Source organism: Ruminococcus sp. AF37-20, from assembly GCF_003460465.1.
In the GTDB taxonomy this organism is placed as follows: domain Bacteria; phylum Bacillota; class Clostridia; order Oscillospirales; family Ruminococcaceae; genus Hominimerdicola; species Hominimerdicola aceti.
The window spans coordinates 1-48,492 of sequence record NZ_QTVE01000015.1 but is presented as its reverse complement, the minus strand read 5'-3'; the positions used below and the strand labels follow the sequence as shown (position 1 = coordinate 48,492).

The 48,492-nt window shown below is 42.5% G+C and carries 46 protein-coding genes and 1 pseudogene; 5 read left to right on the top strand and 42 right to left on the bottom strand.

What is annotated here, in order from left to right; genetic code table 11:
* Window positions 1-67: 67 nt before the first annotated feature.
* From DW015_RS09990 to DW015_RS09870, 26 genes are all read right to left on the bottom strand, one after another.
* A complete protein-coding gene (locus DW015_RS09990) occupies window positions 68-448 on the bottom strand; it encodes a YbaN family protein (RefSeq protein WP_117905539.1) in 381 nt (126 codons plus the stop codon).
* Window positions 435-776 carry a nitrous oxide-stimulated promoter family protein gene (locus DW015_RS09985; RefSeq protein ID WP_117905538.1) on the bottom strand — a complete coding sequence of 114 codons (342 nt, stop codon included), beginning with the start codon at window positions 774-776 and terminating at the stop codon, window positions 435-437. The genes DW015_RS09990 and DW015_RS09985 overlap by 14 nt, the downstream gene beginning before the upstream one ends.
* Complete coding sequence (locus DW015_RS09980) at window positions 776-2,407, bottom strand: ABC transporter ATP-binding protein (protein WP_117905541.1); 1,632 nt, start codon at window positions 2,405-2,407, stop codon at window positions 776-778. The genes DW015_RS09985 and DW015_RS09980 overlap by 1 nt, the downstream gene beginning before the upstream one ends.
* Window positions 2,408-2,430: 23 nt before the next feature.
* Window positions 2,431-4,164: an ABC transporter ATP-binding protein/permease gene (locus DW015_RS09975; RefSeq protein ID WP_117905537.1), complete on the bottom strand. Its 1,734-nt coding sequence runs from the start codon at window positions 4,162-4,164 to the stop codon at window positions 2,431-2,433.
* Window positions 4,165-4,182: 18 nt separating this feature from the next.
* Complete coding sequence (locus tag DW015_RS09970) at window positions 4,183-4,956, bottom strand: ABC transporter ATP-binding protein (RefSeq protein ID WP_117905536.1); 774 nt, start codon at window positions 4,954-4,956, stop codon at window positions 4,183-4,185.
* A complete protein-coding gene (locus DW015_RS09965; protein WP_117905535.1) occupies window positions 4,949-5,938 on the bottom strand; it encodes an iron ABC transporter permease in 990 nt (329 codons plus the stop codon). Before DW015_RS09965 ends, DW015_RS09970 begins: the two co-directional genes overlap by 8 nt.
* A complete protein-coding gene (gene isdE, locus DW015_RS09960; RefSeq protein WP_117905534.1) occupies window positions 5,935-6,846 on the bottom strand; it encodes a heme ABC transporter substrate-binding protein IsdE in 912 nt (303 codons plus the stop codon). The genes DW015_RS09965 and isdE overlap by 4 nt, the downstream gene beginning before the upstream one ends.
* Window positions 6,847-6,849: 3 nt before the next feature.
* Complete coding sequence (locus tag DW015_RS09955) at window positions 6,850-7,818, bottom strand: heme-binding Shp domain-containing protein (RefSeq protein ID WP_117905533.1); 969 nt, start codon at window positions 7,816-7,818, stop codon at window positions 6,850-6,852.
* A gap of 3 nt (window positions 7,819-7,821) precedes the next feature.
* Complete coding sequence (locus DW015_RS09950) at window positions 7,822-11,061, bottom strand: NEAT domain-containing protein (RefSeq protein WP_117905532.1); 3,240 nt, start codon at window positions 11,059-11,061, stop codon at window positions 7,822-7,824.
* 307 nt (window positions 11,062-11,368) lie between these two features.
* The gene (locus tag DW015_RS09945) at window positions 11,369-12,205 is read right to left on the bottom strand and encodes an iron dependent repressor, metal binding and dimerization domain protein (protein WP_117905531.1); all 837 of its coding nucleotides are present in this window, start codon (window positions 12,203-12,205) and stop codon (window positions 11,369-11,371) included.
* A gap of 152 nt (window positions 12,206-12,357) precedes the next feature.
* On the bottom strand, window positions 12,358-13,428 hold the full coding sequence (locus tag DW015_RS09940) for a response regulator (protein WP_117905530.1): 1,071 nt from the start codon (window positions 13,426-13,428) through the stop codon (window positions 12,358-12,360).
* A 26-nt stretch (window positions 13,429-13,454) separates the two neighbouring features.
* Window positions 13,455-13,877, bottom strand: a complete 423-nt coding sequence (locus tag DW015_RS09935; protein WP_117905529.1) for an ATP-binding cassette domain-containing protein — start codon at window positions 13,875-13,877, stop codon at window positions 13,455-13,457.
* A gap of 12 nt (window positions 13,878-13,889) precedes the next feature.
* Complete coding sequence (locus tag DW015_RS09930; protein WP_117905528.1) at window positions 13,890-14,435, bottom strand: ATP-binding cassette domain-containing protein; 546 nt, start codon at window positions 14,433-14,435, stop codon at window positions 13,890-13,892.
* A 1-nt stretch (window position 14,436) separates the two neighbouring features.
* The gene (locus DW015_RS09925) at window positions 14,437-15,156 is read right to left on the bottom strand and encodes a hypothetical protein (RefSeq protein ID WP_242993267.1); all 720 of its coding nucleotides are present in this window, start codon (window positions 15,154-15,156) and stop codon (window positions 14,437-14,439) included.
* Complete coding sequence (locus DW015_RS09920; RefSeq protein ID WP_242993266.1) at window positions 15,114-16,133, bottom strand: urea ABC transporter substrate-binding protein; 1,020 nt, start codon at window positions 16,131-16,133, stop codon at window positions 15,114-15,116. Before DW015_RS09920 ends, DW015_RS09925 begins: the two co-directional genes overlap by 43 nt.
* A gap of 182 nt (window positions 16,134-16,315) precedes the next feature.
* Window positions 16,316-17,008 carry a cytidylate kinase-like family protein gene (locus DW015_RS09915; RefSeq protein ID WP_117905526.1) on the bottom strand — a complete coding sequence of 231 codons (693 nt, stop codon included), beginning with the start codon at window positions 17,006-17,008 and terminating at the stop codon, window positions 16,316-16,318.
* Window positions 17,009-17,098: 90 nt separating this feature from the next.
* Window positions 17,099-17,629: a response regulator transcription factor gene (locus tag DW015_RS09910; RefSeq protein WP_117905525.1), complete on the bottom strand. Its 531-nt coding sequence runs from the start codon at window positions 17,627-17,629 to the stop codon at window positions 17,099-17,101.
* A 24-nt stretch (window positions 17,630-17,653) separates the two neighbouring features.
* Window positions 17,654-17,857 carry a response regulator gene (locus tag DW015_RS09905; protein WP_181979902.1) on the bottom strand — a complete coding sequence of 68 codons (204 nt, stop codon included), beginning with the start codon at window positions 17,855-17,857 and terminating at the stop codon, window positions 17,654-17,656.
* Window positions 17,858-17,862: 5 nt separating this feature from the next.
* Window positions 17,863-18,993: a hybrid sensor histidine kinase/response regulator gene (locus DW015_RS09900; RefSeq protein WP_117905523.1), complete on the bottom strand. Its 1,131-nt coding sequence runs from the start codon at window positions 18,991-18,993 to the stop codon at window positions 17,863-17,865.
* A gap of 156 nt (window positions 18,994-19,149) precedes the next feature.
* On the bottom strand, window positions 19,150-19,356 hold the full coding sequence (locus DW015_RS09895; protein WP_117905522.1) for a hypothetical protein: 207 nt from the start codon (window positions 19,354-19,356) through the stop codon (window positions 19,150-19,152).
* 1 nt (window position 19,357) lies between these two features.
* Complete coding sequence (locus DW015_RS09890) at window positions 19,358-19,582, bottom strand: hypothetical protein (protein ID WP_022287758.1); 225 nt, start codon at window positions 19,580-19,582, stop codon at window positions 19,358-19,360.
* 56 nt (window positions 19,583-19,638) lie between these two features.
* Window positions 19,639-20,745 carry a hypothetical protein gene (locus tag DW015_RS09885; protein WP_117905521.1) on the bottom strand — a complete coding sequence of 369 codons (1,107 nt, stop codon included), beginning with the start codon at window positions 20,743-20,745 and terminating at the stop codon, window positions 19,639-19,641.
* A 129-nt stretch (window positions 20,746-20,874) separates the two neighbouring features.
* Window positions 20,875-21,570, bottom strand: a complete 696-nt coding sequence (locus tag DW015_RS09880) for a hypothetical protein (protein WP_117905520.1) — start codon at window positions 21,568-21,570, stop codon at window positions 20,875-20,877.
* 3 nt (window positions 21,571-21,573) lie between these two features.
* Complete coding sequence (locus tag DW015_RS13885; RefSeq protein WP_278306183.1) at window positions 21,574-21,696, bottom strand: hypothetical protein; 123 nt, start codon at window positions 21,694-21,696, stop codon at window positions 21,574-21,576.
* 203 nt (window positions 21,697-21,899) lie between these two features.
* A complete protein-coding gene (locus DW015_RS09875; RefSeq protein ID WP_117905519.1) occupies window positions 21,900-23,243 on the bottom strand; it encodes a hypothetical protein in 1,344 nt (447 codons plus the stop codon).
* A 147-nt stretch (window positions 23,244-23,390) separates the two neighbouring features.
* On the bottom strand, window positions 23,391-25,568 hold the full coding sequence (locus DW015_RS09870) for a transglutaminase domain-containing protein (RefSeq protein WP_117905518.1): 2,178 nt from the start codon (window positions 25,566-25,568) through the stop codon (window positions 23,391-23,393).
* A 592-nt stretch (window positions 25,569-26,160) separates the two neighbouring features.
* Here DW015_RS09870 and DW015_RS09860 point away from each other — a divergent pair.
* Window positions 26,161-28,095, top strand: a complete 1,935-nt coding sequence (locus tag DW015_RS09860; protein WP_117905517.1) for a cellulase family glycosylhydrolase — start codon at window positions 26,161-26,163, stop codon at window positions 28,093-28,095.
* A 316-nt stretch (window positions 28,096-28,411) separates the two neighbouring features.
* Here DW015_RS09860 and DW015_RS09855 read toward each other — a convergent pair whose 3' ends face one another.
* Together DW015_RS09855 and DW015_RS13880 are read right to left on the bottom strand one after the other, a co-directional pair.
* A complete protein-coding gene (locus DW015_RS09855) occupies window positions 28,412-29,740 on the bottom strand; it encodes an NYN domain-containing protein (protein ID WP_117905516.1) in 1,329 nt (442 codons plus the stop codon).
* 31 nt (window positions 29,741-29,771) lie between these two features.
* On the bottom strand, window positions 29,772-29,900 hold the full coding sequence (locus DW015_RS13880) for a hypothetical protein (protein ID WP_256321323.1): 129 nt from the start codon (window positions 29,898-29,900) through the stop codon (window positions 29,772-29,774).
* Window positions 29,901-30,078: 178 nt separating this feature from the next.
* Between DW015_RS13880 and DW015_RS09850 the strand changes: the two genes are divergently transcribed.
* Window positions 30,079-30,597, top strand: coding sequence for an AAA family ATPase (locus tag DW015_RS09850; protein WP_117865394.1), 519 nt, complete (start codon window positions 30,079-30,081; stop codon window positions 30,595-30,597).
* A gap of 124 nt (window positions 30,598-30,721) precedes the next feature.
* On the opposite strand, the gene DW015_RS09845 is transcribed toward DW015_RS09850, so the two are convergent.
* From DW015_RS09845 to DW015_RS09815, 8 genes are all read right to left on the bottom strand, one after another.
* Window positions 30,722-31,147, bottom strand: coding sequence for a hypothetical protein (locus tag DW015_RS09845; RefSeq protein ID WP_117905515.1), 426 nt, complete (start codon window positions 31,145-31,147; stop codon window positions 30,722-30,724).
* A gap of 14 nt (window positions 31,148-31,161) precedes the next feature.
* On the bottom strand, window positions 31,162-32,643 hold the full coding sequence (locus tag DW015_RS09840) for a DNA methylase (RefSeq protein ID WP_117905514.1): 1,482 nt from the start codon (window positions 32,641-32,643) through the stop codon (window positions 31,162-31,164).
* A gap of 190 nt (window positions 32,644-32,833) precedes the next feature.
* Window positions 32,834-33,520 (bottom strand): metallophosphoesterase, encoded by a 687-nt coding sequence (locus DW015_RS09835; RefSeq protein ID WP_117865389.1) that lies wholly within the window; start codon window positions 33,518-33,520, stop codon window positions 32,834-32,836.
* Window positions 33,521-33,736: 216 nt separating this feature from the next.
* The gene (locus DW015_RS09830) at window positions 33,737-33,937 is read right to left on the bottom strand and encodes a hypothetical protein (RefSeq protein WP_117905513.1); all 201 of its coding nucleotides are present in this window, start codon (window positions 33,935-33,937) and stop codon (window positions 33,737-33,739) included.
* On the bottom strand, window positions 33,900-34,154 hold the full coding sequence (locus DW015_RS09825) for a hypothetical protein (RefSeq protein WP_117905512.1): 255 nt from the start codon (window positions 34,152-34,154) through the stop codon (window positions 33,900-33,902). Before DW015_RS09825 ends, DW015_RS09830 begins: the two co-directional genes overlap by 38 nt.
* A 380-nt stretch (window positions 34,155-34,534) precedes the next feature.
* Window positions 34,535-35,368 carry a hypothetical protein gene (locus tag DW015_RS09820; RefSeq protein WP_117905511.1) on the bottom strand — a complete coding sequence of 278 codons (834 nt, stop codon included), beginning with the start codon at window positions 35,366-35,368 and terminating at the stop codon, window positions 34,535-34,537.
* Between the two features lie 356 nt (window positions 35,369-35,724).
* Entirely contained in the window at window positions 35,725-35,871 is a 147-nt protein-coding gene (locus DW015_RS13460) for a hypothetical protein (RefSeq protein ID WP_181979900.1), read from the bottom strand.
* Complete coding sequence (locus DW015_RS09815) at window positions 35,871-36,737, bottom strand: phage minor capsid protein (RefSeq protein ID WP_242993265.1); 867 nt, start codon at window positions 36,735-36,737, stop codon at window positions 35,871-35,873. Before DW015_RS09815 ends, DW015_RS13460 begins: the two co-directional genes overlap by 1 nt.
* A 44-nt stretch (window positions 36,738-36,781) precedes the next feature.
* Between DW015_RS09815 and DW015_RS13615 the strand changes: the two genes are divergently transcribed.
* Complete coding sequence (locus DW015_RS13615; protein ID WP_181982934.1) at window positions 36,782-36,925, top strand: hypothetical protein; 144 nt, start codon at window positions 36,782-36,784, stop codon at window positions 36,923-36,925.
* A gap of 520 nt (window positions 36,926-37,445) precedes the next feature.
* Here the strand turns inward: DW015_RS13615 and DW015_RS13920 are convergent.
* The 5 genes and pseudogenes from DW015_RS13920 to DW015_RS09790 form a co-directional block, all read right to left on the bottom strand.
* The gene (locus tag DW015_RS13920; RefSeq protein ID WP_347501050.1) at window positions 37,446-37,901 is read right to left on the bottom strand and encodes an IS3 family transposase; all 456 of its coding nucleotides are present in this window, start codon (window positions 37,899-37,901) and stop codon (window positions 37,446-37,448) included.
* 78 nt (window positions 37,902-37,979) lie between these two features.
* Window positions 37,980-38,249 (bottom strand): annotated as a pseudogene (locus DW015_RS13915) (polysaccharide biosynthesis protein); the annotation flags it as partial.
* A 942-nt stretch (window positions 38,250-39,191) separates the two neighbouring features.
* Window positions 39,192-40,472, bottom strand: a complete 1,281-nt coding sequence (locus DW015_RS09800) for a DegT/DnrJ/EryC1/StrS family aminotransferase (protein WP_117905508.1) — start codon at window positions 40,470-40,472, stop codon at window positions 39,192-39,194.
* A gap of 19 nt (window positions 40,473-40,491) precedes the next feature.
* Entirely contained in the window at window positions 40,492-41,721 is a 1,230-nt protein-coding gene (locus DW015_RS09795) for a nucleotide sugar dehydrogenase (protein ID WP_117905507.1), read from the bottom strand.
* A 13-nt stretch (window positions 41,722-41,734) separates the two neighbouring features.
* A complete protein-coding gene (locus DW015_RS09790) occupies window positions 41,735-42,805 on the bottom strand; it encodes an NAD-dependent epimerase/dehydratase family protein (RefSeq protein WP_117905506.1) in 1,071 nt (356 codons plus the stop codon).
* A 426-nt stretch (window positions 42,806-43,231) separates the two neighbouring features.
* Between DW015_RS09790 and DW015_RS09785 the strand changes: the two genes are divergently transcribed.
* Window positions 43,232-43,414 carry a hypothetical protein gene (locus DW015_RS09785; protein WP_117905505.1) on the top strand — a complete coding sequence of 61 codons (183 nt, stop codon included), beginning with the start codon at window positions 43,232-43,234 and terminating at the stop codon, window positions 43,412-43,414.
* A 197-nt stretch (window positions 43,415-43,611) separates the two neighbouring features.
* Window positions 43,612-44,226, top strand: coding sequence for a sugar O-acetyltransferase (locus DW015_RS09780; RefSeq protein ID WP_117905504.1), 615 nt, complete (start codon window positions 43,612-43,614; stop codon window positions 44,224-44,226).
* A 57-nt stretch (window positions 44,227-44,283) separates the two neighbouring features.
* Here DW015_RS09780 and DW015_RS09775 read toward each other — a convergent pair whose 3' ends face one another.
* Window positions 44,284-48,441: a C1 family peptidase gene (locus DW015_RS09775; protein WP_117905503.1), complete on the bottom strand. Its 4,158-nt coding sequence runs from the start codon at window positions 48,439-48,441 to the stop codon at window positions 44,284-44,286.
* Window positions 48,442-48,492: the final 51 nt, after the last annotated feature.

Sequence of the window (48,492 nt, the reverse complement as noted above, 5' to 3'; positions counted from 1 at the left end):
TACACCATTTTATTATTTCATGTGTCTACTCTAAGGGGATTATATCAACTGAGAGTACCGCTACATATTATTCTTCCTCGCGGATAGTCTTAACGCCAAAAACAAAATATACCACATGGCAGACCCAAACCACTGCCAATATGACCCTTGCCACGGGCACACGACTCATCATCACAAAGCCGAAGCCCATAAGAAATGTGACAGTTGTGAGGATAGTGAGCTTTGTTTTCATAAGCATACCACGCTTTTCAACGAAAGACTGCAAATGCTTTTTGTACATATTGCTCGATACAAACCAACTGTGAAGCCGCTCAGAACTTTTTGCAAAGCAAAAAGCCGTCGCCATAAAAAACGGCACTGTTGGCAGGATTGGGAGAATTATCCCCACTGTGCCAAGTGCTAAACATATACAGCCCACCGTAATAAATATCACTTTACTTATTTTCACTTGCCTGCCTCCGTTTCTCTTTTGAGCTTTCTATAACGTGCCTGAACGCCGAAATAGGGTGATAAAACATCATTCTCGGTCCTGAAAACCGCATTACCTCTTTAATTTTCTGACGCATTTGTGGTTTGTAGCAATGCATCTTGCAGTTTGAACAGAACGTCTTGTTTTCCATGAATGGACACCTGTTGCTGCGCTGTCTTGCATACGCCGCAAGCTCTCTGCACTCCGGGCAAAGCTCCCTGCCACCATGCTTTTTGCGGCAGTAAAGCTCTATCATCTGGGTAACGATACGCTTTTCACGCTCTCTTTTTTCATTGATATCTTTCATTAACTGAGCCTGCCGTTCTCAACTGAATATACCTTATTGCAGATACACATTGTTGACTTTCTGTGTGAAACGAGCGCAACAGTCCTGCCTGCGCCATCGTCACGAAGTGCTTTGAGTATCACAGCTTCGTTAAGGCTGTCAAGGTTACTGGTCGGCTCGTCAAGAAGCATAAAAGGTGCGTCATGCAAAAACGCCCTTGCAAGACCGATCCTCTGCCTTTCGCCCCCTGACAATGTGCTTCCAAGCTCGCCCACATTGGTGTCATAGCCCTCTGGAAGCGTCATGATAAAATCATGTATGGAAGCCTTTTTGCAGGCTGAAATCACCTCATCATGGGTCGCATCAAGCTTTGCAATACGGATATTGTTTTCGATACTGTCATGGAAAAGCTCTGTTTCCTGAGTGACAAAGCTTTCAGCATTTCGCAGGCTTGCAGTATTGATGCTGTCGATATCCTCGTCAGATACCGCTATCCTGCCGCCCTGCGTTTTCCAAAAGCGCATGAAAAGCTTCAAAAGCGTTGATTTTCCTGAGCCGCTTCTGCCTATGATACCTGTAATTTTGCCCTTTTCAATATCAAGGCTCAGCCCGTCAAGTATTTTCTCCTCACCGTATGAGAAAGTCACATTCTCTGCCTTTGCACCGCTGAATGTGATATCTCTGCCATCTGTTATCTCCTCAGTAACTGGGCTTTCATCAAGGATATCAAGCACTCTGCCACCTGAAGCAAGGGTATTCTGCAATGTTGTGCCAAGATTTGCAAGTGCAACAACAGGTCCAAAGCTTGACATAAGGGCAACGAGAGGTATTATGACACCCTCAAGACCCACAGTGCCGTTTCTGTAGAGAGATACAGAAGTCACAAGCATGATAATGTCAAAAATAAGTATCACAGAATTTGTGATAGCAGTATTAAAGCCCACATTTACGCTCATTTTCTCCTGCTTCAAGGACAGGGAATCAGTGCGAAGCTTTAGATCGTCAAGGCGTTTTTCGCCGTAGGAATACTGTATCTCCTCGTCAAGTCCTCTGAGGCTTTCAAGAACATAGCCCGAAAGCTGTCCCGATTGTCTGCGGAAATCCTCGCCAAGAGTACCGCTTTTTTTTGATATCATCACAGGCACAAAAACGCCCACCGCAATGTAAGCCAATGCCGCTATCACGCCAAGCACGACGCTGTAGCTTCCGATAAAAATGCTCATTATCACCGACATTATAAACGCAATGCACACAGGGGAAATTGTGTGGGCATAAAAGACTTCAAGAAGCTCGATATCCGAGGTTATAACGGAAATAAGATCGCCTTTATCTCTGCCCTCAAGCTTTGCAGGACAAAGCTTTCTCAGCGCCTTAAAAACGTGATCTCTTATTATTGCAAGAAGCTTGAACGCAATAAAATGGTTGCAGGACTGCTCGCCATATTTAAGCACCGCTCTCAGCACCGCAAGCACAAGCACCAAAACAAATATTGCAGAAATGCTTATTCCGGTGTGCGGTTTCAGCACGTCAAGCATTGCATAACCCCCAAGTATGGTTATGAACTGCGCACACAAAAAGCCTGCCACGCCCATTGCCACTGCCGCCATCATGTAGCCTGCCAGTGGCTTCACAAGGGTTATGAGCCTTAGCATTACAGATAGATTACTGCGCTTTTTCACTGACAGACACCTCCGTTTCTTACAGCTTCAAGGCTTTGCTGAGCGTTCCATAGCTTTGCATAAAGTCCGTTTTTCTGTACTAATTTATCATGTGTGCCGCACTCTCTGACCTCGCCTTTTTCCATTGCGTATATCATATCCGCTTTCGCAGTGTTTGCAAGCCTGTGGGAAATAACGATAACAGTTTTATTTTTTGCAAGCTCAAAGATCTGCTCCATGATGTCGTTTTCGCTGTCAGCGTCGATGTTGCTTGTGGCTTCGTCGAAAATGTACACCGCAGAATCGTGGAGAAGCGCTCTTGCAAGTGCAAGCCTCTGTTTCTGTCCCCCTGAAAGATTTGCGGCATTTTCTACAAGAAGCGTATTAAGCCCCTTTTCGCCCCTAAGAAAATCCGCAAGCTTAGTCTTTTCAAGCACCTGCCAAAGCTCGCTATCCTCCGCGTCGGACTTTGCCATAAGTAGATTTTCTCTCACTGTTCCCTTGAAAAGCACACTGCTGTGAGAAATATATGTGATATTTTTCATAAGGCTTTCTTCTGATATGTCACAAAGCTCGGTGTTTCCTATCCTTACAGAGCCTTTATAGCCATTGTTCCTGCCCATTAGAATTGCCGCAATAGTGGATTTACCACAGCCCGACTCACCGCAGACAGCCGTAAGACAGCCTGCCTTGAACTCAATATCTGCACCATGTATGACCTCTCTGTCAGTGGTATAAGAAAAGCTCATATCAGTACATTTTATCGTACAGTTATCTCTATCCACCACGCCTGACTTTTTCTCAGGCTCAGGCAGGTCAAGGATAGCGAACATCTTGTCGCTTGCCGCCATGCCGTTCATTGCAACGTGGAAAAAGCTGCCCAATCTTCTCATTGGTATGAAGAAATCCGCCGAGAGCATTATTATCACAAAACAACCTGAAAGCCCGATAACGCCCTGTCTGAACTGTCCTGCCGCCAAGATAACGCCCAGAGCCGCTCCGCCGTATGCGATAAGATCCATTATGGTAACGGAATTTAACTGCATAGTGAGGACTTTCATTGTTATCTTTCTGAACTTTTCCGACTCCTCGTTCATCTGCTGATTTTTGTATTCGTCAGCCTGATAAATTTTCAGAGTAGTAAGTCCCTGCAAGTTTTCAAGGAATGTGTCACCAAGCTTTGTGTACTGTCCCCAATATTTATTCAGAAGCTTTTTCGCTATCTTCTGCACCGCAACTATAGCCATAGGAATAAGAGGCACGCAGATAAGAAGCACAAGTGCCGACTTGAAGCTCACAAAAGAGAGCATGACAAACAGCGTCACAGGTGCAATCATTGCATAGAAAAACTGTGGGAGATACTGTCCAAAATAAGTTTCAAGCTGGTCAATGCCCTCAACGGAAACCTGAACTACCTCTGATGTTGATACCTTTTCACGATATCCGCTTCCAAGACGCAGAAGCTTTGAGAATATCATTTCTCTAAGCCGCTTTTTCACCGACTTTGAAGCGAGGTAGCTGAACTTTTCCTGCAAAAATGAACAGACCGCCCTTACTATCAGGGATATCACCGTCGCAGCAACAGCCGCTCCTACTCCTGCGGACTTATTTTCCACAAGCTTTTGAAGCAGCGAGCCAAGTGAAAATATCATCACCGCATTTGAAAGCATTCCCACCCACTGCGCCGCAACGTTGCCTGCAATATATTTTTTACTGTCGCCAAGCTCGGCGATAAGTCTTTTTTTTATCATTTATTTTCTCCTATAATTTCAGACAGGAAGCACGAAAGGCCTTCCGTTCACCGCTGATATTCCAAGTTCAACGTCATAAACGTTCTTGATAAGCTTTGAAGTTATTATCTCCTCCGGCTTGCCCTGAGCGGTTATCCTGCCGTCTTTCATTGCCACTATCTCGTCAGAATAATATAGCGATTGATTTATATCATGAAGCACCATTATCACTGTCATGCCGTATTCTTCATTCAGCTTTCTTACAAGCTTCAAAATCTGAAGCTGATAGCGTATGTCAAGATAAGTGGTAGGCTCGTCAAGAAAAAGTATCTTTGTGTCCTGCGCCAGTGCCATTGCTATCCACACACGCTGTTTCTGTCCGCCAGAAAGCTGAGCCACCGCCTTATCTTTCAGCTTTTCTGTATTGGTTATCTCAAGGGCACGCTTTATCTTCCCCTCGTCCTCCTCAGAGTTTGAAGGGCTTCCGAAGCCGTGATAAGGCGTTCTGCCGAATGCCACAAGCTTTTCAACTGAAATATCCGCAGGAGCGGTGTTATACTGATGAACGATAGCCACCTGACGTGCAAAATCTTTCAGCTTTACCTGAGAGATATCCTTGCCCTCCAATCGTATCTCACCGCTGTTAGGTCTTAGATTTTTCGTGATAAGATTGAAAAGCGTTGACTTTCCACAGCCGTTCGCACCGATAAGTGTGGTGACTTTGCCCTGCTTTATGGAAAGGTCAAGCCCCTTTATGACTTCGTTCGTGCCGTATGAAAAGGTCAGACCCTTTATATCGAAAACATTATCCATGACGCTTGTCCGACCTCCTCAGAAGTATGATAAAGAACGGTCCGCCGATAACGGACATTATAACGCTTGCGGATATCTCATAAGGCGATGCGATAGTTCTGCCTATTGTGTCGGCAAGCAGGAACACAAATGCACCGAGTATCATTGAATATGGTATCAGCCTTTTGTGGTCTGAGCCAACAAGAAGTCTTGCGATATGTGGCACGATAAGACCTAAAAAGCTTATCGGTCCGATAACAGCAGTTGAGATAGAAGCAAGCAAAACTGCAATGCCTGATATCATTATCCTTGTGCCGTTTACATTCACTCCAAGAGAACGTGCGGTCTTATCTTCAAGGGCAAGCAAATTGCACTTTGAACAGACAAGGAGAGAAAGCACAAGACCCACTGCGGAATATATTGCAAGGGTCTGAAAATCGTCCCATGTTTTCATTGTGATGTTTGCATTCACAATGCTTGCCGCACCTGAGTATGTTGAGCCTGTGCCGCTGTTGAAAGCCGACATAAGCCCTGTAAACATTGCGTTCACTGCCACGCCTACGAGGATTATCCTCAAAGGGCTAAGTCCTCCACGCCATGAAAGTGAATACACAAGCAGACAAGCCGCTACTCCGCCGATAAAAGCAAAAAGCGGAGTGAAGAAATAAAGGGTCGGGAAAAACGCTGTTATAAGAACAGCCGTAAAGCTTGCGCCTGAGCTTATTCCTATGATTCCGGGGTCGGCAAGAGGATTTTTCATAACAGCCTGCAAAAGCACGCCTGAAACAGCCATTGCCGCTCCGCCTATCATTGCAATAAAAATTCTCGGAAAACGCAGGTCATAGATAGTCGCAACCGTCTTGTTATACTTTATAAAAAGTCCGTCAAAAAGCTCTTTTGGAGTTATTTTCAAGCTTCCCGTATTCACCGCCACAAGAAACAGTGTAAACAGCAGCACTGCTGTCACGATATATGATAAAACAACTTTCTTCCTACTTATCATGACTGGTCACCATAAAGAATAGGCTGTAATTCATCAAGCGCCTGTGGATAGTCAAATCCTGCGCTCATGCCGAAATATTCGTAAGACAGATCATAGACCTTACCCTCCTGCACCGCTCTGAAATGCTTCCAGATATCGTTTGCGGAAAACTCCTCGTTGAACATTTCCACAACTTCGTCAGGGAGAGCGTGCGCACAGCGAACGATTATATCAGGATCTTTTGTTTCCATATCCTCAGTGTTGGCGTTAAGAAATTCCTGTCCGCCGCCATCGCCGTAAACATTCGTGCCGCCTGCAAGCTTTACAAGCGAGCCTACATAGCTGTTATCTGTGGCAACGATATAAGACCCCGGCAGACCCATAAGCACAAGCACCTTGGGACTTTCCTTGCCCTTGTTTTTATTCTTGTATTTGTTCATGAAGCTTGTATACTCGTCCACAAGCTTTTGAGCCTGCTCCTGCCTGTCAAACATCTCCCCAAGCTCCTCTATGGACTTGTACATACCCTCAACGCTTTTCAGATTAAGAAAAGCCGATTTTGTCTTTATTGCCGCATATTTAGGCTGTAAGTCGCTTTCAAGGCTTGAGGGGCTGAGTATCCAATCAAGGTCGAGAGAAGCAAGTATCTCCGTGTCAGGATTCATTGCCGTGCCGAGCTGTGTTGCGTCTTTGTATCTGTCAGGGATAGTGCTTACAGTTGAGGAGCAAACGCCCACAAGGTCGATATCAAGCTTGTCGCATATATCCGCAACGGCAGGCGAAGTCGCCGCTATCCTAAGATCGTCGGCATTTGTTACACTTCCGCTTTCAGCCTTTGAGTTTTCCTCTGGGTGCTGATCTACACAGCCGCAAAGCGCTGCCGTCATCAAAGCCGCCGTAAGAACAGCCGCTATTCTCAGCTTTTTCATTTCTTACAGCCTCCTTTTCTTCCACACAACAAAGCCTGCTCCGCCTGCGATAACGACTACCGCCGCCGCTATTGCAACAGGCACTACAGCATTTCCGCTTTTACCACTGTCACCTGACTTTTCGCCATCTGAGGAGCTGTCCTTTTCCATAGGGTCGCCGTTCTCGTCAAAAAGCTCAAGACCTTTCACCCCTGACGTATCGTCGCTGTCGGCAACAGGCAAAGTAACAGTAGTTGTGGTTGTTGTCACGGCTGATGAGCTGTCTGCCAAAGATGAGCTTTCCTCTGCCTTTTTAGTGGTAGTTGTAGCTTTAGTTGTTGTTTCGGCTGGCTTTGTGGTAGTCTGAGCGGTGGTGGTCTGAGCAGGCTGTTCGTTGTTTTGATCTGGATGTTCATTGCCGCCGTTGTTGTCATTATTATCGTTATGTCTTACCTCAACGCTTGTAACAAAGTCACCGCTTCCCTCTCTGATGTTGTCAAAATCAATGTAAAAAACAACATCTCTGCCCATTGCAACAACATAGAAAGTACATCTTACAATGGCATTCTCGTTTGGTATCTCAAAGCGGAAGTCGCTTTCGTTTGCGTCATAGTTTTCTTTCATAAGGTCTGCGGAAACATCATAGAAATCGCTGTAGCCGTCTTTTTGCACCTTGAACTGCGGGTTTTCGATATTATCCATAAGTCCGAGCCTTATGGTGGCATACATTCTTCCCTCAGGGTCAACCTCAATAAGGGATTCTGTTTTCAGCGCACCCTCTGTCATGGATTGTCCCAATACCTCCGAGCCGTCTCCACCGCTGTCTTCGATGACCCCTGTAACAGGGTGTCTGTAATGTGGGTGAGCGTCTGCAAGATAAATGTTATTATCAAGCGCATATGCAGAAATAGCAGTAATGCCTGCCATATAGACAAGCATTACTATTACTGTACTGCAAAGCAAGCGCATTGAATGCTTTACAGAAATATTCAAATTTTATCTGTCCTTTCTCTTTTTAGTAACAACTGCGAAGGCTGCACCGATAGCTGCGAGCAGACCTGTCTTTGCGGCTGCACCTGTTGACGGGTTAGCTGAGCCTGCGGTGTTCGTTGCCTTGTTATCAGTCGCCTTATTATCCGTTTTGCTGTCAGCAGACTTCTTATCTTCGATAAGATACTGACCTGCTTCCTTTGCAGAGAATGTGAACATTCCGTCTGCCTTTGTGCCTGAGATAAGCGTTTTTTTGCCGTCTGCTATTCTGTATACTACAGGGTTTTCGTAATCTGACGGGATAGGAAGCGAGATAGTGAACTTGCCGTTTGGCTGAGCGTCCTTACCGTCCTCGCCCTTGAATGATACGTCATAAAGATGGAACTTATCAGCTTCGGCTGAGATAAGCTTCTTGGCGTTATCATAATCGTCGCCGCTTGTTATCTCCTTGACAACGGCTGTTGTGCCTTCGGCGAAAACGCCCTTATCAGCGTGGAGCTTTACGCCTGTTGCGCTGTCAGTATAGTCAAGAACCGGTGACTGTGCGTCAGGCTCTTCGATAACGATGTCTGCATCTGTGGCTTTGAGGGTCGTCCAATCAAGCTGCATAAGAACGTCCTGTGTGCCTGTGCCGTCGGCGATTGCTTCCATGATAGGTACGAACACCTGAAGCGGAACATACTTCTCGCTTGCCTTATCAACAAGCTTGAATTTCAGAAGCTGTGGATAAAGGTTGTCCTTATCGTTATATCTGTCGATAACATCATACTGTGTAAGAACTTCCGCCGGGATAACTGTACCCTGAGGTATGCCGTAATCATTGTATGTATAGCCTTTGTCATAGTATGAAAGCTTCTGGAGGTAGCCGAACTGATTGTATATTGCAAGTCCCTTGAACTGAACTGTGATGTAATACTCGCCGTCCTTGACTTCAAGCTGGACTGTGTGGTTGATACCCTCGTTTGACATTGAGAAGCTCTCACGGTCGGTCTTTATCATCTGAGCATAGAGCTGATATTTGCCGTCAGGGAGATTATTGATATCGAAAGTAACGTCCTTTTTCTCCTCCAAAGCGTCGATAGCTGTCTGAAGCTCCTTAACTGCGCTGTCTACCTCTTCCTGAGTTGCTCTGCTGTTGGCAAGAACTGTCTTTGCGCTTGCAAGAGCATTTTTCATTGTTGTGAATGTGGACGTTGTGTAATCATCTTCATTGTATCCCTCAGCCTTAGCAACAAGAGCCTCCAGCTTTGACATATCGGCAGGCACGAAATTCGGGTTCTCCTCAGGATCCGGATCAGGTGTTTCATCGGAGATCTTTACCGCCTCGTCGTAGTAGATAGTGAAAATTCCGTTTCTTGTTGCATCACCGCTGTTGCCCATTATTGCGTCCATTGCGGATACACGGAATTTCGTTCTGAACTGTCCTGCATTTGAAGTAAGCTCCATATATCCTGTTTTCGGATAATAGTTATTTGTGCCTGCATTCAGATCATCAGTATAATATGTGCCGTCCTCATTCTTAAAGTAAGATGTATATGTGAGCTCTTTCCAGCCTTCATTCTTTTCCTGCCACATCTGAATGAGATAGCCGTTCATTCCCTGCAGCTCAACAGGAGAAAACTCAAGCTCGATACGCTTTACACCGTTTTTGACAACAAGCTTTGCCTTCTTGCCTATGCAGGAAGATGCCATTGATGTCTGCGACTGATCGACCTCGTTAAGAACTGTTATAGGCACTTCATAGGTTCCGTCCTCAAGATCATCGGCAGTAGCAGCCGCACTCTTCTTATCAAAGAAACCCAGATAGCCACTCAAGTCACAGTCAGTTGTTATAAGTCTGTATGTATCATTGTCAAGCTGATAACCCATATAGTACAATGTATCTGCACCGCATATCTGCCAAGCCCAGTAATCATATTCAGGCATATATGTTGCCATGTAAACACTAAGACCAAGCTTATCCTGAGTATCTTTTACAGGGAAATCCATAACTGTATAACGTCCTGTATTAGTAACTATCTTGCCGTTGTCAACTATATAATACTTTTTGAAGAGCATATCATTATACAGATTTTCACAATGCTCAACCATTGTTTTATAAGCTGCATCGTCTTTCGCAACGTCTGTTGAAACAAGAACTGCATTCTTTGAAACGTATTTTGTTGTGGTATGAACTGATACACCGGTGGTCGGGTCTGTGAGTGTGACCGGTTCGTCTGCAAGATTTATTCTGAGATTTACAGTCTTTGTGCTTGTGTTAGGTATATACTCTGTAACTCCGTCAATGTTTCTCATATAAAATACGGAAACGTCAGCAGAATAATTAATACCATTCAGTATCTCGTCAACAGTGGAATAAGTGACCGTGAACGAATTATCATCGTTTAACTTAACAGCATTTCCGTTTTCGTCCTTAAAAACAGAACCGATATACAAATTGTCGGCACGCTTTTTAACTTCATCCTCATCATAATAATATGTCACATTGAGCTTGCCGTTCTCAGCCTTTGCGTGAACAGATGTATATTTGAAGCCCTGTGAAATATATCCCTTCTCCCACAGCTCATCATAATTGATAGGCACTTCTTTATCGAAATCAGTGAAAATATTGTCAGGGATAGTGTACGCGTTTTTGGTATTGAAAGCTATATAATAATCAAAACTGTTGCCTTTTAATGCACCTGCGTCATTAGTATAAGTATACAAGCAGTTTATATAGGCATTTGGATTTTCAGAGTCGATCTCAAAAGTAACATCATACTTTGATTCACCATTGGCAGTGTATTCAAGCTTTTCAAAGGTGTCATTATAGCTGTCCTTGATCTTTCTCTTCAGTGATTTTGAAAAAGGACTGCTGTTAACATCATAGTCCTCAGGGAGCAAGCCTTTGGCAAAACCCGGAGTTGATTGAGCGTCAGTGTCATATTTATCGTTTTTGACCTTTTCCAAAAGAAGAATATCGTAAGATGTGGTTATGGTCATTGTAACAAAATACTTTCCATTTTCCACCTTTAGCTTTGCATATGTAGGCAGTTCTTTAAAACTTGAAGTATTTGTTTGTTCATAGTTGTCGTAAAGGCTCAAATTCACATAATACTCTCCGTCTGAAAGTTTGTCAGAACCCTCGGCAGAAGCCGTTACGGGCTTTACAACAGGCAAAATGCCTGAAACATCTGCCGCACCAACGCTTGCGACCATTGCAAGGGCAAGGCAGGCGGCAGCAATTTTCTTTGACTTATTGTTCATAAAAATACCTCCTACAAGTTAGATTAAGCTAACTTTATTTCAAATATATTCGGCAAGATCACTGCGGCCTGCCGTTTGTTGGTTAGTATTAAATAACTAAGTAGAGTATAACATAAACAATTTTTCATGTCAACGGCATTTTTGTTGCGGCGTTTGCAACAAACGACCTTTTTTGACCCCATTTCACCTGTCAAACCACGCAGTTACGTTGGTTGCAGTTTTGCAACAAAATTGCATAATTTCGGCTTTTTGTACAAAAGCAAAGACTATTAAAAGGCGTTCCATTGTGCAATTTTACAAGCAAATATCAATGTACAAAAAGTGTAAAAATAGCAGTGCTTTCAGGCATATGCACCTGACCAACACTACAGCACATTTTCAGGCAGATACTTCCATGCAAAATTCTATTAAGACTGTCGTCACCGATACTGTGAAACTGAAAATAATCAAGAGGTATTTGAATAAAATCGCCATTCACAGCGGCTTCAATGAACTGCTTGCCGTCAAAGTATTTCAAGTGCCGCACTCTGCCTTTCATTTTCAGACCACTGAATCCCGATATCTCGTCCATATCCACCGCCTTAAGCAGAACGAAGCTTCCGCCCTCCCCAACGATGACCTCGCAAGGGTGAGCAAAGCCCTTGTTCGCCATGGAGATATTGTTGCCCTTTTTCACCTTTTCACGGTAGATAATAAAAGGAAAAGTGTAATGCCCCTCGTTGATCTCCTCACTAAACTCCATGCCCGAAAAATTCGGCTTGTCTGCAAAGATCTCTTTCATGCGCAGTGTCTCCTCCATGCGCTGGATATTCTCGAAAGTCTTGTCACCGCAGTAAAGGGTGAGCATTATCGCATCATGTCTAGCTTCTTCCTTTGGCACTCCCTCGTATATAAGGTGATTTTGTGCAAGCTCCATTCGCCTTGCATACCCCTCCGCAAGCTTTCTTCCCTTTTCGGTAAGCTTTGGACTGCGAGGGTCGCTTCTGTCCACATAGCCCTCTTTTTCAAGCTGTGCCACCTGTCGGCTCATCTCATATTTTTCCACACCAAGGGCTTGTGCCATTTTGGTTATCCTGCGGTTTTCCTCTGAAAAATTAATAAAGCACATGAATATTTTCAGCCTAAGTTCTTCATTAGTCGCCATATAGTCACTCCTAACCGTATCATGTAGTTACGCACCGCAAAGATAGCAGCACGTATTTTCACGTTTCATATTTTATCACACCATATAGCACAAGTCAACAGCCAAGCATAAAAAAAAAGCCGCACTGTGTCAAACACACAGTACAGCTTTGGCTATTTAGGAAAATACAAAGTAAATTCTGCACCCTTGTCAACCTCGCCATATGCTTCTATCCTGCCGCCATGACGCTTTATTATGCGGTCTGCCGTGGCAAGTCCAATGCCGCTGCCCTCGTATTCTTCGTCAAGATGAAGCCGCTGAAAAACGCCGAAAAGCTTGTCAGCATATGCCATGTCAAACCCTGCGCCATTATCTCTGAAAGATATTACTACATAGCTTTCGTCAGGTATCGCAGACACTGTTATAACAGCATTCTGCCTGTGTCGGGTGAATTTGAAAGCATTCGTCATAAGATTTTTCACTAGCATTCTCACCAGCACATCATCACCGCTTATTTGCGGCAAGCTGCCCTCAATAAGGGTTATATTTCTCTCAGGCTCAGCGGACTTGCACTCATCGAAGATGTCCCTTACTAATTCATTCATATCAAGCGTTTCATATTCCGGCTCTATACTGCACATTTTTGAGAAACTAAGAAGCCGTTCTATCATTGTGATAAGCTTTGCAGTCTTGCCCTCGATCATTGAAGCTATCTTCAATGCGTCCTCTGTGTTGCCTGCTCGTATGTCTTGTTTCAGCGTGTCCGCCAACATCTGCGTAACATTCAGCGGTGAACGCAGATCGTGAGATATTGCCGAACAAAACAGACTAAGCTCATTGTTTGCCGTCTCAAGCTTTCTGCGCTTGCTGTATATTTCAAGGTGAGTTTTCACTCGTGCCAAAAGCTCCTCCTTTGTAAACGGCTTCACAACATAGTCACAGCACCCAAGCTCAAAGCCCTTTTTTATCATAGCAGGGTCGGATTCAGAAGTCATGAAGATAACAGGTATCTCCTTTGTTTCTTCATCAGATTTGAAATGCCTGCAAAGCTCCAGACCGTCCATGCCCTCCATTTTGATATCCAAAAGAACAAGGTGTGGCTTGCTCTTTTCCATCATTTTTAGAGCCGCCTTTGCACTTGTCGCCCCAAGCACCCTGAAGCCCTCATTTCGAAGGATAGTGCCTGCAAAGGCGATATGCTCAGGCATATCGTCAACAATAAGTATCTCCGCTTTTTCAAACATTTCATCACCGCCTTGCCTAAAAAATGCTATTCCGTCATGAGTCTTTGTACCTCATCCTTGTCTGCAAGCTTTGTTTCGTTTGCATAGATTATCTCGCCCTTTTCCATTACATAAAGCTTGTTGGTGTTTTCAAGAACAAAGTCCAAATACTGCTCCACAAGAAGCACTGTTATGCCTTTCCACTCGTTTATTTTCTGTATCGCCGCTCCGATATCCTGAATTATTGACGGCTGTATGCCCTCTGTAGGCTCGTCAAGAATAAGTATCTTCGGTTCTGCTGCGAGGGCTCTTGCAATTGCTAACTGCTGTTGCTGACCGCCTGAAAGGTCGCCGCCCTTACGCTTTGCAAACTTCGGCAGTATTGGAAAAAGGTCATAGATATAGTCAGACACTTTGCCCTTTCCTCCCTTTGGCTGCAATCCAAGCTCGATATTTTCCTCAACTGTCATCTGGGAAAAATATCACATCCCTGTGGAACATAGCCTATGCCAAGCTTTACACACTATCTCAAGCCACTGCTTCTGACCATGAGCAAGACTTCCTGCACGTTCTGACGCTTTATCCTCAAGTCCCACACGTTCAAGCGTGGAACGAATACTTTCCATATCCTCCTTTGAGGGCTTTTTGAAAATAGAATCAAGTATGCCCTTGTGACCCTTTAGGGAGAGTATCATGTTCTCCTCCACTGTGAGGTTTACGAACACTGACGGCACCTGAAACTTTCTTCCCACACCCTCTCGCACTATCTTATATTCTTTCATGCCTGTGAGCCTTACGGCTTCTCTGCCCTTGGGGTGGAAAATAACAGTGCCGGAGGTGGGCTTTGTCTTTGCACAGATTATGTCAAGAAGCGTGGTCTTTCCTGCGCCGTTGGGTCCGATAAAAAAGTGTATGCTGTTGCGCATGACCTTTGTTCTCGCCTCTGTGAGGGCGTAAAAGCCGTCAAAGGAAACGGAAATATTGTTTATTTCAAGAACAACATCATTTGTCTTTGTAGCTGTAGCCATTTTACGCCGCCTCCTTTGCCTTGTCTTTGCCCTTTGTTTTAAGCCTGCGGAAAAGTGCTGGGAGCTGTTCGCTGACGATTCCAACAATGCCGCTCTTGAAGAATATGATAGTCACGCAGAACACTGCGCCAATTATATACTGCCATATCTCAACCATGCTTCCTGAGCTGAGGTTATACTCGCAAAGATTGATAAGAAATGCACCGATAACAGCACCTATTATCGTTCCTCTGCCGCCAACAGCTACCCATATGACCATTGTGATAGAATATGAAATAGTCATTTGTGACGGAGTAATGCTTCCGTTGAAGTTTACAAAAACTGCACCTGCGATACCAGCCAGTGCCGCAGACAGAACATAGATAAAGTTCTTATATGCGCTTACCTTATAGCCTGAGAAATATGTTCTGTTCTCGCCATCTCTGATAGCGATAAGAAGCTTGCCGAACTTGCGGCTAACAAGAAATCTTGACAGTGCAAAGATAAGGGTCATAAGAATAAGCGCAAGATAATAAAGCTTGAACATCTCGTTTCGGTGAAGATTGCCCTTTATGCTTCCGAAAATGGTCTTTATCTCTGTGATACCCACGTTTCCGTTCGTATAGGAAGAAAGTGCGATAAAGATAGAATAAGCCGCCCATGTGAGTGCCTGTGAGATGATAGAGAAATAAACGCCCTTTACTCTGTTTTTAAAGATAAAATATCCGATAATAAACGCCACCAAAGATAAACTGCGTCATATGCGGCTTCCGCAGGGTCAGATGTCACTCTGTTCTCACCGTATGCGTCTTTATATGCATTAACAAATTCCTTATTCTTTTCTGTGTCTGTTGTCTGATAATAGTTCCATGATACCATGTGACCCTTGAGGATATCAGCGCCGATAGTAGCGACCTCTTCCTCTGCAATAGAGAATGACATTGTCATGTAATCCTTGCTTGTATAGTTCTTTTCAGACATCTGCTTGAAGAATGAAACGTTGCCTGTTCCGTTAAGAGTGTTGATGATAACATCAGGCTTTGCAGCTTCGATCTTTGAGATGATAGCGGCAAAATCCGTCTGATCCATATCTGCATACTCTTCGCCAACGGCTTCCGCACCCTTTGCTTCAAGCTGTGCATTGATTATCATGTTCGCTGTTCTTGGAAAAACGTAGTCAGAGCCGAGAAGGAAGAATTTCTTATAGCCCTGATCAAGCAGATAGTCGATAGCAGGAACGATCTGCTGGTTTGGTGCTGCACCTGTGTATACGATATTTGATGAGCTTTCCATGCCCTCATACTGAACAGGATACCAAAGAAGTGAGCCGTATTCCTCAACGATAGGCTTAACAGCCTTTCTTGATGATGAAGTCCAGCAACCGAAGATAGTTGAAACGCCCTCGCTGTCAATAAGCTTTTCAGCCTTTGTTGCGAATGTTGACGGCTCGGAAGCTCCGTCCTCTTCAACGTATTCTATCTGCTTGCCATTTACACCGCCTGCGGCATTTATCTCCTTGATAGCAAGCACCTCAGCGTCACGAACTGACTTTTCACTGATAGCCATTGAGCCTGTGAGGGAGTGAAGAAGTCCCACCTTAACTGTGTCGCCGTCGCCACTGCTTGAGCCTCCTCCTGAACCGCAGGCTGTGAGCATTGTTGCCGCCAGAGCCGCTGCTGAAAGCACCGCTAAAAATCTCTTCATTCTTGTCTTTTTCATAGTGTTTTCCTCCAATTCATTTTACTGTTTTCTTTTACTTTCCTATAAAAACCTTTCATAAGCGGGCGACCAAAGGTCGCCCCTACAACTTGCAAAGCAATAAAAAATTGGCTCTCTGCTCTAAAGGGTATTTTCCCTTGACAGATAAACCAACTTCATTGTTGTAATATTAAGTTTTTTACCTAAAACAGACCAAGCTGCTTAAGCGCCTTATCATTTTCCGCAGTACCTTTTTTACCGAGTATATCCTCACCAAGCTTTATCTTCAGATACTGAATGATAAGCTCCGTGCATTTATCCATTCCCATACGGTCAGAATTAAGGGTCATATCATAAAGCACCGGATTTGTCCACGTTTCACCGCCTGTGTAATACTTGTAGTAATCGGCACGATAGCGGTCGGTCTGATAGATCATTCTGTGGGCTTCTTCCTCGGTGACACCAAGGCGTTCAATAACATTTTTTACGCAGAAAGCTCTTGGCGCTTCTATATACACGCTTACGGTGTTGTCATAGTCACGCAGCAGGTGATTTGCACATTTTCCAATGATAATGCAGGATTGCTGCTTGGCAAGCTCCTTGATTATCTTCGCCTGAATATTGTAAAGATTAACGTCAGAAATGAAGCTCTTGTCCGTCGGCTCAACGATATCGTCCTTATTTGCAGACTTCATAAGCCTTTTGATAAGGTGGTAGCCCCTCAGCTTTTCGTCCACCTGAAAAAACAGATCCTTGTTTATTCCGCTGTAGTTTGAAGCCATGCTGAGTATCTGGCTTTCATAGCAAGGTATCCCAAGCTGTTTTGAAAGAGCAAGTCCGATCTGCTTTTCTCCGCTTCCAAAGCCTCTTGCTATGGTAATAACGAAATTGTCCATTCCTATCACCTCCTGTGCTTATAGTATAGCACAGGGGTCAAAAGATAAAAACACTAAAAATCAGAGAAAACCATATATTTTTCAGACAAGTCACAATGATTGTTTATATTGTGCAGGGGAAACGCCAGTTATCTCTTTGAACACCTTTGTGAAATAGTCTGCACTGGAATAACCAAGCTCCTCGCTTATCTCATAGGCTTTCATGCCGCTTTGCCGCAGAAGCTCTTTGGCGTATTCTATTTTCACAAGGGTGCTGAATTTGCTGAAGCTTTCTCCTATCTGCCGCCTGAAAAGCTTACCGAAATAGTCACGGCTGAAGCCGAAATGCTCCGCCGCCTGCTCAACTGAAATATCCCGACAGCTTGTATTTGAAAAATATGCGCAGATATCCTGAGTAAAGCTGTCGTCACTACTTTTGCCCACGGCTTCAAGTGCCGAAAGCACATAGTCGGAGCAGGTGTTTTCAGCCTTCTTCTCTGCAAGCTTTTCGCTCACACGTCTTAGCATATCCCAAAGCTTTTGCTCGTTGACGGGCTTTAAAAGATAGTCGAACGCTCCAAGCACAAGCCCTTTTCGTGCATATTCAAACTCGTCATATGAGCTTATGAAAGCCACTGCCACATCTATGCCAAGCTCGTTTATCTTTCAAAGAAGCTCTATGCCGTCAATAAATGGCATTCTTATATCCGTCAGCACAAGGTCAAAAGCTTCGGCTTTAAGCACCGCAAGAGCGTCCTTGCCGTTTGACACCTCTTTTGCTATAACAAAGCCACATTCTTTCCACACTGACATTCGTGAGTAGATAAAACGCATATCTGCGTCGTCCTCCGCCAAAAGTATCTTATACACTCTTGTCACCTCCATAGATCCTCAGACTGTGTGATACTGAGAAGATCATATCTGTTTATGTATTCTTCAAGCCGCCTGAAATTCGTTTTTTTCATAAACTCCTTGAACTCTGCCCTGTGCTGTTGGAAATATTCTGCCGCAGAGATATCAAAGGCTTTGCAACGGTTTAAAAGCCCCTTTACAAGCTGTGAGTTTTCCCGACTATCTGCATTCTGCGACCTGCTGTCATCATCAAGCTGCAAGAATCCTTCAAGCCTGCTCACCGCCTTTTGCCACTGTTCCTCAAAATCATTTGTATCAGCATTTTGCGGTGTATCAGTTTTGAGAGTATCGCTTAAATTCTTTGCGCTTTCATGAAGCCGTCTGCAACAGAGATTGCCCGAAAGCCCCATAACGTCATGGAGAATTATCCGTGCGTTCATATAGTTTCCCACTTCAATATGCTGGCAGATATATCTTTGGTCGCTTCCGTGGTCGGAAATAAAACGCTTTATTATATCAAATAGTATGCTTTTGCTTCCACCCAAAGCGTCAAGGCAGGCAACGCAATCAAACACCTCATCACCCTGCTCAACAGTTATTTCGGGCATTTCACGCCTTATGTGCAAATGCTTGTATATCATTTTTCTCAGATCATCAGGTCGGAAAGGCTTCGAGATATAGCCGTCTATGCCCGCTTCATAGGCTTTTTGCTCTATGCCCGAAACAACGTCGGCAGTAAGAGCGATTATTGGCGTAAGCCCGAAATCAGGAAGCTCTCTTATGTGTCTTGCTGTTTCATAGCCGTCCATATCAGGCATATGAAGGTCAAGAATTATCATATCAGGGCTGTGGCTATGGTAATATTCTATAGCCTTTGACCCGCTGTCAGCGGTATCCACCTGCAAGCCGTATGTACCTAATATCTCGCTTTCGATATCCAGATTCACACTGTTATCGTCCACCAACAAAATGACCGCTTTTTCAACAGGCACGCCCTGAGAAGTATCATTTTCGCTCTGCACCTGTGACGACTCTGCAACATCAAAGGGCATAAGGAAGCTAAAGCACGAGCCTTTTCCAAGCTGAGATGTAATCTCGATGCTATATTTACCACCGCTTGCCGCCTTGACGATAGATTGTGAGATAGGAAGCACCAGACCTGTTCCGCCGTGACGTCTAGTACGTTATTTGTCACATATCAAACTATTTATAATTCAACAAACGGCACTTATAGTGCCGTAATAATGATCACGGTATAATCAAAACAAGCGTATACCAAATCGGTATACGCTCGTTTTGTCAAAAAGCTATTACTCTGAAATATATTTTTCAGCCTTTTCCTTGAACCTCTCGTGGATTTCTTGATTTCTTTCTTCGACAACTTCGTCAATAAGCTGTGAAAATGTATTATTGATATTTACCTTGAGAAGTTCCTGCGTCTTTGTTGACAGAAAATAATCAAAGCATATCTCGGAAATGCATTTGAAAAGATGTTCGTATTTTCCTTCAGGCTTCATACTATCCCAGCCTTTTTCCGCACACTGCGAAATCATAGCTCATATCGTCCCTGTCAGGAGAACTGTAGCCAAGCTCCTCCGGAACATCAGGCACGCCCTGCTGTGCTTCGCTTTCAAAAGGGGGTGGAACAAACTCTGCTTTGGGCTTTGTCTGCGGTCTGCAAAGTGCATATATCATAACAAGCAGCGTCACCGCAAAGCAAACCGCCAGCACAGATACTATCAATTTGCCGTCATCTTTTTTGCTTATTCATCATGAGACCCCTGAATCGTCAAAACTTATTATCTTCTCTGCGATTTTTCCGCAACTATCCAGTTTTCACCGCTCTGAGTTATAGTAAACTTCTCGCTGTCAACAAAGTCGGTCGGGTCAAAATTATATGTGCCTGCAAGAACGTGAGGCAGATATTTGCTGTTTGGATTTTTGTAGATCGTACTTGAAATATTTGTAGTACCGCTGATATTTACTGTACCTGTATTATTGATAACTACGCTTTTATTCGCATCTTCATTTGTAAGAGTGCAGTCAGTTATATTTGCAGTACCCCTCGAAACATAAACAGGAGTATATTTTGTGGATATCTTACAGCCTATAAGATTTGTTGTGCCGCCCTGCACCATTATCGGACCTTCGTCGCCGTTAAGAGTGCCGTTTTTGATAGTACAATCTGCGCCATTATTCATTATCTGTCCTGTGATAGTGTGACCGTTAAGGTCGAGTTCGATAACAGTATTCTTTTTGCAGTTTATGCGGCTTTTCAGTGTGATATCGTCATCAAGCTTTATCTTTCCGCCTGCTGCCACTGCGCTAACAAGGTCGTTATATGATGAAACTGTTTTTACATCTGTATCTGCATTTTCCGAAGCTTCTGCAATATTTACCGCTACGTTTCCTACTTTTGTAAGAGCGGTAACATCTGATGAAAGCTCGCCGCTTAGGGTAAGAGCCGTGCTTACTGTAAGGCTTTCATCATTAACAGCCTTGCCCTCGGCTGTGGGTATGGTAAATCCGTCATTTGTGAATGTGCCTTTTACAACGCTGTATTCATCAAGAGGCTGGTATGTAAAATCAACGTCGATTGCCGCATTGGAATGGTTTGTAACGCTTATATCATTGCCCTTTGCAGACCATTCGCACTTGGTATCAATGTCATATTCGTGGGTTTTAGCGTTCCAAGTCTTTGTTCCGTTCACGCTGTATGTGAACTCCATTTCGCCCCACACAACGTCGGCACTGATAGTTTTTGAAGTCTTGATATCCTCAACATACTTTGCATTTACGCCGATATCCTTTTTGATGTCAGCGTCATCAGCCGCCGCTGCAAACGCCGCCGTGCTGAGTGTTGCCACAAGTGCAAATGCCATTGTGATAGAAATTGTCTTTTTCATAAGTGAGTTCTCCTTTTTTATAATTGATTTTTTTACTTACATATTTGGTGTTTCGCCGTATCCATCCCACCTGCCGTCAAGTCCAATATACCGTCCGTCAATAGTGGTGTTCTTTGCTATTGAACCGTCTCAGTCAAAATAGTACCAATCATCATTCACTTTGACCCAATCTGAGTGCAATTTTCCGTCATCACCAGAATAACGCCCATCATTTCCACCGTCATTGAACCAACCTCTGACAAGCTTGCCGTCTTCATCGGCATAATACCATTCAGTTCCGCCGTCCTTAAACCAACCTGTGACCAATTTGCCGTTCTTATCATAATAGTACCAATCGCCGGTTTCCTCATCCTTATACCAGCCTGTTATCGTACTGTCGCCTGCATCTCCCGAATCATCAGTAGTGACATTCACTGTAATAGTGCCAACGGTCATGCTTTCAAAATGCTCTGTCGGTTTACCTGACAAAGTAAGTTTGCTGTTTCGGCTTTCTGAAATAGGCACTATTAGCTCACTGCTTGAAAAATAGCCTTTTATCTCGTCCATGCCCTCTGCTTGTTTGTATGAAAAATCCGCCATAACACCCACATTCCCTGTGTTTGTCAAAGTAAAATTTCCGCCGCTGTCAGACCAACCGCCGCCTTTATATGAATGGGTCTCAGGATCCCACTGCCCGTCTGTATAGGTAAACTCCAAAGAGTCCCAAGTGATGTCGATGCTCACCTGCACTTTTGAGTCAGAATTATCCGCAGATGCAGGAACAGACACTAACAACGCCGTGGCAATTCCCATAGCTGCAAAAAAAGCTTTTATCTTTTTATCCATATTTCACTCCTCTTCATCTGACATTATGACAGCCGCCATAGTGTCCGCCATTGCTTTTTCAACTGTTTTAGTATCATAGCTCATCGTCTGCAGAAACACTTTCGCTGAGTTTTCTATTATTCTCATTTTCATTGTTTAATAAGCATCTCTAATTAACAGCATAAATATTTATAATAATTATCTATGATTTTTAACAAAAAGTCAATAATATTTGCACAAACGGCAAAAAAGTTGCACAAGCGGTAGGTAATTTGGTGTACGGAAAGCAAAGCCTCCCACAGAAACAATTTCCATGGGAGGCTTGTTTATTATATCAAATACTTATTATCTTACTCATCGTCCTCTCCCACAGCCGAAAGCTTTTTATATCGGCGGTGTTCGATTATCTGCTGTTTGTGCTGTTCAAAATACTCGTCATATCTGTTTCTGCCAAACTTTGCTATCAGCTTATGATTATAATTCATAAGCTTAGCCGTAAATTCATCACTATCAGCGTAATACAAATTAAGAAAATCACTATGATCATATCTTTGACCCTTTCGGTCAAAATCAAGCAGGTCAAGAAGCATAGCGGCATTAAAATCTATTTTCAGATCTTTATGGCTAAGGTTTTCTGCTGTTTCATCACCCACCATATAAACATGATACAATTCCGGTTCGGCAATAAATCTGTATTCATAGCCACCCTCTTTGTTCTTTAATGAAGCGGTGATAATTGCTTTTTTACTCTTGATATCATTATTGAAAAGACCCTTTATACGGCTGAGCAAACGATATGTTTCATAAAACTTCTTCTCTTTTATATCTCCACGAAGAATATTCTCCTCAGAATCCTCCTTGCTGAAAGACTTATTTCCGGCTTCGCTTTCAAACAACGCCTTTGCCGCAACAGCGTTCCAATAATTTTTCACATATACGCCCTGACCATTGTCCTGATCCTGCTCTACTCTGAAATATCCGCCCTCAGGATAAATAGAAAAGGTCGTTTTGTCAAGCTTTTGCGAGAGGCTGTGCCTTTTTGCATCGGCAGCAGCACCACGGACGCTGACGATAATAACGTTTCCAACTATTCTTATAACGCCTATGGCAAGATTTGCGGCTATCACAAAAGGCAGGATAAAGCCCCATGTAATAGCAAAGGTCGCACGCAGGGCAATAAGGATTATCCACAAAGGTCCCCATATGGTCATACCTAGATCGACCTCATATTCCTCACGGGTCATCTCATCTTCAAGGAGAACAACTTTTGAAAAGTTATTATACACAGAACCAAACACATTGAAGCCCTTTCGCCCTATCCTAAACGGAAAGCCTGCCGCAAATATCCAGCAAAGTACGCCTGAGATAAGTGCAGTGAGCCAATAGTATTCAAAATATTTTGCCTGCTTGAAGCTTATCTGCTTGTTCAGGATTTTATTCACAGGCTTTTGCAGCGGAGTCACTTTACTAAAGATATTTTTCAGGCTGTTATCAATATCAGTATATGAAGCCTTTTCACCGTCTTTGACAACGCCAAAGGCGCTTCCCACAGTGACGGTCTGCTTTGAGTTTTCAGCTATGTACTTATCATATCTGTCATCGTTTCCTGCGATCTTCGGTATAGCAAAGGTCACAATGACAAGTGCGACCACAAGTATCACAAACTGCATCAAGGCTGTAACAATGTTTTTCATTTTCCATATGTTCCTTTCAAATATGATTTTCTAAATACATTATAATATATTGAAAGGGATTTGGCAAGAAGTATCATAAGATTTTTTCGCCATTATAAAACAAACAAAATGCTCTGCGGAATCACACTCTCCGCAGAGCATTTTGTTTTAGTATAACTTTCCGTTTTTCTTGTAACCACCGTCAGCCTCAGAATATTTAAGGCACATAAACTGCCACTTGTAATTCCATTGTGGGCTGTCATAGACCTTTTCTCCGACTTCCAGCAGATAAGTCACGCCGTCTATCTTTATCTCGCCCCAGAAGTGTTGTCCTCCGCCATTGCGGTTGCCCATAACAAGGTTTGCGTCATAGCCGAGATAAACCATCATTTCCACCAGTGCGCCATTGTAATCAGAACATTGACCTTCTTTGTAAACAAAGATATTCTTGCTATGCGAGCCTGTCGGTATCCTGCCATATTTCAAATTCTTTCTTATCCAATCCGCAGTGTATTCGACCTTCTTTGCCGCCGACCAATCTTTCTTGAAATGCTTTGAGGCAAAGTTTTTAAGTATCTTCTTTTCCTCAGCCGTAAGAGTGTGCGTCGAGGTCTTTGTTTTCTTGCCCTGAACGTTGTAGATCTTATAAGTACTGTGGCTCTTCTTTGTTGCCGCATTAAGTCTTGAAACAGTGTTTATCTTGCATTGGATACCCGTCCAGCTGCTGTAAACCACCTTTCCGTTTATGGTCTTATAAGCCCTAATTTTGAAGTGATAATTCTTTGAACCTGAAAGGTCTGATTTTGTATAAGAGGTTGTGCTGTTCTTTGTTATCTTCTTGAGCTGAACATAATCGTTATAGCAATCCTTTGGCATACTATAGTAATCGTTATGTGGGATAGTCCACTCATCACCCTTGCACCAGTATATCTGATATCCATCAGCCTTTGTGTTCTTCTTCCAGCTTATGGTGACCTTCTTATTATAAGCCTTTACCGTCATTTTCGGTGTGGATAACTTCGTGTTGCCTTTTACCGTTATATAAGGGCCGGTCTTAGAGTTGTATTCAAGCTTTACGGCATAAGTATAACTCGTTGCCTCTGAAAGCTTCTTGTCAGTATAGCTTGTGGAACTCGTGACCGTCAGACGCTTGTAGGTCTTTTTCTTTGGATCATAGCGATAAACCCTGTATTTGCAATTGCCAATCTTATTCCAGCTAAGATTTACAGAAGTGGTAGATTCAGCGGTAGCCTTAAATCCCTTTGGCTTTCCAAGGACGATCTTGAATGTTGTCGAAACAGGGTACCTGCTTTCGTAGTTTCCGCCAAGAGTAACAACAGCGGTCGCTGTGCCTATATTTGTGTTATTGTAATATGTTACAGTATAGTCGGAACTCTTGATCATATTTCCGTCCGCCTTGACAAAAAGGCTCGGTCTGACAGCATTACCGGTATAATCTACATCAGCTATCTTTAGTATCTCGACCTCAGAAACAGCTTTCGGGCTGATAGTGAAAGGCACTGTCACATATCCTGTATAGCCGTTCATTCCTGCTATGGTCATATAGCCTGTTCCGGCATTCACATTGTTTGTGTATGATACATTATAATCAACGCCACATCTTAGCACCGCACCACTAACTGTAACAACAGGTGCAGGAGTCTGAGCGTAGCCCGTGTAGGTGCAGCTAGTATCCACAGAAATATTCTCGCTGGATATTTCAGTCTCTACAACGTTGTACTCAAAGTAATCGGTCCCATTAAAGTTGCCGATACCTTTAATATAAGCATAATGCCAGCCAAGCTCGCCACAGTCGTCCTCATATTCGATCTCATAGTCAACGCCCTCAGCAAGCACAATATCATTGTATGTAACAATAGGTTTTGGCTGAACAGGGTTACCGGCACAGTAGCTCTGCTCATACTCGCAGTCAATATCCGCACTATAAATATCAGTTGGCACGATATTGAAATTCTTTGTAAAGCTTCCTGTGTAATTACCTATACCAGTGAAAGTAGCCGTCGCAGTACCTACGTTTATGTTGTTCTCATAAGTAACAACATAGTCCTCGTCCTCAGTGAGCCGGTAATATTTGTTGCTATCCATAAGTGAATAGCCATAAAGCGTCTTTTCCGTGCCGTCATACGTCTGATCGCCTTCATACCAACTGTTATACATATCCTCCGTCAACTGAATGGCTTCATCGTTCTCCGACGTATAAAGACCGACTTCCCCTCCGCCAGCAGGAATTTGCTCCTCTGCCTCAGCTCCGAAGCATACCACTGCACTTTGCAGTGCAAGGCACACCGCCACTGCCGTCGTAAGCGTCCGCTTAAATAACTTCATATTATTTTTCCTTTCCACTATAATTTTCTCATATATTACTAATTTTATCACAAAAATGTGACAATGTCAAGAAAAAATACAGCAAATAGAAAGCCTCATGACATTCAGTTAGATCGTGAAGTGGAGGATGTAAAATACGGTGATACCACACAAGAATAAGAAGGTCTGATTATGATCTCTGAATTTGTACGAGAACAAAAAAAGATATATTCTGACGGCTTGATAAAATCAATATAAAGGAAATTTTATATCGGTATATATGTTCATCAACGCAGCGTATATACCGATTTTTGTTTCAAAAAGTTTCTTAATTTTCTGAAATTTAAAAGCAGAGTTTTGTGTACATACAACATATTATACTGCGTATGTGATAAAAATTAGTCATATTGTTCAATTAATCTACGAAAAGTTGTGCTAAAATACGAAAATTATTTGTGTAAACGTTTTACTCAAATATTTAAGTTGACTTATTTTACTTTTAATAATATAATGTTTTACGTTGACAGAGTTAAGGCAGCAACGCACGAGGATAATACAGTGCTGTCTTAGAATACCGGTATTTAAAAATTAATTGTATAAGAGGAGCTTTTTTATGGTACAGAACAAAACTTTTTCTGCAAAGGCATTACAGACTTTTGTTGCTGTAATGTTTGCCGTAATAACCTGCTTCGGTTTTATGACAACACCGACCGCAGAGGCGGCATCAGGATTTTATGTAAGCGGTACCAGTATCTATGACGCTAATGGAAACAAGTTCGTTATGCGTGGCGTGAACATTGCCCATGCATGGTACACAGAGAAGACTGAAACTTCTATCAAGGGCGCTGCAAACAACGGCGCAAATACCGTAAGAGTCGTACTTGCAAACGGCTCAAAGTACACAAAAACAAGCGCACAGGAAGTAAAGAACATCATAAGCTGGTGCAAGTCAAACAAGCTGATATGCATTCTCGAAGTACATGACGCAACAGGCAGCGACAGCACTTATGATCTTAACAAGTGCGTTGACTACTGGAAGGAAATGAAGAACGTTCTCAGCGGTACTGAGAAATATGTTATCGTAAACATCGCAAACGAGTGGTGCGGCACATGGAACGGAAGCGCATGGGCTGACGGCTACAAGTCTGCTATCCAATCTTTAAGAAACGCAGGCATTACAAATATGCTTATGGTAGACTGTGCAGGCTGGGGACAGTATCCTGACAGCATCAAGGATTACGGTAAGTCTGTTTTCAACGCAGACTCACAGAAGAACACCGTATTCTCCATTCATATGTATGAATATGCAGGCGGAAACGCGTCAACTGTAAGAAACAACATTGATAACGCACTTAACATCGGTGTGCCTGTTGTTATCGGCGAGTTCGGCGGTCAGCACACAAACGGCGACGTTGATGAGGCTACTATCATGAGCTACTGCACAAGCAAGGGCGTAGGCTATCTTGGTTGGTCATGGAAGGGCAACAACTCTGACATGAGCTACCTCGACATTGCAAACTCATGGGACGGCTCAAGCCTTTCTTCATGGGGAAATACACTTATCAACGGCTCAAACGGAATTAAGGCAACTTCTAAGACCTGCTCAGTTTACAGCGGTTCAGGAAGCTCTTCCGGCGGTTCTTCAACAGGCGGTTCTTCTTCAGGAACTTCACCAGATTCTAACGGCGGAGTTCTCGGACTTGACGGAACATATTACATCAAGAGCGCACTCAGCGGCAAGTATCTTGACGTATACAAGGCAAAGGCTGACAACGGCACAAACGTTCAGCAGTACAAAGGTACAGGCGGAAACAATCAGAAATTCAAGCTTGTAAGCGACGGAAACGGCTATTACACTATTTACACAGGTGCATCAAATTACAAAAGCTGTCTTGACGTATACAACTGGAGCAGGGACAATGGTGCTAACATCAACCAGTGGCAGTATCACGGCGGTGACTGTCAGAAATTCCAGCTTGTAAAGATCGGCGACGCTTATGCTATCAAGACAAAGATCTCAGACTGCTACTCATGCCTTGACGTTCACGGACAGAGCACAGCTGACGGAGCAAACATTAACCAGTGGAGCTACTGGGGCGGAAAGTGCCAGCTTTGGTATCTTGAATCAACATCAGGCTCTTCCTCATCTTCATCTTCTTCAAGCAGCTCAGGCAGCAATTACAAATCGATCTTCTGGGGTTCATCAACTGCTTCAGCATGGGATCAGGCTGTTTCAGCAATGACTTCAAGGAATGGCGGAAGCTTCAACGCATATGACATTCAGTCAAACGGCTACTTCTACGTTGAATACTCAGGAACACAGAATCAGGTAGAATTTGTTCTTCAGAGCTGGTCAGGCGGAGCAGAGTGGGCAAAGGTTTCACCAAGCGAAACAGGCACAGCAAACGGACACTACTACGCAAAGTATTCTTACAACAACTGCAAGTCAGCATTCGGCACTTCCGATTTCGGCGGAAAGCTGGATCAGATCCATGCGGGTGCAGCAAACGGCACAGTAACGATCTACTCTGTATGCTACTGCTGGTGATCTAAGATTTTTTTCAGACTTCATACTGTTTCACAGCGGTATGAAGTCTTTTTTTATGCAAAAAAGTTTTAACTGTACCTTTGATTTTCTTCCTTCAAAAAAAATCAGAGCTTACTGTTATTTATGAGTTGCCTGTACGGATTGTTCGCTTTAAAATATCAGATGACAGCTATGAAGTAATTGCTACAAATTTATCTGAAAATCTTTTTTCTTCTGATGACCTTAAATACACCGTGGGGCTTAGATATTTTCACGCAATTTTATTTCTTGATTTTATTAGCTTAATGATATTGATAGAAAACCATGCGAGTTTTTCTTAGATTGTTTGGATCTCTATCACGAATTTTCCTTCGGAGTTCACCTTCAGACGCAATGTCTTGACATATCTATTGCAAAAGTTCTCCATTTCTTTCATGGTAGCGGTCACTTTTGTGGCTTCATATATCTTGTGAGTAAGCTCCAGAGGGTTCTCTCCAATGAGTGAGGTCAAATGCTTTTCAAGCTCTGCAAAGAGTACGGCACGTTTCAACTCCTCCGTTCCTGCGGTGCAGAAATCATCAATGGCACAGTAGTAAATGCCGTGCTGTGCGAGGGCGTTCTTGATCGCCGTTCCACACTTCTCGTATTCGTACATAACGAGAAACTTTGCTTTCGGCAGGCTCTCGATAAGTCCCCAAAAGTCCGAATCACTTGACACAATAATAAAAGATGTTATCCCGTCACGGTAGAAGTCCGTGACTACACTTGCGGTCATTCGCACATCGACCAGTGACTTTCTGTCTGTCACTCGGTCGATCTCTATATGTTCAACGGGTATCTGCGTGAATTTAGAGAGCCAATCCCAGCCTGCGGTAGTGTTCGGATCGTCATATAGCGTGATCTTCTCGATCTTAGCAAGCTCCTCCTGATTCAAACCTTTCAGAACACTATAAAGCTTGTATGGATCAGAGTTCTCACAATCGACAGCTATAGCTGTTTTCTCAGTGCTGTCGATAAAATTATAGATATTGTTTCGTGTTTCATCATCTGCGTCCCGATATTTCGTATAATCGGTGAAGCTGTCATTATGCTGACCGTAGATGATCTTCAAAAACTTACGGTCGGAATAGATGATGCTCCCGACTTCGGCAGGTTGCCAGTGAATATACATCTGAAATGGGTAATGTTCGATATTCGCCATATATTTATTGAACTCGGCTTTCATTACACCGTTCTTATTGTATTTCGGGACAAAGAACAGATCTCGAATATACTCCCAATTCAGCCAATCGTAGAATAGTTGAGAGCATTTGTCGATATTTTCATTGATGAGCCTTGTAAACTCCTGCATATACTTCTCTGAACGGCAATTCGCTTGGATAATGGTAAATCCCCATTTTTCAAGCTGTTTGATATTATCCGTATCGTACCATTCTATATTATGCAAATTTTTGAGCTGAAACCGCATCAGATCATCGGTCTTTTTGAATTTCTGCATCAGTACGGTTCGCAGCTTACATAAATATCTTATCGTAGTGGCGTCCCTATCGGCTTGGAGCTTCTCGATAAGCTCGGAACACTCACCGTAACTCACGGTCAGTGCTGACATTCGGACGCCTATCATATAGGCTATAGTAGTAACTACCTCTTTTGTATCAACGGTCAAGTAAAACCCTCCTATTCATTTAATATGATCATCAATTGCCGTCATTATCCTGTTGAGCCGATTTTATCATGGTCTTGCTGATAGAAATTTCTGCGCTCTCCACCCGTTTGATTTTCTTGTATAATACACAGTTTACTAATTCTTCGTTTTCGTTATCCATTGCGATTCACCTCCACTCTGCCCTATATCCTGATTATAGCACAAATGGCGGTATATTGCAATGAAAAGGGCGTAAAAAAAGGGCTTACGAATTGACTTTTTCGGGGCTGTTTGGTATAATAAGAATAATTGAGGGGCAATGCGGCTTCCTCGCTTAAATCGGAATTTAGAGGTATAAAATGATTGTTTTAATAACAGGTGCTTCCCATACTGGCAAAACATTGCTAGCGCAAAAGCTGCTTGAAAAGTATCAATACCCATATTTGTCAATAGACCACCTGAAAATGGGACTTATCAGAAGCGGACAGACAGACCTAACACCTTATGATGATGATAAGTTAACAGACTATCTATGGGAAATTATAAAAGAAATGATAAAGACTGCAATTAAGAACGAGCAAAACATGATCGTAGAGGGGTGCTATATCCCGTTCAACTGGAAAGATAGCTTTGATGAAGAATATATACCTCAAATCAGATTTATATGTCTGATTATGAGCGATAATTACATCAGCTGTCATTTTGATGATATTATCAAAAACGAGAATGTAATAGAAAATAGAATGCATGATGCTGACTTCACGATTGAATCTATTAAAGAAGCTAATCAGTATAACCTTCAGCAATGCAGGATGTTCGGACTTGATTATGTTCTCATTGATGGTGAGTATGATATAGACCAGTATTGCAAATTCTGATTTAGCTTAGTAACTGAATACACTCAAACACGGATAAACCGTCCTAAATAGACGGCTATCCGTTTCTTATTCCGCATTTTCACAAAAAAAGAATGCAAAAACATTACAGCAAATAATGTTTATTCTACTGTATTTCCCCTCTCTCCCACACAAACTCCACCAAACACATATCCTCCACAGCTATCCTAGTCTTGTCCATAAAAACAAGCTCATTAGTATAGCTGTCATAAATTCTCACTATGCCTGTCTTGGTCTGATAACTGCCACCACTTTTTCTCTTATCGGGAACAAAATATGTCACCCTTATCTCAGGGCGTTCGTCAAGCATATCAAGCAGGCGGTTGAGATCGTCATTGAGCTTGTTTACCTCGTCCTCGGTCAGCTCCTCCCTGATTTCGGTGTATCTTGCGGTTTCATCAACAGCAGCGTCATAGCCTGTCAAAGCTGCAAAAGGGCTGAACTGCGCCGCCCTGTCCGATATAGACATTTGCGGATGATCGTCATAGTGCGGACGTGAAAACTGCTTTATATCATAATAATTGTCGTACATTGTAAGCCCCCCTTTCATGCCTTGTGACCGCCTATACTGCGGTTGCGCACCCTTGCCGTAGCTCCCTCGGTATAGTTCGTGCCTTTCAAAATGGCATTTTTCCCATATTTGTGCTTTATCAAGAGCATTGCTTCCTGCAATGCCCTTTCTTTTTCTTCTGCGTTGTTATCAGCATTTGCCGCTTCCGCCATATCAAACAAGCTTATCTGTTCATAGCTCTCAGCTTCGGGGATATCCTCTTCTCTTATGACATTACAGGCGGTCAGATTAAGCCGTCTTGCAAGCAAAGTCTTGTCGATAATCCTGTCAAAAAGCGCCATGGTTGCGTCTATTATTTTTCTGGTCGAGGAAGTGTGCCTGCCTAGATTTTGAGTGCCATGGGCGTGCTTTGGTATCTTCCTGCCATAGTGGTCGCAAACCACCTCGCCCGTATAGTGACCGTCCGCCAAGCTTTCTTTATCATACCCCACAGTGAGAACGATCTGATTTGTTACAACGCCCTTATCCACAAGATCAAGGGACAGCATATCAGCCATTTCCCACAGAATAAGCCTTGTGCGCTCATAATTACACGGCTCTTGCAAGACCTGCCCAGAGGAAATGCTGTTGTTTGAGGGACGGTATGACTTCACGTCAGGTATGGCGGTAGGCTCGATACCCCATGCGTGGTCGATAAGAAGCTCGGTATTTTTGCCGAAAACCTTGTAAAGCTTCCCTATAAGATAATGGTCCAGCGACCAGCGTGAGATATCCCCCATGGTGTAAATACCAAGCTTTTCAAGGCGGCTTGCTGTGCCTGCGCCCACACGCCAAAAGTCCGTGATAGGGGTATGCCCCCACAGCGTTTCTTTGTAAAGCTGTTCGTTCAGCTCTGCGATACGGACTCCGTTTTTATCCGCAGGGATATGCTTTGCCACAATATCCATTGCCACCTTGCACAGATACATATTCGTTCCAACGCCTGCTGTGGCGGTTATACCTGTAGTTTTCAGCACGTCCAAAATGAGCATTTGTGCAAAGCCACGTCCGTCAACGTTATAAAGCCCGAGATAGCCCGTTGCGTCAATAAAGACCTCGTCGATAGAATAGGCGAAAATATCCTCTGGTGACACATATTTCAGATAAATCCCGTATATTTTTGCGCTCACAGCCAAATATTTCGCCATTTGCGGAGTTGCCACGATATAATCAAGCTCACAGGCAGGGTCGGATAGCTCCGAATAGATATAGCTTTTCTTTGCAAACTGTCTTTTAGGAGCTTTCTGCAAACGCTCCTTATTGACCTGCTCCACACGCTGAATGACCTCAAAAAGCCTTGCCCTGCCTGAAATACCAAAGCTTTTCAGTGACGGTGACACTGCAAGACATATAGTTTTCTCCGTTCGGCTCTCATCAGCCACCACAAGGTTTGTATTCAATGGATCAAGCTGCCTTTCCACGCACTCAACCGAAGCATAAAAAGATTTCAGGTCTATTGCAACATAGGTCTTTTCCATAGCATCACCGCCTTTTTCCTTTATGTATAATAGTATACCACGAAACTTTCTGTTTTACAATAGAAAATCGAACAAAAGTTCTGAATTTTTAATTAACTCTTTTCATGGCAGTTGACAAAGTAAAAAACGTCCCCGAGGAAAACTTGGGGACGTTAGTGTTATATTTGGTTTTAAGACGGCATACAATAATCTACCAAGCTTCACTGTCATAAGGCTCAATAGGAATATTGTAATTCTCTGTTACTTTATAATACTTATCAGTGTCAGTGTCTACCATAAGAACATTTATATCTCCTGTGCTGAGCACATCTCCGTCAATGTAGTAGTGACTCGCTCCGTCATAGTAGATATCGTTAAATCTGCGGTCGCCTGAAATCGTGTTGGTATGGACATGCCCTGCCACCACCTTTTTGTCAAGTCCGTGTATCTTGCCAAGCCGGTGAGGATACTGCTCTGTAAAAATATAATCCTCGGTGCAGTATTCCCAAGCATTGCCAGAATCCTCGTCAATGCCTGCATGGACAAAGATAGTGTTGCCCTCAACATGGTATCTCGGCAGACGTTCAAACCAATATCTATACGAGTCATCAGAGTCATCATATTCGCCGCTGCCTAGCATTTCATTGACCGAAGAAAAACCACTCATCACCATTTCCTCGTGATTGCCAAGAAGCGCCACCACCTTCCTATGACCATATATATTCTGCAAGCCCATTATCTTTTTAAGCACAGCTATATTGTCCTCGCCGCCGTGGATATAATCTCCCAGAAAGATAAGCTTTGTGTCAGGCTCGTCAAGGTGGTCAATGACAAGCTCCAAAGCGTCGCAAAGTGCTGAATAACAGCCGTGGATATCACTCATGCAGTATATTTTCATGCTTTTCTCCTTTTGTATCATTAGTTTGGTTGTATTTAGCTATCAGTTTTTCCATGTCCTCAGATCTTGTTTTGACCTTACGCATAACTAGGTCGAGCATTTTTCAGGTTTTCAAGCTTATCTTTTATATTTTCCTTTTCTGCCATAGTTTGCCCTCCTATAACAATTATCTCTATAATTATATTGTATCACAGGGAATATATCCCTGTCAATCAGCTACGCCACACGAATTATGGTATTTGAAATTATCTTGAAAAAAATATCTCCTTTCTCGCTTGTTTCAGGGGTGATACTGTTATACACAAAGGCTGAAACACAGCCGTCTATGCCGTCGCCTTTCATATCCAGGCACTCACGCTCGGCTTTCCAATCGTTTTTGTTAGGGATAAACGCCTCCGCACATACACAATCTGTCATACTTTCTGCCGTCCGTCCTGTTATATGCCTCTACTCTCCACTTTCTTGCGTCAGCGTCACAGTACATAGAATAATCATCATATATCACCGTCTTTTTGCCCTCCTCGATCATGATGACCTGTGTACCCTTTCTTTGCTCGTCAAATGGCGGAATGTTATCTGACAATGCCAATCTCTCAATTACCTCTGTGTTAAAAATCTTTGTGTTTTTTTTCATAGCCTTACCTCCGTATCAACTCTGTCTTGACCTTATGTGCTTATTATAGCACCTTTAAGGTTCTGTTTACTGTTCCAAAATGGTCTGTGGTGTGTTTTTTGATTTTATTCCCTTTTCAAGCTTCTATATATATTATAGCACCCACTTAGTACAGTTTACTGAACCAATTCGGCACAATTATGATATATTCTTTTTTTCTTATATTTTTTTGCGTGATATTTGATAGTGTATTTCTCATACAATAAACTTTTTTGCACCTTGTTTTTGCTACAGAAAAATGCTATGTATGCTAAAATAAAACTAAGCCGGAAAGGTCTGAAATGATAATAAAAAGCCCACAGACCCGATCACATTGATCGCATCTGTGGGCTTTTGAAATTTTACCACACATTATATATCTTAGCCTTTTCCTCGTTGTAATCATCAGGAAGCGTTCCGATATCCCAGCCGGAGTTGGTAGTTTCTATGTAAAGATAATGGCTTCCATTATAATCATAGTACGTGCCGGGGGCATCGTCTGTCGCCTTTACTCCTATTGCAACGTGTTCAGGAAGCTCGATAAAAATGCAGCCATAGCCAAGCTCTTTGAGCAAAGCTCCCAAAAGTATGGACGAGTCCTCACAATCACCGCACTGGTCATAAAGCGTTTCCAGAGGATATTTGGGAAAATCAGTATATCCCGTTGAGGTCATGTCATCAACATACTCTATGCTCTGCACGAAATTTGCAGTTTCTCTTATAGTCTCAGATTCGCCATAACCGCATTGGTCGCAAAGGCTTTTTATTTCGTCTGCAAGCTGTTTTACGAGCTTGTGATTATTGTCGTCACTTACATAGTTATGATAATCTTTCACATATGAGTATCTCAAAAGACTATGATAGTATTCATACATATCGTCCTGAATATTCATTGATATTTCAAAGGTATATCGTTTGTCATAGCTCGTCCAGTTAAAAGTCCTTTTCGACCATGTGGGGTCTGCAGGCTGAACATAGTCAGGCTTTCGGTCATCACGAGGCTCATATCCGTCCTCATCAGTGACTATGGGTGTTTGCTGAGTAACTGCGGTAGTGGTCTGCTGTGTTGTTGTGGTGTATGTGTCGTACGTATTCAATCCCGGTCTTTTCTCTGGATACAGAAATTCATCAATTGTATTGCTAAATGCAAAATATACGCCCACTGCCACACAAATAGAGATAAGTATTTTCTTCATATATTCGTCCTGTTTTTAGTTGGTTTACGGCTTTTGTCATATGTACATTATACTACAAGATGGTATAAAATACAATACTATTAGATATACTTTACGAATTTGTTCTTATTTTTGCTATGGTTTGATATTTTGCTAAATAGTTGATATTTGTGGGGTGGATTTCATTCTCACCTTTCGTGAATTTCTGTTATATTCATAGCATCTGATCTAGCGGAACACTTTTTGTGACAATGAAGATCTATGCCATTGTCGATAAAGTCCCTTATGGCTAGTTTGTGTATGAAAAAAGCACCCGTTAAGGTGCTTAGTTCCGATATTTGGGTATAAAAATACCGCCCGACCTTAGTCAAGCGGTATTAATCTTCGTCTTGGTCTTCACAAACAAGTGGTACATCATCCCAGCTTGTAAGTTTTTTATTTTCTTCTTCTGCGGAAATGCATGCTTTTTCTCGTTCTTCGGGAGAAAGTCCACTATCTATATAATGTCCATGCTTAAAAGCCATTATCTTTCACTCCATTCTATTCCATAGTCACGTTGATATTGCTTTAGCGTTTCAACTATTGCTTCATATTCATTATATCCCCTTGAACGATTTTTGTCAACTATATTATCAAAAGAATTTGCTAAAAACGGAGTATTTCCAGCTTTGTATGTAAACACACGTCCGTTATGGGTAACAACAACTCCAAGCTTATATTTTCTGCTGCCATTTGAAACTAAATCACTACCTGTCGGCGGATTATTCGTTGGGTGATTGTGTATAGAGATTAAACTATATGGTGGATTATGTTCCACTGCCTTATTCAAACTATTATTATACTCAACTCCATTTTCAGACAAAGATTTTGACTGCCGACCCTCTATATTTCCTGTTTCAGCATTTATCAAAGTAAGATCTTCGCCGTATGTGCCATTTCTATGAGTTAGCTGTGCAACTGCCTGAGAATGCAGTTGTTTATCAACGTTTGGATTGCCTGTTATCCCGTTAAATTTTTGCTTGTACTCATCAGAGTTTATGTATTTTAAATCAACTGTATTTTCACCAGTAACAGAACTCAACTTACCTGCCTTGCCACTTTCCGCAGATTTGTCAACACCACCGCCATAATACTTCTCCCTGCTATGATCCCTATGCAGCACCTCATTATGTTCCTCAACGAACACCTTTAATTCGTGCTGTGCCTGCCTGAGTTTTCGGCGGTATTCCTTTGCGGTATCGGGGTCACAAGTGCCTGCCGCAAAGCGTTTTAGCTTGCGGACTTTCCGCTCCATTGCACGCTGTTTCTGTTCAAGCTCTCGCTGCTCTTTTATCTTATTCGCAGGTATCGGCTCAGGTATCTGCGTTCTGCCGTGTATGTATTGCGTCATTGTGTGGCGGCAGTTCGGGTGGAAAAGCCCGTTCTTTACGGCGTATGACAGCAGCCAAAACCACTCACCGCAGTAACTCAGGAACGATCTTTACAGGTGTTTGTTCAATACTTACTCTTTCCCACCCAATATCTTTTCCACATTCACTGCACCTTATCGGTTCTTCTGCCCACATTGTTAAACAATAATTGTTCATTCAAAACCCCTTTCGTTATATAATGTTTACTTCATTACATTTTGACATTTATTTGCCAAATATATTGTATCACACATCAAAACGATCTGTCAAATTTAAAAGCGAACAAATTCGGACAGTTGCACTTTTGTATAATACACATCCTTTAAAGCATACAGATTTCTGGAATATAAAAATAGAGAATTAATTAAAAAGACGCAAAAAAAGTGATATTTGAAGATAGCCAATAATTCTTGCAAAAGCTTTTTGACATAGCAAAAAAGAAAGCATATATATTTCCCAGAAAAAGATACAAGCAGCACCACGACAGATCACCATAACACTGTTTATAATTATAAATAAAATTTTATTACTTGATATATTTTTTCAACTTATAAGATAAGAAAATAAATGACATATTATATATTCAAAATAAAGAAGATATATCGTTTTTGAACTGACCCCAAAAAGTTAGACAAAGATTCAAAAGAAAATTTATGCAAAGCGACTAAGAGGAATCTTGGTCGCTTTTGTTATGCAGCTTCCTGTCTGAAATCTATAGGAGATAGACCATTAAGCTTAAGCTTGATGCGTTTGTTGTTGTACCATTCTATGTATTCATGAAGCTCTTGAATAAAATGCTCGACAGAATGAAATTCCTGCAAATAGAGAAGCTCTGTTTTCAGCAAGCCGAAGAAATTCTCGGCACAGGCATTGTCAAGACAATCTCCGTACGCGATCTTTAACTCCTGTTGAACATCATATGCACCATTTTCATAAATATCCAAAATGATAATCTTCCTTGGATTCATCTTTGCCAGTTGTCTGCAAAGTTCTGAACCAATGGAACCACCACCACCAGTGATAAGTACAACTTTGTCTTTATAGTAAGCATTTGTTCTTTCATCAGAAACCACTAATTGTTTTCTAAACAAAAGTTCCTCAATATCAAATTCTCGAAGATGCCTCTTTCCTCCTGCGGTATACATAGTCGGATAATCATAAACCTTTAATTTATATCCTGCATTTTTGTAATATTCATAAAGTGCCTTTTTCTTGTCAGCATCCATTGACGGTATTGCAAAAATAATCTCCTGTACTTCAAATTCACCCAATCTGTTAAATGTTGCCTCATTCTCTGACCAAACTGGGATTCCATGAATTTCACGACCAACTTTTTCTTTGCTAATATCTATAAAACATCTCGGAATATATGCTGTTTCTTCATTATTTATTAGTTCCTCTGCCAGACTTACACCAAAACGTCCTGCACCAATAATTGCAACTTTGATTTTCTGAACTTCTTTTTCATTTTCCGCTTCTATGCCAGAAAACATATGTAATAACGCGGAAAGAATTTTTCCTTTTGTAGTTTCCCGATTTCCGCACTTATACGCATAGCGATACATCATACGAAGCGCTAATGCTCCTAGAAGGTTCAAACTGACAATTGAAAGCATTCTAGCAAATGTAATTTTTGAATTGGAAGTAATAATTCCAGACACAGATAAGCTACAAAAGCAATAGAATCGGTAAATAGTAACCGGATATAACATTGTATTCCACCATATCTCCATACCTGCCCATATACTTTACCAATAAGACGTGCTACAAAAATACACAGTACCGAAAGGCATACTTGCTGAAGTATTCCTATAGTTGATAACTTATCAATTCCTCCATACAGTAATAACAGTATTGCTACTACCACTGCATACATAATCAAATCATACCCGATAAGCATCCACCTGATATTAGATGTGCTACTCTGCTTTATACGATCCATATTCATACTATTCTCATTTGCTCTATCCATTGTTTTCCTCGCAAAAATCGGATGGGTTCATCCTTTCATATTTTTTCTATTTTGTGGTTTACTTCTTTTCAAGCGGTGTAAATAATTTTTTTGCTCTGTTTCAATTCTTATTTCAAGTAAACTTGTTAACTTCAAAATTATTCTAGATTTTAATGTACAGCCATATTAAAAAAAGCATGCGTGGGCTAGTTCAAATCCCCTTATCATGAATTTCCAGCTTATAGTGTGATCTAAAATAAGCATCTAAGAAACCATTAGATTCTCATAGTCTTGCTGCTCACCCGACACAACCACGTAGAAAAAAATCATCATACCTAGATTCAACTAAATAAGCGAAACTCTTGTATAATCAAGGTTTCTCTCATTCACCTCTGTTGTTATACTACTATCCCCTGCCCAATATTGATAAGTGCCATTAAACTCAAAACAAAGTCAAATACCCTTTTTATGTATTTCGCATACATTACTCAAAACAACTCCTGATAACCCGAATAATTCTCTCCTGCTGTTCCTCAGTCATCTTATTATCGCTAGGCAGGCAAGCGCCTCTGTCAAAGATATCAGCGCCTACATCTTCTGCACCGCCTGCAATATAAGCATTTGTGCGGCATCTGATACTGCCGTTGCGTCCAACGCACTCGTGCATTCTGTACATAGGCTGCATGTGCATTGGTTTCCATATTGGTCTTCCCTCTGCATTTATGCTTGCTATCGCTTCCAAAATTTCAGTAGGACAAGTCTTGCCGGCTTCTTTGATGTACAAAGCCTCGCTGTCATTTCTGACCTGCTTGCACATTGCGCCCTTATCTATGATAAGTGCAGACAGCCAATAATTCGGCTCTGTACCCTCAACGATAGGATTCATTTTAACGGGAAGCCCTTTAAGACCCTCTTTGTATCTCTCGTATATTGCTTTTTTCTGCGCAATATGCTCCTCAAGATACGGATACTGACCACGAACGACTCCTGCAATAACATTCGACATACGATAGTTGTACCCGACCTCTTCATGCTGATACCATGCCGCATTCTCACGAGCCTGCGTTGACCACTTACGAGCCCTGTTTGCATCTTCAAGGCTGTTCGTCAGCAAACATCCGCCGCTAGAACCTGTTATTATCTTATTGCCATTGTAGCTTACCGCACTGTAATCGCCAAAACTTCCACACTGTCTGCCGTCAATTGTAGCACCCATAGCTTCAGCAGCGTCCTCGATCAAAAGCGCACCATGCTTCTCGCATATTCTCTTGATCTCGTCCATTCTTCCAGGAAAACCGTATAACTCAGCGCTTACTACCAGCTTGACTTCAGGATACATCTCAAAAGCCTTTTCAAGCGCCACAGGATCCATGTTCCAAGTATCTCTGTCAGTGTCGATAAAAACAGGGATACCGCCCTCGTAAACAACTGGGTTGAGAGTAGCGTCAAAGGTCATGTCGCTGCAAAAAACTCTCCTGCCCTCAAGAGCGACATGAGATATAGCAGGCTTGCCATAAAGCCTCTCGCCAGCAAGCTTACAGCACAAGTGAAGCGCAGCCGTGCAGCATGAAAGGCCAACAGCATACTTGACTTCAGACTTCTCCGCCGCTATCTTCTCGACCTCATTTATATTCTTACCGACTGTAGACATCCAGTTGGTATTATAAGCCTCAGTAACATATTCAAGCTCCTCACCATGCATTGTAGGTGACGCAAGCCATACTTTTTGTTTAAAGGGTTCCTGATCATCTTTGTTATTGTACATAAATCAAGCTCCTAGCTAATTAATCTCTTCCATACAGATCTCTAGTATAGACCTTATCCCTAACATCATCAAGACAGCTGTCATATCTGTTAGCAACAATAGACTGGCTCATTGACTTGAATTTTTCCAAGTCGTTTACCACCCTGCTGCCAAAGAACGTATCTCCGTCCTCAAGAGTCGGCTCATAAATTATAACCGTAGCACCCTTTGCCTTGATACGCTTCATAACGCCCTGGATACTGCTCTGACGGAAATTATCTGAGTTGGACTTCATTGTAAGCCTATAAACGCCTATAATAATGTCCTTTTCTCTATCCTTATCCCAATTACTGCTTCCCGTATAATAGCCTGCAAGCTCAAGCACCTTATCTGCAATGAAATCTTTTCTAGTCCTATTGCTTTCAACAATAGCAGACATCATGTTCTGTGGAACATCTTCATAGTTTGCAAGCAGCTGCTTTGTATCCTTTGGCAGACAATATCCACCATAACCAAAGCTTGGATTGTTGTAGTGACTTCCTATTCTAGGATCAAGGCAAACACCATTTATAATATCCTGTGTATTAAGTCCCTTTACCTCTGCATAAGTATCAAGCTCATTAAAATAAGAAACTCTCAACGCAAGATAAGTATTTGCAAACAGCTTAACAGCCTCCGCCTCGGTAAATCCCATAAAGAGCGTGTCGATATCTTCCTTTATCGCACCCTCCTGCAAAAGCTTTGCAAAAAGCTCTGCTTTTTCTCTTGTATCATCATCACAGCTTACGATAATTCTGCTTGGATACAGATTATCATACAAAGCCTTTGACTCACGGAGAAACTCAGGGCTGAAAATTATCTTATCAGTGCTATACTTTTCCCTTACTGACTTTGTGAAGCCAACTGGGATAGTACTTTTTATGACCATGATAGCATCAGGATTGACTTTCATAACAAACTCTATAACTGCTTCTACAGCTGAAGTATCAAAGAAATTCTTCTTGCTGTCATAGTTAGTCGGAGCTGCAATTATTACGAACTCTGCATCCTTGTACGCCGTTTCGCCGTCAAGCGTAGCTGTCAGATCAAGCTCTTTTTCAGCAAGATACTTTTCAATATAATCGTCCTGAATAGGCGACTTTTTATTATTGATAAGCTCAACCTTTTCAGGGATAATGTCAACAGCCGTTACATGATTGTGCTGTGCAAGCAATACTGCAAGCGACAACCCAACATAACCTGTTCCCGCTACTGCTATCTTTCTGTTCATTTCTTAGCCTTCCTTATACTTTATAAAACTCTTTATACCACTGAGCAAATTTTCTCAGACCTTCTCTGAGAGGTGTGCTCGGTTTAAATCCATAATCTCTTTTCAATGGCTCTGTGTCTGCATAAGTAATAGGCACATCGCCTGGCTGCATCGGAACTAACTTTTTGTGACTTTCAAAATTATAATCAGCAGGAAGAACACCTGCATTTATAAGTTCCTGCTGTAAAATATCAACAAAATCAAGAAGATTTTCTGGATTTTGATTTCCTATGTTATAAACAGCATAAGGTGGTAATGGCAAGCCGTCTTCACCATTTTTTCTTTCAGGAGCTCCTTGCATTACTCTCTTGATACCCTCAACTATGTCATCAACGTATGTAAAATCTCGTTTGCAGTTTCCGTAATTAAAGATCTGGATAGTTTCACCCTTTAGAAGCTTGTTCGTAAATCCAAAATAAGCCATATCAGGTCTGCCTGCTGGACCATATACTGTAAAGAAACGAAGTCCTGTAGCAGGGATATTATACAACTTGCAGTAAGCATGAGCCATAAGCTCGTTGCTCTTCTTGGTAGCAGCATACAGACTCACAGGATTATCTACCTTATCATCGGTACTGTAAGGAACTTTCTTGTTTGTTCCATATATAGAAGAACTTGACGCATAAACCAGATGTTCAACGCCTGTTTCACCGTTATCATAAGAATGGCGACACGCTTCCAATATATTATAAAATCCGATCAGGTTTGACTGAACATATGCATCAGGATTAGTTATGCTGTAACGCACACCTGCCTGTGCTGCAAGATTAACAACAACAGACGGCTTGTAATCACTAAAAATTTTATCTATCACATTTTTGTCTGATATGTCTCCCTTAATAAAAGTCCACTGACCACCAAGCTTTTCTATTTCCTTTAATCTCCATTCTTTTATGGACACGTCATAGTAATTGTTCATATTGTCGATACCAACGATCTTGATATCATCAATAGTCTTAAAAAGCTCAATTACCAGATTAGAACCTATAAAACCTGCTGCTCCTGTTACAAGGACAACCTTACCTTCCAAATCGATTTTCTGCATATCTTTTACTCCCAACTTCATACACGTACAGCCAATACACAAAACATATAAATAGGATAAGCACACTCATTCACGTTAATAATTTTATCACAAAATTTTAACCTAGTCAAGTATTCACCCCATATTTATGTATATTTTTTCAAGAATCGTACATTTTCAGTGTAATATACAATGCTAACCATTTACAAAAAGCTCAGTTTGTGCAGTTTTATACTAAGCTGAAAGCTATAATTTTCTTCATTTAAAATTGTTAAATCATGAAACGTTTTGAATAATATTTTTACCACAATATTTTTGATGCAGACAAAAGCTGACTTGATTTTTATCTGCATTTTACACGGCTTTTATTGATTATCAGGCAAAACCAGCATATAATCATAATAGTAATTATGGCGAAGTATGAGAAATATGATTGGAGCGGTGTTTATGATAGTAAAAATTTTCTGTGCGGTTTTGGTAGCCCTTGGAGTAAGCGTTGCAATTGTTCAAGGCGGTCTGATAATTTTGGCTTCTTGTACTAGTGGCAGAAAAAAGCCTGCTGGTGACAATACCGCTGATGACGAAGATCCCTTTATGTACACAAATTATATGCAGGGATTTTACCTATAACTTTTTCTCCCCTGTCATGCTTTTTAAATAGTATACTCGTCAAGTGGAGAGTGCTTTGCCCATAAGCATTCTCCACTTTTTGTTTACCATTTTTTATTCTATCACTCGACCCCCAAAAAACTATTGACACAGCCAGAAACTTGTGCTATACTCTCAACAAAATCAAATGAAACTACACACAGAAAGGGCGTTTTATAATGACTGAAAAAGAAAAAATGCTTGCGGGCAAGATATATGACCCCTCCGACAAGGAGCTTGCAGAATTGAGGACAAAGGCTCACAAGCTTTCACAGCAGTACAGCAGTTTGTATGAAGATGATGAGAGAAGAAGTGCTATCCTTGACGAGCTTCTGCCCGACCATGGCGAGGGATTTTTTCTCCAAGGTCCTGTGTATTTTGACTATGGCATTTTCACAAAGTTCGGCTCAGGCTGCTATGCAAACTTCAATCTGACAGTGCTTGACACCTGCCCTGTGACGATTGGCGACAACGTGTTTTTCGGTCCCAACTGCACCATTGCCACACCTGTTCACCCATTCAGATGGCAGGAGCGTAACATGAAGAAAAAGTCTGACGGCACTGTTTATGATGATGAATACGGCAAGCCTATCACCATACACTCCAACTGCTGGATAGCAAGCAATGTTGTCATCACAGGCGGAGTTACCATAGGCGAGGGCTGTGTTATCGGTGCAGGAAGCGTTGTCACCCGTGACATACCGCCAAATTCTCTTGCGGCAGGAAATCCATGCAGAGTTATCCGTGAGATAACAGAGGAGGATTCTATCAAGTACAAATCAGAACTTTTCTGAGCATAAAAAATACCCCTGACCAGAAAATGATCAGGGGCATTTTTATCGTCTGTCGGATCATTGAGTATAGACCCATTTTTTATCGGACCACGCTCCGTTATAAGTCTTTCCGCCTTTGACAGTGTAGCTTCTTACACGGACATAATATTTTTGATATCTCGCAAGCCCCGAAACTGTCTTTTTATCGGTGCGGTTGTTTGTTACCTTTACGCTTTTTGCTTCCTTAAAGTCGGAACGCTGTGAATATGATATTTCATATCCCGTGGCAGAGCCTTTCTGTGCATAATCTATAAAGAAGCCTGCATATGTACCATAAAGTTTCTGTATCACCTGCTTTGCAGGATAGATAGCAAAGCTTTTGGTGATAACTCCGCCGTAAATGCCCTTGCCTGTGATAGTCACCTTTGCGGTGCCGACCTTTGTGTTTGCAGAATATTTCACAGTGTAGTCTGTGCCGTTTTTAAGGGTCTTTGAGCCGTATTTTACTGTGATCTTCTGCGTTATCGCCTTGCCGGTAAAGCTTTTTGAAGAAATACCGCTGACCTTTGCGTTTGCAAAATTAGTCTTTGCCGTCACAATGCTTTTAGCGTCTGACCAATTGCCGTAATAGGTCTTTCCGCCCTTGACAGTATAAGAGCGAACTCTTACATAATATGTCTTTGAAGGTCCTAATCCAAGTACCGTCATCTTATCCGTCTTGTTGGTGGTGGATCTGTATGTGGAAGCATTTGAAAAATCAGATCTTGTGCCATACTGGACCTCATATCCTGTTGCAGATCCTTTCTGCACAAAATCCACAAAAAAGCCCTTGTATCTTGTTTCAAGCACCTGTATCTGCTGTTTTGCAGGATTTATAACAAAGGAAACGGTCTGCTTGCCATTATAATTGCCGTAAAATTCAACTGTTATCTTGCCCGTGCCAACATTCACGTTAGAGGAATACATCACCATATAATCAATATAACGCTCTAGGGTCTTATTGCCGTCCTTAATAAGCACATCAGGTGTTATCGCCTTGCCGGTGAACGACAGCGGTGTAGCATAATAAAGCTTGAACTTGGAAGCGTCCTTTGGCTGGATAGTAAAGCTTTTTGCAACAGAGCCTCTGTATTCGCCTTTTCCAACAAAGGTCATTTTTGCAGGTCCTGCGTTAAGATTGGTCTTATAATAAACAGTGTAATCCACGCCCTCTTTAAGCTCTTTGCCCTCATAGGTGAGCGTTACGTCAGGCTGTTCAATATTCTTTCCTGTGTATGTGAAGCTGTTCTTGAAGCCTGATATCTCGCAGTCTGCAATAAGCTTGCTGTCAGAATACTCCGCTGTTACAGTCATATCCTCCGTAACGTTTTTATAGTCCTTGTCCCAGCCTGTAAAACGCAGACCCTTTATAGCAGGGGCTTTCGGAGCTTTTGCAGACTTACCATATTCCACTGTCTGCTGACTTATCACCTTGCCGTCTTTATCCACAAACGTAACGTTATATGTATAAGGCTTCCATGCGGCATAAAGGGTCTTTGCACCGCCTGAATATGAGATGCTTTCTATTCTTTCACCTGAAAGTGCAGCGTTATCGTACCAGCCAGCAAAGTCTGCACCCTCTTTTGTCGGCTCGGAAAGCGTCACGCTTTCGTCTTTGCTGAGGTATTCTGGATTGCCTGTGCTGTTCGTGCCGCCATTTAAAACATAGTCTATAGTGACAAATTTTGCTTCAACAAGCTTTGCCTTTACTGTGCTGTCAGCAGTATAAACTGTGTTCGCATCGACAGCAATTCCGTTCTTGTACCATTTAAGAGCATAACCGCTTTGCACTTTGACAGCAGGATATTTCACCTTGCCGTCTTTATCAGTGCAGGCATAATGCTTGCCGTCAGGGGCTTCAAATGTTATCTTGTGGGAAGCCTGCTCCCCAGGACGAGTTAGCCTTGCTTTGCCGCCTGCCATTGTCCACCTGCCGCTGTCTGTCTGCTTTCCGCCAATGGTATTCAGCGAATAAGCTGCAGAGCTTGTAACGTTAGACAAAGCCGTTTTCTTTACCTTGCTGTCAGAAAAGTTGCCGTTATACCAGCAATCGGCATATTGCTGTCCATAATAAAATGCGTCATTATCAATGCTGCCCACCATAGCTTTAGCATTTGAACTGCTTGACTTTGCAAGGTCTGAAGCACACTCTGTCAGGGTCAGACCACCTGCTTTGCCCACGATTCCGCCTGCTGAGCTTGTACCCTTGACAGTTCCGCTGAACGTACAGCGTTGGATAGATACCGCATCAAATTCACCAACGATCCCACCTGCGTACTTACCGCTGACAGTTATTTTCTCAGCACTGAGATCTCTTATCTGCGCCCTGTCCTCAGCATAGCCGAACAGACCTGCATAAGAATTGTTTTGGATAACAGCGTTTTTCAGAACGTGTCCGTTGCCGTCAAAATATCCGCAAAAAGGCTTTGAAGCCGTTCCTACTGCCGATATCTTTGCACCACCGAAGTCGATGTCTTTTTCAAGCACAACACGCTTTCCTGCAAAGCTTTCACCGCCTGATACACGCTTTGCGAAGTTTTTCCAATCCGTCGCCGTCTTTATAACAAGGCTTTGTTCCTTTATCTCTTTCGCCTTTGCCTTTATAAGAAGCTTGGCATTGGTGATATCGTTCTTTGAAGCGTTTTCGTCTGCAATAACTTTCTTGCCGTTGTTGACCTCACGCTCATAACCGCTCTGCTTTTCATACTTTGCCACAAGTGTTTCAAGCTCGCTTTTATCAGACTTATCTATATCATCGGTATAGGCAAATATTATAGGCTGACCAGTATAAGCGTCCTTGTCGGTAACGTCCGTCCAACTATCGCCGTCATTGGAAATATACGCCTGACCAGGCCTCATGACCCCGTCTGAATAGCCATAAACGGTCACATAGCCTGAGCCGTCATCACCGCTGAATGTCATCACGACAGAATATCTTTCGCCCTCGTCAAGCTCAACATCAGGGATATCCACAGTATAAAAGCCGTCGCTCTGCACCTTTCCGCTGACCTCACATTCAAGTATCCCCACAGGAGTGCTGTCTGAAACAGAAGTGTATACCTGCACGGTGTAGTCAGACTTTCCGGTGTAGCCAAGATACATAAAGCCCACTTTGTCAAGAAGCTCGTCTTTTTTTGCTGTAAAAACATCAGCACCGCTCATTTTATTTTCATTGCTAACATAAAATATAGAATTATCCTTATTAGCAGGATAATGGTAATTATTATCACAGCTTTCAGTGAGGTCGAATGCCACCCAATCGGTCATTTCTGCCTCTTCATAGGATATCCAGTAATAGCCGTCCGTGCCACTGGATACTCCCCAAGAGCCTTTCACAAGCCATGCCCCGTTTTTCTTTGGCTGATAGCCTGCAAGGAAATTTGACTTGCTGTAATTATCGTCCCAGCCCACAACGCTTACGGCATGATTTATGCCGCTGTTTTTTGTAGTTTCCGGATCGTAATAGCTTTTGTTATCAAAGGTCATATACAGGTCGTCTGCATAATAGCTCACCATTACTCCGCCAAGCTCTTTTATCTTGTTTTTAATGGCGTTTCGTCCGCCTGTGATAGTGGAAGCGTAATTAAGCTGATATTCGCAAACTCCCTTTTTCTCCTCAGATACGATAGTGGCTTCCGTTGCGTCAGACACGAAAGGCTCATATTCATCATAGCAAAGTCCTCTATGAGCCGCCATTGCAAGGGACGAATCCATCCACGTTCCGCCGCAATCCCATATTGACTCGTCAAATCCGCCGTTAGCATATGTAGAGAGGACAAGGCTCGGCACAGAAAACTGCACGTTTTGATTTTCAAGCCCCTTTTGAATAAGATTGCTCTCTGTGCAGGAAAGTGCCGCAAACGCCCAGCAAGTGCCTGTCTGAAACTGATTTTTGATAGTCGTCAGCGTATTCTTAGATCTGGGGTCATATTTCGCAGGCAGCGAAGCCGTTGCCTTTTGTGCATAAGGTGAAACCCCGTCGTCCGTATCGGCCAGATCTTCATCAGCGATCTCCGATTTTTCCAGACCTTCCTTTTCGTAGCCATAACCATTATCAGTAAAAATTATCCTGCCCATCTTGAATTTCGGGCTGTCATTATCTCCGCCATGCTCCATATCCGCAAAAGCTGCGCAAGGAAACTGCACTGACAATATCGCCGCCGTCAAAATGGCGGCACATTTATAGATCACCTTCATAAAGATCTCCTTTGGTATGATATTAGCATAGTCCAAACTGCTGACTACAGT

Bases quoted from the DNA above. Each gene is read 5' to 3' on its own strand.
- DW015_RS09985 (WP_117905538.1), bottom strand. From the start codon at position 776: ATGAAAGATATCAATGAAAAAAGAGAGCGTGAAAAGCGTATCGTTACC.
- DW015_RS09980 (WP_117905541.1), bottom strand. From the start codon at position 2,407: ATGCTAAGGCTCATAACCCTTGTGAAGCCACTGGCAGGCTACATGATG.
- DW015_RS09975 (WP_117905537.1), bottom strand. From the start codon at position 4,164: ATGATAAAAAAAAGACTTATCGCCGAGCTTGGCGACAGTAAAAAATAT.
- DW015_RS09970 (WP_117905536.1), bottom strand. From the start codon at position 4,956: ATGGATAATGTTTTCGATATAAAGGGTCTGACCTTTTCATACGGCACG.
- DW015_RS09965 (WP_117905535.1), bottom strand. From the start codon at position 5,938: ATGATAAGTAGGAAGAAAGTTGTTTTATCATATATCGTGACAGCAGTG.
- isdE (WP_117905534.1), bottom strand. From the start codon at position 6,846: ATGAAAAAGCTGAGAATAGCGGCTGTTCTTACGGCGGCTTTGATGACG.
- DW015_RS09950 (WP_117905532.1), bottom strand. From the start codon at position 11,061: ATGAACAATAAGTCAAAGAAAATTGCTGCCGCCTGCCTTGCCCTTGCA.
- DW015_RS09945 (WP_117905531.1), bottom strand. From the start codon at position 12,205: ATGGCGACTAATGAAGAACTTAGGCTGAAAATATTCATGTGCTTTATT.
- DW015_RS09940 (WP_117905530.1), bottom strand. From the start codon at position 13,428: ATGTTTGAAAAAGCGGAGATACTTATTGTTGACGATATGCCTGAGCAT.
- DW015_RS09935 (WP_117905529.1), bottom strand. From the start codon at position 13,877: ATGACAGTTGAGGAAAATATCGAGCTTGGATTGCAGCCAAAGGGAGGA.
- DW015_RS09930 (WP_117905528.1), bottom strand. From the start codon at position 14,435: ATGGCTACAGCTACAAAGACAAATGATGTTGTTCTTGAAATAAACAAT.
- DW015_RS09920 (WP_242993266.1), bottom strand. From the start codon at position 16,133: ATGAAAAAGACAAGAATGAAGAGATTTTTAGCGGTGCTTTCAGCAGCG.
- DW015_RS09915 (WP_117905526.1), bottom strand. From the start codon at position 17,008: ATGGACAATTTCGTTATTACCATAGCAAGAGGCTTTGGAAGCGGAGAA.
- DW015_RS09895 (WP_117905522.1), bottom strand. From the start codon at position 19,356: ATGAAGCCTGAAGGAAAATACGAACATCTTTTCAAATGCATTTCCGAG.
- DW015_RS09885 (WP_117905521.1), bottom strand. From the start codon at position 20,745: ATGAAAAAGACAATTTCTATCACAATGGCATTTGCACTTGTGGCAACA.
- DW015_RS09880 (WP_117905520.1), bottom strand. From the start codon at position 21,570: ATGGATAAAAAGATAAAAGCTTTTTTTGCAGCTATGGGAATTGCCACG.
- DW015_RS13885 (WP_278306183.1), bottom strand. From the start codon at position 21,696: ATGAGAATAATAGAAAACTCAGCGAAAGTGTTTCTGCAGACGATGAGC.
- DW015_RS09875 (WP_117905519.1), bottom strand. From the start codon at position 23,243: ATGAAAAACATTGTTACAGCCTTGATGCAGTTTGTGATACTTGTGGTC.
- DW015_RS09870 (WP_117905518.1), bottom strand. From the start codon at position 25,568: ATGAAGTTATTTAAGCGGACGCTTACGACGGCAGTGGCGGTGTGCCTT.
- DW015_RS09860 (WP_117905517.1), top strand. From the start codon at position 26,161: ATGGTACAGAACAAAACTTTTTCTGCAAAGGCATTACAGACTTTTGTT.
- DW015_RS13880 (WP_256321323.1), bottom strand. From the start codon at position 29,900: ATGGATAACGAAAACGAAGAATTAGTAAACTGTGTATTATACAAGAAA.
- DW015_RS09850 (WP_117865394.1), top strand. From the start codon at position 30,079: ATGATTGTTTTAATAACAGGTGCTTCCCATACTGGCAAAACATTGCTA.
- DW015_RS09845 (WP_117905515.1), bottom strand. From the start codon at position 31,147: ATGTACGACAATTATTATGATATAAAGCAGTTTTCACGTCCGCACTAT.
- DW015_RS09840 (WP_117905514.1), bottom strand. From the start codon at position 32,643: ATGGAAAAGACCTATGTTGCAATAGACCTGAAATCTTTTTATGCTTCG.
- DW015_RS09835 (WP_117865389.1), bottom strand. From the start codon at position 33,520: ATGAAAATATACTGCATGAGTGATATCCACGGCTGTTATTCAGCACTT.
- DW015_RS09830 (WP_117905513.1), bottom strand. From the start codon at position 33,937: ATGACAGATTGTGTATGTGCGGAGGCGTTTATCCCTAACAAAAACGAT.
- DW015_RS09825 (WP_117905512.1), bottom strand. From the start codon at position 34,154: ATGAAAAAAAACACAAAGATTTTTAACACAGAGGTAATTGAGAGATTG.
- DW015_RS09820 (WP_117905511.1), bottom strand. From the start codon at position 35,368: ATGAAGAAAATACTTATCTCTATTTGTGTGGCAGTGGGCGTATATTTT.
- DW015_RS13460 (WP_181979900.1), bottom strand. From the start codon at position 35,871: ATGGCTTTTAAGCATGGACATTATATAGATAGTGGACTTTCTCCCGAA.
- DW015_RS09815 (WP_242993265.1), bottom strand. From the start codon at position 36,737: ATGACGCAATACATACACGGCAGAACGCAGATACCTGAGCCGATACCT.
- DW015_RS13615 (WP_181982934.1), top strand. From the start codon at position 36,782: ATGACAGCAGCCAAAACCACTCACCGCAGTAACTCAGGAACGATCTTT.
- DW015_RS13920 (WP_347501050.1), bottom strand. From the start codon at position 37,901: ATGTATACCGCAGGAGGAAAGAGGCATCTTCGAGAATTTGATATTGAG.
- DW015_RS09800 (WP_117905508.1), bottom strand. From the start codon at position 40,472: ATGTACAATAACAAAGATGATCAGGAACCCTTTAAACAAAAAGTATGG.
- DW015_RS09795 (WP_117905507.1), bottom strand. From the start codon at position 41,721: ATGAACAGAAAGATAGCAGTAGCGGGAACAGGTTATGTTGGGTTGTCG.
- DW015_RS09790 (WP_117905506.1), bottom strand. From the start codon at position 42,805: ATGCAGAAAATCGATTTGGAAGGTAAGGTTGTCCTTGTAACAGGAGCA.
- DW015_RS09785 (WP_117905505.1), top strand. From the start codon at position 43,232: ATGATAGTAAAAATTTTCTGTGCGGTTTTGGTAGCCCTTGGAGTAAGC.
- DW015_RS09780 (WP_117905504.1), top strand. From the start codon at position 43,612: ATGACTGAAAAAGAAAAAATGCTTGCGGGCAAGATATATGACCCCTCC.
- DW015_RS09775 (WP_117905503.1), bottom strand. From the start codon at position 48,441: ATGAAGGTGATCTATAAATGTGCCGCCATTTTGACGGCGGCGATATTG.